At 51.6% G+C, this 57,504-nt stretch carries 55 protein-coding genes, 1 tRNA gene and 1 pseudogene; 31 read left to right on the forward strand and 26 right to left on the reverse strand.

Annotated elements, in window-relative coordinates; translation table 11 throughout:
• Positions 1–55 precede the first annotated feature (55 nt).
• Entirely contained in the window at positions 56–571 is a 516-nt protein-coding gene (locus tag AWR27_RS22500; RefSeq protein ID WP_077133269.1) for a hypothetical protein, read from the forward strand.
• A 190-nt stretch (positions 572–761) separates the two neighbouring features.
• On the opposite strand, the gene AWR27_RS22505 is transcribed toward AWR27_RS22500, so the two are convergent.
• From AWR27_RS22505 to AWR27_RS22520, 4 genes are read right to left on the reverse strand one after another with little or no spacing between them, the layout of a single operon-like run.
• Positions 762–1,325 (reverse strand): hypothetical protein, encoded by a 564-nt coding sequence (locus tag AWR27_RS22505; protein WP_077133270.1) that lies wholly within the window; start codon positions 1,323–1,325, stop codon positions 762–764.
• On the reverse strand, positions 1,277–1,852 hold the full coding sequence (locus AWR27_RS22510; RefSeq protein ID WP_077133271.1) for a hypothetical protein: 576 nt from the start codon (positions 1,850–1,852) through the stop codon (positions 1,277–1,279). The genes AWR27_RS22505 and AWR27_RS22510 overlap by 49 nt, the downstream gene beginning before the upstream one ends.
• A 4-nt stretch (positions 1,853–1,856) precedes the next feature.
• The gene (locus AWR27_RS22515) at positions 1,857–2,573 is read right to left on the reverse strand and encodes a hypothetical protein (protein ID WP_077133272.1); all 717 of its coding nucleotides are present in this window, start codon (positions 2,571–2,573) and stop codon (positions 1,857–1,859) included.
• A complete protein-coding gene (locus tag AWR27_RS22520) occupies positions 2,545–3,102 on the reverse strand; it encodes an RNA polymerase sigma factor (RefSeq protein ID WP_077133273.1) in 558 nt (185 codons plus the stop codon). Before AWR27_RS22520 ends, AWR27_RS22515 begins: the two co-directional genes overlap by 29 nt.
• Positions 3,103–3,187: 85 nt before the next feature.
• Here AWR27_RS22520 and AWR27_RS22525 point away from each other — a divergent pair, with 85 nt between their 5' ends.
• Positions 3,188–4,564: a cystathionine beta-synthase gene (locus tag AWR27_RS22525; RefSeq protein WP_077134153.1), complete on the forward strand. Its 1,377-nt coding sequence runs from the start codon at positions 3,188–3,190 to the stop codon at positions 4,562–4,564.
• A 38-nt stretch (positions 4,565–4,602) separates the two neighbouring features.
• Positions 4,603–5,211, forward strand: a complete 609-nt coding sequence (locus tag AWR27_RS22530; protein ID WP_077133274.1) for a PDDEXK family nuclease — start codon at positions 4,603–4,605, stop codon at positions 5,209–5,211.
• Here the strand turns inward: AWR27_RS22530 and rsgA are convergent.
• Together rsgA and AWR27_RS22540 are read right to left on the reverse strand one after the other, a co-directional pair.
• Positions 5,208–6,134, reverse strand: a complete 927-nt coding sequence (gene rsgA, locus AWR27_RS22535) for a ribosome small subunit-dependent GTPase A (protein ID WP_077133275.1) — start codon at positions 6,132–6,134, stop codon at positions 5,208–5,210. The two genes, AWR27_RS22530 and rsgA, sit on opposite strands and share 4 nt — an antisense overlap.
• 54 nt (positions 6,135–6,188) lie before the next feature.
• The gene (locus AWR27_RS22540) at positions 6,189–7,520 is read right to left on the reverse strand and encodes a 3-deoxy-D-manno-octulosonic acid transferase (RefSeq protein WP_077133276.1); all 1,332 of its coding nucleotides are present in this window, start codon (positions 7,518–7,520) and stop codon (positions 6,189–6,191) included.
• A gap of 89 nt (positions 7,521–7,609) precedes the next feature.
• On the opposite strand from AWR27_RS22540, the gene AWR27_RS22545 reads away from it, so the two are divergent.
• Positions 7,610–7,918, forward strand: a complete 309-nt coding sequence (locus AWR27_RS22545) for a phosphoribosylpyrophosphate synthetase (RefSeq protein ID WP_077133277.1) — start codon at positions 7,610–7,612, stop codon at positions 7,916–7,918.
• A 54-nt stretch (positions 7,919–7,972) separates the two neighbouring features.
• Positions 7,973–8,302 (forward strand): bacillithiol system redox-active protein YtxJ, encoded by a 330-nt coding sequence (gene ytxJ, locus AWR27_RS22550; RefSeq protein ID WP_077133278.1) that lies wholly within the window; start codon positions 7,973–7,975, stop codon positions 8,300–8,302.
• Between the two features lie 70 nt (positions 8,303–8,372).
• Here ytxJ and folB read toward each other — a convergent pair whose 3' ends face one another.
• The 3 genes from folB to AWR27_RS22565 all read right to left on the reverse strand — a co-directional run bounded on the left by folB (position 8,373) and on the right by AWR27_RS22565 (position 10,681).
• A complete protein-coding gene (gene folB / locus AWR27_RS22555) occupies positions 8,373–8,723 on the reverse strand; it encodes a dihydroneopterin aldolase (protein WP_077133279.1) in 351 nt (116 codons plus the stop codon).
• Positions 8,724–8,783: 60 nt separating this feature from the next.
• Positions 8,784–9,662 carry a DivIVA domain-containing protein gene (locus tag AWR27_RS22560; RefSeq protein WP_077133280.1) on the reverse strand — a complete coding sequence of 293 codons (879 nt, stop codon included), beginning with the start codon at positions 9,660–9,662 and terminating at the stop codon, positions 8,784–8,786.
• A gap of 113 nt (positions 9,663–9,775) precedes the next feature.
• A complete protein-coding gene (locus AWR27_RS22565; RefSeq protein ID WP_077133281.1) occupies positions 9,776–10,681 on the reverse strand; it encodes a WD40 repeat domain-containing protein in 906 nt (301 codons plus the stop codon).
• 58 nt (positions 10,682–10,739) lie between these two features.
• On the opposite strand from AWR27_RS22565, the gene AWR27_RS22570 reads away from it, so the two are divergent.
• Positions 10,740–11,366 (forward strand): 4'-phosphopantetheinyl transferase family protein, encoded by a 627-nt coding sequence (locus tag AWR27_RS22570; RefSeq protein WP_083732946.1) that lies wholly within the window; start codon positions 10,740–10,742, stop codon positions 11,364–11,366.
• Between the two features lie 186 nt (positions 11,367–11,552).
• On the opposite strand, the gene AWR27_RS22575 is transcribed toward AWR27_RS22570, so the two are convergent.
• On the reverse strand, positions 11,553–12,428 hold the full coding sequence (locus AWR27_RS22575) for a transglutaminase-like domain-containing protein (protein ID WP_077133282.1): 876 nt from the start codon (positions 12,426–12,428) through the stop codon (positions 11,553–11,555).
• A 132-nt stretch (positions 12,429–12,560) separates the two neighbouring features.
• Here AWR27_RS22575 and galE point away from each other — a divergent pair, with 132 nt between their 5' ends.
• The 13 genes from galE (at position 12,561) to AWR27_RS25875 (ending at position 24,815) form a co-directional block, all read left to right on the forward strand.
• Positions 12,561–13,610, forward strand: coding sequence for a UDP-glucose 4-epimerase GalE (gene galE, locus AWR27_RS22580; protein ID WP_077133283.1), 1,050 nt, complete (start codon positions 12,561–12,563; stop codon positions 13,608–13,610).
• A gap of 11 nt (positions 13,611–13,621) precedes the next feature.
• Positions 13,622–14,677: a dTDP-glucose 4,6-dehydratase gene (rfbB, locus tag AWR27_RS22585; RefSeq protein WP_077133284.1), complete on the forward strand. Its 1,056-nt coding sequence runs from the start codon at positions 13,622–13,624 to the stop codon at positions 14,675–14,677.
• A 94-nt stretch (positions 14,678–14,771) separates the two neighbouring features.
• Entirely contained in the window at positions 14,772–15,632 is an 861-nt protein-coding gene (gene rfbA / locus AWR27_RS22590; RefSeq protein ID WP_077133285.1) for a glucose-1-phosphate thymidylyltransferase RfbA, read from the forward strand.
• A 408-nt stretch (positions 15,633–16,040) separates the two neighbouring features.
• Positions 16,041–16,433, forward strand: a complete 393-nt coding sequence (locus tag AWR27_RS22595) for a hypothetical protein (RefSeq protein WP_077133286.1) — start codon at positions 16,041–16,043, stop codon at positions 16,431–16,433.
• 28 nt (positions 16,434–16,461) lie between these two features.
• A complete protein-coding gene (locus tag AWR27_RS22600; protein ID WP_077133287.1) occupies positions 16,462–17,139 on the forward strand; it encodes a hypothetical protein in 678 nt (225 codons plus the stop codon).
• Positions 17,140–17,263: 124 nt separating this feature from the next.
• Entirely contained in the window at positions 17,264–18,073 is an 810-nt protein-coding gene (locus AWR27_RS22605; RefSeq protein ID WP_077133288.1) for a sensor histidine kinase, read from the forward strand.
• 59 nt (positions 18,074–18,132) lie between these two features.
• On the forward strand, positions 18,133–18,792 hold the full coding sequence (locus tag AWR27_RS22610; RefSeq protein WP_077133289.1) for a response regulator transcription factor: 660 nt from the start codon (positions 18,133–18,135) through the stop codon (positions 18,790–18,792).
• A 95-nt stretch (positions 18,793–18,887) separates the two neighbouring features.
• Positions 18,888–20,348: a DASH family cryptochrome gene (locus AWR27_RS22615; RefSeq protein ID WP_077133290.1), complete on the forward strand. Its 1,461-nt coding sequence runs from the start codon at positions 18,888–18,890 to the stop codon at positions 20,346–20,348.
• 76 nt (positions 20,349–20,424) lie between these two features.
• Positions 20,425–21,006: a LemA family protein gene (locus tag AWR27_RS22620; protein ID WP_077133291.1), complete on the forward strand. Its 582-nt coding sequence runs from the start codon at positions 20,425–20,427 to the stop codon at positions 21,004–21,006.
• Positions 21,007–21,099: 93 nt separating this feature from the next.
• Positions 21,100–21,534, forward strand: a complete 435-nt coding sequence (locus AWR27_RS22625; RefSeq protein WP_077133292.1) for a TPM domain-containing protein — start codon at positions 21,100–21,102, stop codon at positions 21,532–21,534.
• A gap of 67 nt (positions 21,535–21,601) precedes the next feature.
• A complete protein-coding gene (locus AWR27_RS22630; RefSeq protein WP_083733031.1) occupies positions 21,602–22,363 on the forward strand; it encodes a TPM domain-containing protein in 762 nt (253 codons plus the stop codon).
• A 98-nt stretch (positions 22,364–22,461) separates the two neighbouring features.
• A complete protein-coding gene (locus AWR27_RS25870) occupies positions 22,462–23,391 on the forward strand; it encodes a carbohydrate binding family 9 domain-containing protein (RefSeq protein ID WP_232325905.1) in 930 nt (309 codons plus the stop codon).
• Positions 23,392–23,399: 8 nt separating this feature from the next.
• Positions 23,400–24,815 carry a DUF5916 domain-containing protein gene (locus AWR27_RS25875; RefSeq protein WP_232326071.1) on the forward strand — a complete coding sequence of 472 codons (1,416 nt, stop codon included), beginning with the start codon at positions 23,400–23,402 and terminating at the stop codon, positions 24,813–24,815.
• Positions 24,816–25,086: 271 nt separating this feature from the next.
• Here the strand turns inward: AWR27_RS25875 and lpcA are convergent, their stop codons facing one another.
• Together lpcA and AWR27_RS22645 are read right to left on the reverse strand one after the other, a co-directional pair.
• Entirely contained in the window at positions 25,087–25,665 is a 579-nt protein-coding gene (lpcA, locus tag AWR27_RS22640) for a D-sedoheptulose 7-phosphate isomerase (RefSeq protein WP_077133294.1), read from the reverse strand.
• A 42-nt stretch (positions 25,666–25,707) separates the two neighbouring features.
• Positions 25,708–27,492, reverse strand: a complete 1,785-nt coding sequence (locus AWR27_RS22645; protein ID WP_077133295.1) for a hypothetical protein — start codon at positions 27,490–27,492, stop codon at positions 25,708–25,710.
• A gap of 137 nt (positions 27,493–27,629) precedes the next feature.
• Between AWR27_RS22645 and upp the strand changes: the two genes are divergently transcribed.
• A complete protein-coding gene (gene upp / locus AWR27_RS22650) occupies positions 27,630–28,277 on the forward strand; it encodes a uracil phosphoribosyltransferase (RefSeq protein WP_077133296.1) in 648 nt (215 codons plus the stop codon).
• An 87-nt stretch (positions 28,278–28,364) separates the two neighbouring features.
• On the opposite strand, the gene lolA1 is transcribed toward upp, so the two are convergent.
• The 4 genes from lolA1 to cysM form a co-directional block, all read right to left on the reverse strand.
• Positions 28,365–29,006 carry an outer membrane lipoprotein periplasmic chaperone LolA1 gene (gene lolA1 / locus AWR27_RS22655; protein ID WP_077133297.1) on the reverse strand — a complete coding sequence of 214 codons (642 nt, stop codon included), beginning with the start codon at positions 29,004–29,006 and terminating at the stop codon, positions 28,365–28,367.
• A 103-nt stretch (positions 29,007–29,109) separates the two neighbouring features.
• Positions 29,110–31,683 (reverse strand): FtsK/SpoIIIE family DNA translocase, encoded by a 2,574-nt coding sequence (locus AWR27_RS22660; RefSeq protein ID WP_077133298.1) that lies wholly within the window; start codon positions 31,681–31,683, stop codon positions 29,110–29,112.
• An 86-nt stretch (positions 31,684–31,769) separates the two neighbouring features.
• Positions 31,770–32,825, reverse strand: coding sequence for a quinone-dependent dihydroorotate dehydrogenase (locus AWR27_RS22665; protein ID WP_077133299.1), 1,056 nt, complete (start codon positions 32,823–32,825; stop codon positions 31,770–31,772).
• Positions 32,826–32,882: 57 nt separating this feature from the next.
• Entirely contained in the window at positions 32,883–33,764 is an 882-nt protein-coding gene (gene cysM / locus AWR27_RS22670) for a cysteine synthase CysM (RefSeq protein WP_077133300.1), read from the reverse strand.
• 301 nt (positions 33,765–34,065) lie between these two features.
• Here cysM and AWR27_RS22675 point away from each other — a divergent pair, with 301 nt between their 5' ends.
• Positions 34,066–34,422, forward strand: coding sequence for a LytR/AlgR family response regulator transcription factor (locus AWR27_RS22675; RefSeq protein WP_232325906.1), 357 nt, complete (start codon positions 34,066–34,068; stop codon positions 34,420–34,422).
• A 65-nt stretch (positions 34,423–34,487) separates the two neighbouring features.
• Here the strand turns inward: AWR27_RS22675 and AWR27_RS22680 are convergent, their stop codons facing one another.
• The gene (locus AWR27_RS22680) at positions 34,488–36,188 is read right to left on the reverse strand and encodes an AMP-binding protein (protein ID WP_077133302.1); all 1,701 of its coding nucleotides are present in this window, start codon (positions 36,186–36,188) and stop codon (positions 34,488–34,490) included.
• 273 nt (positions 36,189–36,461) lie between these two features.
• A tRNA-Thr gene (locus AWR27_RS22685) sits at positions 36,462–36,534 on the reverse strand.
• 127 nt (positions 36,535–36,661) lie between these two features.
• On the opposite strand from AWR27_RS22685, the pseudogene AWR27_RS22690 reads away from it, so the two are divergent.
• From AWR27_RS22690 to AWR27_RS22705, 4 genes and pseudogenes are all read left to right on the forward strand, one after another.
• Positions 36,662–38,643: pseudogene (locus tag AWR27_RS22690) on the forward strand (ABC-F family ATP-binding cassette domain-containing protein).
• 123 nt (positions 38,644–38,766) lie between these two features.
• The gene (locus AWR27_RS22695; RefSeq protein ID WP_077133303.1) at positions 38,767–40,077 is read left to right on the forward strand and encodes a type IX secretion system plug protein; all 1,311 of its coding nucleotides are present in this window, start codon (positions 38,767–38,769) and stop codon (positions 40,075–40,077) included.
• 111 nt (positions 40,078–40,188) lie between these two features.
• A complete protein-coding gene (gene accD / locus AWR27_RS22700) occupies positions 40,189–41,031 on the forward strand; it encodes an acetyl-CoA carboxylase, carboxyltransferase subunit beta (RefSeq protein WP_077133304.1) in 843 nt (280 codons plus the stop codon).
• A 106-nt stretch (positions 41,032–41,137) separates the two neighbouring features.
• Positions 41,138–42,115 (forward strand): radical SAM protein, encoded by a 978-nt coding sequence (locus tag AWR27_RS22705; RefSeq protein WP_077133305.1) that lies wholly within the window; start codon positions 41,138–41,140, stop codon positions 42,113–42,115.
• Positions 42,116–42,124: 9 nt separating this feature from the next.
• Here AWR27_RS22705 and AWR27_RS22710 read toward each other — a convergent pair whose 3' ends face one another.
• Entirely contained in the window at positions 42,125–43,222 is a 1,098-nt protein-coding gene (locus AWR27_RS22710; protein WP_077133306.1) for a T9SS type A sorting domain-containing protein, read from the reverse strand.
• Between the two features lie 108 nt (positions 43,223–43,330).
• Between AWR27_RS22710 and AWR27_RS22715 the strand changes: the two genes are divergently transcribed.
• On the forward strand, positions 43,331–44,149 hold the full coding sequence (locus AWR27_RS22715; protein WP_077133307.1) for an enoyl-CoA hydratase/isomerase family protein: 819 nt from the start codon (positions 43,331–43,333) through the stop codon (positions 44,147–44,149).
• A gap of 62 nt (positions 44,150–44,211) precedes the next feature.
• Here the strand turns inward: AWR27_RS22715 and AWR27_RS22720 are convergent, their stop codons facing one another.
• The 6 genes from AWR27_RS22720 to AWR27_RS22745 form a co-directional block, all read right to left on the reverse strand.
• Positions 44,212–44,646 (reverse strand): nuclear transport factor 2 family protein, encoded by a 435-nt coding sequence (locus tag AWR27_RS22720; RefSeq protein WP_077133308.1) that lies wholly within the window; start codon positions 44,644–44,646, stop codon positions 44,212–44,214.
• 202 nt (positions 44,647–44,848) lie between these two features.
• Positions 44,849–46,195 (reverse strand): xylose isomerase, encoded by a 1,347-nt coding sequence (gene xylA, locus AWR27_RS22725; RefSeq protein ID WP_077134155.1) that lies wholly within the window; start codon positions 46,193–46,195, stop codon positions 44,849–44,851.
• Positions 46,196–46,314: 119 nt separating this feature from the next.
• Positions 46,315–46,773, reverse strand: coding sequence for a hypothetical protein (locus AWR27_RS22730; protein ID WP_077133309.1), 459 nt, complete (start codon positions 46,771–46,773; stop codon positions 46,315–46,317).
• A 116-nt stretch (positions 46,774–46,889) separates the two neighbouring features.
• Positions 46,890–48,710, reverse strand: coding sequence for a glycosyltransferase (locus AWR27_RS22735; RefSeq protein ID WP_077133310.1), 1,821 nt, complete (start codon positions 48,708–48,710; stop codon positions 46,890–46,892).
• Positions 48,711–48,838: 128 nt separating this feature from the next.
• A complete protein-coding gene (locus AWR27_RS22740; RefSeq protein WP_077133311.1) occupies positions 48,839–49,825 on the reverse strand; it encodes an isoaspartyl peptidase/L-asparaginase family protein in 987 nt (328 codons plus the stop codon).
• Positions 49,826–49,839: 14 nt separating this feature from the next.
• Positions 49,840–50,406 (reverse strand): pentapeptide repeat-containing protein, encoded by a 567-nt coding sequence (locus AWR27_RS22745; protein ID WP_077133312.1) that lies wholly within the window; start codon positions 50,404–50,406, stop codon positions 49,840–49,842.
• A 104-nt stretch (positions 50,407–50,510) separates the two neighbouring features.
• Between AWR27_RS22745 and AWR27_RS22750 the strand changes: the two genes are divergently transcribed.
• Genes AWR27_RS22750 through purU form a run of 5 tightly spaced genes read left to right on the forward strand, consistent with a single transcriptional unit; the run spans position 50,511 to position 56,710 of the window.
• Positions 50,511–53,339: an N-6 DNA methylase gene (locus AWR27_RS22750; protein WP_077133313.1), complete on the forward strand. Its 2,829-nt coding sequence runs from the start codon at positions 50,511–50,513 to the stop codon at positions 53,337–53,339.
• 25 nt (positions 53,340–53,364) lie between these two features.
• Positions 53,365–54,420, forward strand: coding sequence for a restriction endonuclease subunit S (locus tag AWR27_RS25615; protein ID WP_077133314.1), 1,056 nt, complete (start codon positions 53,365–53,367; stop codon positions 54,418–54,420).
• 12 nt (positions 54,421–54,432) lie between these two features.
• Positions 54,433–54,894 carry a DUF6932 family protein gene (locus AWR27_RS22760; protein ID WP_077133315.1) on the forward strand — a complete coding sequence of 154 codons (462 nt, stop codon included), beginning with the start codon at positions 54,433–54,435 and terminating at the stop codon, positions 54,892–54,894.
• Positions 54,887–55,849 carry a hypothetical protein gene (locus AWR27_RS22765; protein ID WP_157579291.1) on the forward strand — a complete coding sequence of 321 codons (963 nt, stop codon included), beginning with the start codon at positions 54,887–54,889 and terminating at the stop codon, positions 55,847–55,849. The genes AWR27_RS22760 and AWR27_RS22765 overlap by 8 nt, the downstream gene beginning before the upstream one ends.
• 3 nt (positions 55,850–55,852) lie before the next feature.
• A complete protein-coding gene (gene purU / locus AWR27_RS22770) occupies positions 55,853–56,710 on the forward strand; it encodes a formyltetrahydrofolate deformylase (protein ID WP_077133317.1) in 858 nt (285 codons plus the stop codon).
• Position 56,711: 1 nt separating this feature from the next.
• On the opposite strand, the gene AWR27_RS22775 is transcribed toward purU, so the two are convergent.
• Positions 56,712–57,434, reverse strand: coding sequence for a copper homeostasis protein CutC (locus AWR27_RS22775; protein ID WP_077133318.1), 723 nt, complete (start codon positions 57,432–57,434; stop codon positions 56,712–56,714).
• Positions 57,435–57,504: the final 70 nt, after the last annotated feature.

Here is a 57,504-nt window from a genome sequence, read left to right on the forward strand (position 1 = left end):
CAGTGCCCATAAAATCTTTCTGCATAATTACCTTCAGCACTTCGGCAGTAACTCAATGGTCTTTGAACGAGACGACGATTTCTGTGAAAAATTTCAGGCGCGTGGCAAGAAGTTAGTGGACACCAAATTTGCTTATGTTGCCCGCGAAGGTCTTTTCAAACACCAGCATGACGTCTTCTTCATTGGTCGGGACATCGACAGCCATCAGGATGCACAGTTCACTCTTCGGCGCGACCACTTCGCCAAAGAGTGCATTGATAATCTGTTGCTCATGCTGCCCGTGCAATGTGTTGAGCATTGGTTGTGGCTGTTGAAATATCGTCAGGGCAATCCGAAGTCAACAAAAAATGTGTCGTTTCATATGCACCCAAACAAGAAAGCAAAGTTGGAGGTATATGGACAAGAAGATCCACCGAACGAAATATCGAATCCGATTGTCGATGACTTATCAAAGCAGTTCGATATTACGTGGTTAGAATCGCGCTCCGAAAGCTTCCGACACTTCCACAAACAGGTACTCGCTTTTCTGGCCGCCTACTCATCCGTCGAATCGGAGTTGCTGGGTGAATAATATCAATTTGACGTTGCATTGGCGTATGGCTGACGCACGTGGAGACGCAAAGGGTTGCGTCTCTACAGGTGACCATCCGGCGTAGAGACGCAACCCTTTGCGTCTCACTCGCGTCAGCCAGCAACCCGTTGTCTCCCTCGCGTCAGCCATACGCCACGCGTGATTTAATTTCGCGTAAAGACAGGCGTTCTCAGAACCCAACGACCAACCGCAGACTTGGATTTACCTGCTTGAAAAAGCCGTTCATATACACGTCGGTCTGCACCTTCATTAGCCAGTTCTGATAAACGGTGGCACCGAGCTTAATGGTGTTGGGCGCGAAAAACGAACCGGAGCGGTAAACCGGTAGCCCCACGTAGAACGAGGCTATGTGTTTCGTGAAATTCGCCGTTCGGCTGTCTTTGTCTTTCCGATAAAACGACACGCCTGCATGAACAAAATCGTTTCGGAATGTCTGCAAAGCGTTGTCGGGGGCCGACTGGAAAAAGAAGTTGGACGTATAGCCGACAAAATACCCTACCTGCTGAAACCGGTTTGGGACAAGTTCGAGATCAAAATTAAACGACGGCACCAACTGATTACGAATCACGCCCACGCCAATGCCGGGGTGAAAACTGAGGAATGGCTCACGAGCCAGGCCCGGCGTTCGGAAGGTTGGTTTATTGTCGAGGCTTTGGAGCAGGTCGAATGCGTAGCGGGGATTAGTCAGGTTGTGGTGTTTAAACGTCCGTACCGATTCGAGTGCTTGTTCCACTTTGGCATTGACGCCCCCGCCTGGAGCAGCCGGTCGAGATCGCGGAGGTTATTCACGAGAAAATAAACGGCAAAATCGGTAGGCATCGCGCTGGCGGTAGCCGACAGCCAAACCACCTGTAGCGTATCCTGCTTCGTTTTTACCTCAACGGGACTTTCGCCCTTCCGAAATCTAAAATCAGTAGTCGCTTGTGGAGTAGCACGTACCGACAGATCGCGGTTGTCGGGTCGAAGTTTAAACAGGGCGTGAATCGAGCGCGTCGTGGGTTGTGTTGTGTCTTCTACGTTTCGGTAATCGGCCACGAACAGCCGTAGCACCGAATCAATGTTTTTTCGGGCCAGCACCTGCGTGTATTGGTCGAACCAAATCAGCAACGTATTGCGCTGGCCTAAGTCGATTTCAATATGACTCAAGCCTGTAAACTTACGTTTTGCCCCCGGCTCAGTCAGGTGATTTCCAGTCGATTGGCACAACGATTTTCCGACCGTGCTCAGCAGGAACACGGCAACAAAGCAAATTGAACGCATGATTTTATTGGTTGGAGTGATTTGTTAAAGGCATAATTAAAGCCGACTGCCGGTTGGCTGTTGCGGGTTCGCTGCGTTGCCCGGTCCCTAACCGAACGAAACTATCGGCGCGGTATAATTTCGGCGCGGCTTCATCTTCGGCCCGCAGTTCATTTTCGTGCATCACCCGAAAACGCCGTTTCGGGGTAGCAGCCGCTACGTTCGCCTGACGAGCTTCCGACATGGTTTCGACGACGGGCGTAGTCGCGGGCGGGACAGATTGTTCAGTTGCCTGAGCAACAGGCTCAGGTTCGGCAAGTTTGTAGGCAGGAACGGCTACGTCGGCGGGGCTATATACAGGCTGGTTTTTTGCTCTGTCGCGTTGCGTTCTCGGCTGACGTACTTCGGCCACCACAGGCACTGCTTCACTACTGTCTACCATCGGTTTGGATTTGGCAGATAGACCAGATAGTGCATCGGGTTGGCGTTGGTCAATAGCTGCCGTTTTCTGCTCACTGTGCTGTAAGGGCCATACCAGCCAACCGATTATGAGTCCGGTCAGGCAGGCCGCAGCCACCCACCACCGTACCCATCGGCGGGCGGGTTTGGCCTGAAGCTCAGGGCGTAGCTGACTCCACAAACGTGCCGAATCGAACGACGAACCGGGCGGGGGCGCGTCGGGCAGTTGGTTCAGCAGTTGCCGTACCCATTCGTCAGGCATTTCGTCGGTTTTCTGTTTCATAGCCGTTCTGAACTAACCAGGTTTGCAACAAGGCCCGTGCCTTGCTCAACTGCGATTTCGATGTGTTTTCGGAGATGTGTAGCTGTTCGGCAATTTCGCGGTGCGTATATCCTTCAATGGCGTATAAATTAAAGACCGTTCGATAACCGGGCGGCAACTCCCGAATGAGGGCGTATATCCGTTCGGCATCCAATCCGGCGTCGGGCAACGGAGCCGCATCGGGCAGAATGTCGGCCTCGTCGTCGGTCTGGAAAAGCGGCAGGTGCCGATTGGCCCGCAAATACTGCAACGCTTCGTTAACCACAATGCGCCGTAGCCACGCTTCCAACCCGTTATCGTCGCGGTAGGTAAAGGCGTCGATGCTCCGAAACGCTTTTAGAAATGCATTCATCAGCACTTCTTCGGCTTCCGGCTCCTGCCGAACGTAGCGCAGACTAACCCGAAACAAGCGGTTGGCATACTGATCGAACAGCCGTTTCTGGGCAAAGGCATTCCCGCGCTGGCATTGTTCAACCAATTGCTTCGACATATCTTTGGACGAATTTCAACGACAGAAATGCCAGATTACCGTAAAGGGTTGCCTGGGCAATGAAATACAGCAAAACTTCAGCAACATGAACTACTACAATTCCATCGTTGACACTATTGGCAATACACCATTGGTGAAGCTCAACAGCGTTACAAAGGGCATTCGTGGCACCGTTTTAGCCAAAGTCGAATATTTTAACCCTGGCAACTCGGTGAAAGACCGCATCGCCATTCGCATGATCGAAGACGCCGAACGCCGGGGCGAACTCAAACCCGGTGGCACCATCATCGAAGGCACGAGCGGTAACACAGGTTTTGGGCTGGCACTCACGGCCATTGCCAAAGGCTATAAGTGCATTTTCACGATGGCTGACAAGCAGTCGAAAGAAAAGATCGACATTTTGCGGGCGGTAGGGGCCGAAGTGGTCGTTTGCCCGACCAACGTTGCGCCCGACGATCCGCGTTCGTATTACTCCGTCGCCAAACGCCTGAACCGCGAAATTCCGAACTCGATTTATCCAAATCAGTACGACAATCTCTCGAATACAGCCGCGCACTACGAGCATACCGGCCCCGAAATATGGCGCGACACCGAAGGTAAGATCACGCACTTTGCCGCGAGCGTCGGTACGGGCGGCACCATCAGCGGTACGTCGCGTTATCTGAAAGAGCAAAATCCTGACCTGTTTACGCTGGGGTTGGATACGTATGGCTCGGTATTCAAGAAATATAAGGAAACCGGCATTTTCGACCCCGGCGAAATCTACCCCTACCTGACCGAAGGCATCGGCGAAGACATTCTGCCGCAGAACGTCGATTTCAGCGTCATCGACCAGTTTATAAAAGTCACGGATAAAGATGCGGCTATCATGGCCCGGCGACTCTCGCGGGAGGAGGGGCTATTTGTCGGTTGGTCGTGCGGCACGGCGGTACATGGTGCGTTGGAATGGGCCAAAGATAATCTGACCGACGATGATGTGCTGGTGATTCTGCTGCCCGACCACGGTACGCGCTACCTCGCCAAAATATACAACGACACCTGGATGAAAGATCACGGTTTTCTGGAAGACCGCGCTTTCAAAACCGCCCGCGACATTGTACGCTCGAAAAACGGCGCGTCGCAGTTGACCACCATCGCTGCGGGCGTAACGGTGAGTCAGGCCATTCAGGTGCTCAACCGATACGCCATTTCGCAGATTCCGGTGACGGACGAGAACGGCCATATTGTGGGTAGCCTGACCGACAGCACCATCCTGAACCGGCTCATCGACGACCCCGCCGTGAAAGACCATCCCGTTAGCGAGGTGATGGACAAGCCATTCAAATTCGTGGGCTTAGACAACACCATCGACGCGCTGTCGTCGCTGATCGACCGCGACAACAAGGCTCTGCTCGTGCGCGACGAGCGCGAACAGGTTCATATCATCACGCAGGCCGATTTGCTGGCGGCTATGACTAATTAAGGGTCAAATGTTGTATATTGTCTAAAAATAGTCTGGTTATGGTCACTGAAACGGCATCTCCTACGGCTGAGGTATCGCTACAACGCGTACCCTCTTACCTGATTTATGAAACGCTCAACGGGAGACCCCTTTACCGGAAGGGTTATAAAGATGTATTATCCAACCAGAAAACGCCCGGTGAAGTTATCGGTTGCAGCGACCTTCAGGCAATTATCGTTTCCGCTTTACATTTATATCTGGCTACACACGCCAACCGCAAAACGTACTGGGTCGTGACCAACGAGCCGGGGCTGCACATCAAACTGGGCGATAACATTGTCAATGATATTGCCTTCTACGAGAAAGAAAAGGTAACGGTCAAGGGTAAGTTTTTCGATGTGGCTCCCAAAGTAGTCGTTGAGGTCGATATAAAAATTGATCTGGAAGAGTTTCCGGCCAAAGAGCAGGATTACATCTACGAAAAAACCGAGTCGATGCTGGCCTTCGGCACCGAGCGTGTGATCTGGATTACAACCAAATCGCAGAAGGTTTTTGTCGCCACCAAAGACGAACCCTGGCTTACGCTGAATTGGGATACGACCATTCCGGTAATAGATAACTTAACGCTCAATATCACGGACTTGCTCACCGAAGAGGGGGTTATCTAACGTCGGTTGTCGCCCCCGTCCATCATGCTCAGGTAGCTCATATAGCGGCTTTCGGCAATGTCGCCTTCGCCGACAGCGTCTTTAATGGCGCAACCGGGTTCGTTGATATGCAGGCAGTTATGAAACCGGCACTGGTTGAGCCGGTCGCGCATTTCGGGAAAGTAGTGGCCGATTTCCGATTTGTTGGTGTCAATCAAACCCAGCTCTTTGATGCCCGGCGTGTCGATGATATAGGTATCGGGCGCAATCTCGAACATCTCGGCAAACGTAGTTGTGTGAACGCCTTTGTTGGCGAACGTTGAAACTTCGTTGGTACGCAGGTTCAGGTCGGGCGCGATGGCGTTCACCAGCGATGATTTGCCTACGCCCGAATGCCCCGACAGCAGCGTTACCTTATGGTCGAGCAACTGTCGGAATGCGTCGATGCCCTCACCTTCAATGGCCGAAGTTGACAGGCTGGTATAGCCAATCTGCCCATACAAATCCATAATTTCCCGCTGATAAGCCAATCCTTCGTCGTTCAGAATATCGGTTTTATTGAAGACAATGGCTGTCGGAATCCGAAACGATTCGGCAGACACCAGAAAGCGGTCGATAAAACCGAGCGAAGTGCGGGGCAGCGTCAGGGTAGCGAGCAACACCGCCTGATCGAGGTTGGCAGCCAGAATGTGGCCCTGCGCTGTTTTGTGAACCGACTGCCGGATGATGTAGTTTTCGCGCGGCACAATGTCAGTAATGACCACCGTGTTTTCGGCTTCATCTTCGACCTCGAACGTTACGCGGTCGCCCACCGCGATGGGGTTAGTGACTTTAAGACCTTTTAGTTTAAATTTCCCCTTCAGTCGCCCCTGAAAGATATGTCCGTCGGCGTCACGAACGTCGTACCAGGAACCTGTTGAGCGAAGAATTAAGCCGTTTTGCATGAATGAGTTTTAAACGCAGAGATACTGAGATAAACGCAGAGATCACAGAGCAACTCAGCGGTCTCTGCGTAAACCTCTATTTGCTCTGCGTTTAAAAATATCTCTGACAACTTCCATAACCCGCTCGGTTGCGCCAATGTTCCGTTGCACATAAGCGTGGCTGGCCTGGGCCGCTACCGACGAGTCGGCGTATTGCTGCCGGAAGGCTTTTTCAAATTCTGCGGTGCTGCCAATGGAAAAAGCACCACCCGCCTGTATCAACTCCGTTGCTTCGGGAAAGTCGCTAATTTCGGGGCCAAAGAAAACAGGTACGCCAAAGGTAGCCGGTTCCAGAATGTTGTGTAGTCCCTCGCCAAATGCCCCGCCGATGTAAGCAAAATCGCCATATTGATAGAGCGAAGCCAGCAAGCCGATGTTGTCGATCAAGAGATATTGAGTGATAGAATGATTGAATGATTGAATGTGTGATGCTGTGGTCTCATTCAATAATTCAATCATTCTATCATTCAACACAGAGTACCGCACCGACCCGCCGGTCAACTGCCCGCGCCAGCGTTCGATTTGGGCGTCGTTGATTTCATGTGGGGCAATTATAACTTTGAGCGGTTGCTCGAAATGGTTCAGAAATGGAATCAGCACGTCGATGTCGCGGGGCCACGCGCTGCCAACTACCAGCAATGGCTGACCGGCTTTGAAGGCTTCCGCAGCGGGAATCGGGCGTTTGTTGCGGGCAGTTTCGGCAACCCGGTCAAAACGCGTGTCGCCCGCCAATGTCACGTTGGTAATACCAATGCTCCGCAGCAAATCGGCAGACTGTTGGTTCTGCACCAGGATGTGATCGAAGCAATGAAGCATGTTTCGGTAGAATCGGTGCGCCGGTCCGACTCCGTATGATTTGAAAAACAGTTGATTAGGGCGAAAACTGGCCGAAAAGCAAACTACGGGAATGTGGGCGGCTTTCAACTCCCGCAGGTAATTGTGCCAGAACTCGTACTTAATGAAAAAGGCAATCTGCGGCTTCACCAACTGCACGAATTGCCGGGCATTGGCGGGCGTATCGGCGGGTAAATAACAAACACAGTCGGCCCCGTCGTAGGTCTTGCGGACTTCATAGCCTGATGGCGAAAAAAAAGTCAGCAGAATTTTGTAAGTAGGATACTGTACCCGAAATGCTTCAATGACAGGTCGGCCCTGCTCGAACTCGCCCAGCGAAGCGGCATGAAACCAGGCAATGGGCTGCACATTGCCGTCCAGTTGCTGCGCCAGTCGATTGGCCCAGTCGTGCCGACCATCGACCCACAACCGGGCTTTGGGCTTGAACGGGGCCGCCAGCCGAAGCAGAAACTGATACCCGTAAATACCAGTATTATACAGTGCCGAAAACAAGCGTCTATGTGGTTGGTTAATGAAGCAGCAAAGGTAGCCAACAGAATGTATTTGGGCCGATAGCCCCGTGTCCTCAGAAACCAAAACGCATGAAAACCTACGAGACCGTCACAGAAGCACTCGAAGACCTGCGCCAACAGGGCTTTACACTCGATTACAACCTGAAAAATGATTGCCTGAAGTGCCAGCAGAGCTCCATCGAGCTACACCCCGACGACTTCGATATTGTAGATACCTATCGCTTCGAAGGCATGACCGACCCCGGCGATTCGACGGTAATCTACGTTATTGAAGCGCATAACGGGGACCGGGGCACGCTGATCGATGCTTATGGTCCATACGCCGACGCTATCACGCCTGAAATGGCCGAAAAATTAACGATGCGCCCAGACAAATGACGAACTTTTCGTGGATGAAATTAATTTTACGTCAACAAGATTGGTGTTGTTACAATGAATTGGAATAAACTAACGAGCGAAGCACAACTCGACGCTATAAAGGAAGAATCGGCACGTCATCCCGTACTTATTTTCAAACACAGTACAACCTGCTCGATCAGTGCGATGGCTCTCAGCCGCATGGAGCGCAACTGGAGTGAGCAATTGGGTGTGAAGCCGTACTATCTCGACTTGCTTGCTAATCGACCTATTTCTAATAAAATCGAGCAGGAGTTTGGCGTAGAACACGAGTCTCCGCAGGTATTGCTCATTAAAAATGGGTCGTGCATTTACGACGCTTCGCACATGGCGATTTCGTTTACCGGGTTGCAGCAGGCGGTGTAATAAGTGAAAAATGAATAGTGAAAAGTGGTTGATAGGCATACACTTTTCACTATTCATTTTTCACTTATAACTACTCTTTCAGCGTGATCTTTGCCCGGTGGCAAACGCCCCCGATGGGTGGGTTGAACTTAGAGACGCTTACTTCAACAGCCTCTAAGTCAGGGTATTTTGCTCTGATTTCTTCGATGATGCGGTGGGCAATGTGTTCCAGCAGGCGGGCGGGTTGCTGCATCACGCCCGCCGTGATTCGGTAGATGTCTTCATAGTTGACGGTTGCACTCAGACGGTCGCGCCGGGCCGCTTCCGAAAAATCAGCGGTCACAACAATATCAACGGCATACTTATTGCCAATTTTCTGTTCTTCGTCGTAAAAGCCGTGGTAAGAAAAAAATTCGAGACCTTCTAAGGCAATCGTTCCCATGCGTAAGGCGGCTGGAAAGCCGCATTCAATAAGTGCAAGGCGGCTCTCCAGCCACCTTACTTAAATTTGATCGAAAAAAGACCCGCCTTTTTTCGGTTCTTCGGTCGTCGGCTCAGTAGTTGCAGCCTGTTCCTGAACAGCGGCAGATTCAACCACCGTATCATCTACAACACGCTCTGCGCCGTGTGGCATGGCAGCATCAGCGTTATGAATGGCGTCGTCTAATTTAGCGACCAGTTCTTCATCAACCGGAATTGCTTCGGGTATGGCGGTTTCCCGCTCTACCAACGGCGGCAGGTCAGCAACCGGCTGTTCGGATGTTTCGGCCTGTGGCTCTGGCTGAACAGCGTTTTCAGCCTGTTTACTTTCCTCTTTAATCTGCGAGGTAACTTCGTCGATTTTACCTTTCAAATTTTGTTTGGCAAACTTTTTCTCAAACCGATCTACGCTGTCAACGGCATTGCTGGCTAACGCGCGAATTTGTTGAGCAAGGTTTTCCTTGTAATTCTCCAGAGCCTTGAAGTCGTGCTCCAGCGCCTTCATGTCGTTCAGGATGTTGTCTTTCAGGTATCGGGCCTGATTTTCAGCGTCCTGCACCATCAGCGTCGAGCGTTTGCGGGCATCGGCCAGCATCTCGTCGGCTTTTTGGCGGGCATCGGCAAGGTATTGTTCGGCGGCTTTGTTAGCCTGCTCCGTTATTTGAGTGCTGGTGTCTTCGGCAGTTTTGAGCGTGCGAAATAGGGTCATTTCCACCTCTCTCAGCTTGTTAAGCTCTTTTTCTGCCAGTTCGAGCTGCATTTTCAGCATTTTATAGTCGCTGGTTACGCGCTCCCATTCTTGTGAGAGCGAAACCAAAAAGGCGTCAACGTCTTCGGCTCTATAACCGCGCAATCCTTTCTCAAACGTGTGTTGCCGGATTTCAATAGGCGTGATTTTCATCGGTGCGCTTAGCTGATTAATCTGATAAATAGGTATGATTCGGGTCAAGTAACACCCAATCTACGTATTTTACAAAAATAAGACACAAAAACCACCATTTTCTGTCCAAGCGGTTACGGTAAACTCACCTGCCAAACCGAAACGGTGCGGTCGTCGCTGGCCGAAAGTAGCTGTTGCTGATAAGTAGTCCATAATAATTTATTAATCGATGTGCCATGCCCGGCATGCCGGGCGCGGTCAACTACTTTCAGGAGCCGGAAGGTTTCGGCATCCCAGATTTTCACGGACTTATCCATGCTGGCCGTCGCAAACAACGTGCCATCAGGGTTAAACGCAAGGTGATTTATTGCGAATAAATGCGCCACTACGTCCTGATGCAGCGCGTACTGTTGTTCAACGTCCCAGATTTTCAGATGGGCATCACGCCCCGCCGACAGCAGAAATCGGAAGTGGGGCGAGTACGCCAGCGTAAATACAGAGTTGGCATGGGCCGGTATGACGTGCTTTAGTTCATAACTTGCCAAATCAAAAATACGAATGCTATTATCGCTATAGCCAACTGCCAAATCGCGCTCAACGGGATTAATGGCAATGCAACGCGCCGATTGGCCCGATGCTTTCAGATGCTTCCGAACGGCCATTTGTTCGGTATCTATTACCACCACAACGCCATCGCCTAAAGCAACAAAGGCGTCGTTCTTATAAAATTTAATGTCGAAGATAGCCGCCGATGTTAGCTTAAGTGATCGAACCTCCTGCTTCTGGGCTGTGTCGATCAGGTGTAGTCCTTCGTAATTCTGACCTACCCACAACAGCCCACTGCCGGCATGACGGGCCAATGCATAGACCGACGCGGGCATATTAGCTACCAACTCGCCCTGATCGGGTCGGTCGAGCCGCCACCGCACCACAAGCCCGTCGCCCCCTGCCGAGAAGAATTCATTGGGGTTGGTTCCGCCCTCAAGTGTGTACACGCAATCGCGGTGCCCGCCAAAGGTGTCAATTTTTTGTATATGCATCGAAAAGAATAACGAATATTGACTACCAAATGGCGAATAACGAAATTTCTTAAAAACATTGCCACCTTTCCTACAAATCGCGCCCAACTGCACGGCTTTGCTTAGCCCGATTGTCGATGATGAATTAACGCTTCGCGCCGGGCTGCGGCTCACTGTACCCGAACTGGCCGAATTGGCCCGCATCAGCCACCCGGCGCAACGCGTAGAGTGGCTGGCCTGTCGGGTAGCCGTTCGACAATTAGCTGAAGAATACGGTATTACATACGCTGGACTGCACAAAGATGAGTATGGAAAGCCGTACCTTATTGGGGTCAATGCGCATATTTCGCTGTCACATACGGGGGGGTGGGCTGCTGCGGTGCTGCACCAGTCGCGCCCGGTTGGTATCGACGTAGAGCCGGTGCGCGATCAGTTTACGCGGGTAGTGCCGCGCGTGTTGTCGGCATCAGAAATTGCCCACGCCAACGGCGACCCAAACCGATTGGCCGTATACTGGTGCGCCAAAGAATGTTTGTATAAACTTTATGGGAAACGCCAGCTTACCTTTCGCGAACACCTCTACATCGACCCTTTTGCCGACGGTGCCAACCGGCTCACAGGCCACGTGCGCCTACCCGACCACGAAGAAACGTTAGACATTCACTGTTTCAGAATCGGACCGGGGCTACTAACAGTAGCGTTCTAATCGTAGAGACGCAAGATGTTGCGTCTCATCACGCGTCAGCTCATCACGCGTCAGCTAAACCATCCGGTCAGGAGACGCAAAATCATCATGCGTCAGCCTAAACCATCCGGTTAGGAGACGCAAAATCATCATGCGTCAGCCTAAACCATCCGGTCAGGAGACGCAATATCTTGCGTCTCTACGTTGTTACCGCTGCGTGTAGTCGGACAGCGGCAGGCCATCGCCTTCGTCTTTAACGGCGTTCAGGATGGCTTCAACTTCGCGGACGCGTTCGGTATCGCCGTTTTTCTCGAACGCCAGCGTTAGATTGCGCAACACCCGCCGTACAATATCGGCGTTGGTGCAGGGTTGGTAGAACGTGTCTAACCGTTTGAGATTCAACTGATCGATGTATTGATCGATGTCTTTTTTGGTAAAGACCAGCCCCCGGTTGAACACGTTGATGTAAAACTGAACGCCGTTGCTGTTTTTGTAAGTCAGTACAAACAGGTTGGGCAGGTTAACGCCGTAGATGGGCAGATTCAGCCGTTGGGCAATCAGCATGTACAGCACACACAACGTAATCGGATTGCCCCGGCGCGTGTCGAGTACCTGATTGATCATCGAGTTGGCGGGCGAGTGGAAATGCTTGGTATTGGGCGCGAATTTGAGCTTCGAGAAAAAAGCCGTGTTCATAGCCCGAACCTGCTCGTCGGGGTGCATATCGGGCCGAAAATCGACCCAAACGTCGTAGAACAGTTGTTCCACTTCCTGCCGCAGTTTGTCGAGCGAGAGGTCGGGGTATTGGTAGGTAGCTATGATCCACAAACCCTCGAGCAGGTCCATCGCTCCCCCGTTTTTCCAGTCGCGGATGCGTTCGAGAACCGACTCGTATTGTAAATCGTGGATTAATTCTTCGATGCGTTTTTGTAATGCCGGGTTAAAGCTGCCCTCCCATTCGGTTTCCAGAAGAGGAATCATCGGCCCGCCAATTTGCCGGATTCGCTGCTCTACATGCTCTACTACTTCACGGTCCTCGTCGTCTAAGAGCGAAATCAGGGCTTTGAGTTCGTTATCGTTCATTTGATTAGCTGGGCTTAGCAATCTGTGGCCTTCAAATAAAATCTGTTTTCGGAAACCTATCAAATATGCTACTTTTGTCCGGCTTTTCGGGCCACATGCCTAAAGTAACAACAATATTTTCATAAAAACGATTTGGCTTCTTCTGGCAATTCTCCCAAAATTCTGGTAACTGGCGGAGCTGGTTTCATTGGCTCCCACACGGTGGTTGCGCTGGTCGAGGCTGGTTTCGAGCCGGTCATTGTCGATAACTTCGATAACTCCCAAAAATCGGCTCTCGACGGTTTGCGGGCCATACTGGGCCGCGACGTGATCTGCTACGATGCCGACTGCAACGACGCCCCGACAATGGAAGCCATTTTTCGGGATGAATCGTTTCGGGGCGTTATTCATTTTGCCGCTCATAAAGCCGTTGGCGAATCAGTGGCAAAACCGCTCAAGTACTACCGCAATAACCTCGATTCGCTGATGTTGTTGCTCGACCTGATGCCGAAATACAACGTGCCGAATTTAGTGTTCTCGTCGTCCTGCACCGTATATGGACAGCCGGAACGCCTTCCGGTCACAGAAGAAACGCCCCGGCGTCCGGCACAGTCGCCCTATGGTAATACCAAAGCCATCAGCGAAGACATTATCCGGGACGTGGTTCAGGCCAATACGCCTATCAAGGCACTGGCGTTGCGGTACTTCAATCCTGTTGGCGCACACCCGTCGGCCCTGATTGGCGAGCTGCCGCTGGGGGTTCCGGCCAATCTGGTGCCGTATCTGATGCAAACAGCCGCCGGTATTCGGCAAAACCTGACGGTTCACGGGAACGATTACAACACGCCCGACGGCACCTGCATCCGCGACTACATTCATGTAATGGACCTGGCCGAAGCACACGTGCAGGCAGTGAATGTTCTAAGCAAATCCTCCGATGAGCGCAGCTACGACGTGCTGAACATTGGTACGGGGCATGGCGAAACGGTGCTCCACATCATTAAAACGTTTGAGGAAGCAACGGGCGTTTCGCTCAGGTACACCATTGGCCCGCGCCGACCGGGCGACGTTGAGCAGGTATATGCCGATGTGACAAAAGCACAGACCGTGCTGGGCTGGACCGCCCGCCGGAGCCTGGCCGAGTCATTGCGGGATGCCTGGCGTTGGCAGAAAAAATTAAGTTCTAACGTTGTAGAATCATAAGGTTGTAGACCATGAAAATCTTAATCACCGGAGGAGCCGGTTTCATTGGGTCGCACGTGGTGCGGCTGTTTGTGACGAAATATCCTGACTACCAGATTTATAACCTCGATAAACTGACCTACGCAGGGAATCTGGCAAATCTGACCGATATTGAACATGCGCCGAATTATACGTTCGTCAAGGGCGACATTACCGACGCACAGTTTCTAAACGAACTATTTGCTGAAACAACGTTCGACGGGGTGATTCACCTGGCCGCCGAGTCGCACGTTGACCGGTCGATTACCGACCCGATGTCGTTCGTGATGACCAACGTTGTGGGTACGGTGAACCTGCTGAACACGGCCAAGGATGCCTGGAAAACCACGGGCTACGAAGGGAAGCGATTCTATCACGTTTCGACCGATGAGGTGTACGGTTCGCTGCACAATGCCGACGAGTTTTTTCTGGAAACCACGCCCTACGACCCGCAGTCGCCGTATTCGGCCTCGAAAGCTGCTTCCGATCATTTCGTGCGGGCTTACGGCAATACCTACAAACTGCCGGTAGTGCTGAGCAACTGCTCGAACAACTACGGCCCGAACCACTTCCCCGAAAAGCTGATTCCGCTGATGATTCACAACATCCAGCAGAACAAGCCGCTACCCGTATATGGCAAGGGCGAAAACGTACGCGACTGGCTCTACGTAGTCGATCATGCCCGCGCTATCGACACGATTTTTCATAACGGCAGATTAGGCGAAACCTACAACATCGGTGGTTTCAACGAGTGGAAAAACATCGACCTCGTACACCTGCTGTGTAGCATCATGGACCGCAAGCTTGGTCGGCCCGAAGGCACCTCGGCGCAACTGATCACCTACGTCACCGACCGCGCCGGTCACGACCTGCGTTACGCCATCGACGCCAGCAAGATCATGAACGAATTAGGCTGGCAACCGTCGCTTCAGTTTGAAGAAGGTCTCGAAAAAACCGTCGATTGGTTCTTAACCAACCAAGCCTGGTTAGACGACGTGACGTCGGGCCATTATCAGAAGTATTACGAAGAAATGTACGAAAACCGGTAAGTCTGTTGAATGATTGAGTGGTTAAATGATTGAGTGTAGCTAAAGACCGCATTCAATCATTTAACCACTCAATCATTCAACCACTCAATACACTATGAAAGGTATCATTCTTGCCGGCGGCTCCGGCACGCGGCTCCACCCGCTCACACTGGCCGTTAGTAAACAGCTTATGCCCGTTTACGACAAACCCATGATTTATTACCCGCTCTCGATTTTGATGCTGGCGGGCATTCGCGAAATTCTTATCATTTCGACCCCGCATGATCTGCCGCATTTTGAAAAGTTGCTCGGCGATGGCAAGCGGCTGGGATGTGAGTTCACCTACGCCGTTCAGCCCAGCCCCGACGGTCTGGCGCAGGCGTTTATCATTGGTGAAGAATTTATCGGCGACGATAAAGTGGCATTAGTGCTGGGCGATAATATTTTCTATGGCTCCGGTTTGTCGAAGTTGTTGCAGGCCAACAACGACCCTGATGGGGGCGTGGTGTATGCTTATCAGGTTCACGATCCCGAACGCTACGGCGTTGTAGAATTCGACAAAGATTTCAACGTATTGTCGATTGAAGAAAAGCCCGAAAAGCCCAAATCGCATTATGCTGTGCCGGGGCTGTATTTCTATGACAATGACGTGGTCGACATTGCCAAAAACATCAAGCCCTCGCCCCGTGGCGAACTGGAAATTACAGACGTAAATCGGGTGTATCTGGAGCGTGGAAAGCTAAAAGTAGGCGTTCTCGACCGGGGTACTGCCTGGCTCGATACCGGCACATTTGAGTCGCTGATGCAGGCGGGGCAGTTCGTACACGTCATTGAAGAGCGGCAGGGGCTGAAAATTGGTTGCCCCGAAGAAATTGCCTACCGAATGAAATTCATCGATGCCGAACAATTGGCCAACATTGCCAAACCTTTGGTGAAAAGCGGCTACGGGCAGTATCTATTAAATCTGCTTAAATAATTTCCTACCAACAGGTTTAACACACAACAAAAAACGCCGGAGCATTTGTCCCGGCGTTTTTATTAACCTAACCTATGAGATGAGAAAGTAAATTGCCTGAGCAGGAAAGTCGTTGCTGGCGTTAGCAGCCACAGCACAAAGGTAGCAGACTGGTAACGGGTGTAAGAGCGCATAATTCCCGGTTTTTGGTTGCTATTGAAAACAGGCAAAAGTCCCCACTTTACTACGTAGTTCTACGTATTAGAAGGCTTAATCGTTACCCTAATTAATTGATAATCAACATTTCCCTGCGCGTATAGAAAAGTGGTCTTTTGACCTCACACAATAATCGCTATAGCTTTGTCGTGCTTTCCGGTGATATCCATTTCCACAGCCTTAGTTAGAGTTTATTCCTAAACCTTTTTTCTTATGAGTGTATTTAGTAAAGACGCTGGTCGTTTCTTGAATCCACACGAAACCGAGTCATTGACGGGTTGCTATCGCGACCGCAAAGTGGAAGTTGGCCTCAAAGCCGACGAGTATATTCGTTCCGAATTTTTCGGTCTCAATCAGGTTATGGAACTGCTTGGTCAGGAAGGCTGCGTGGGGCTGCGTGTTCACCACGCCAAACGCTGGGAAGACGCCGACGGAAACCCTACCGAAACCGGTAAAGGCCAGCTCAAACCCCGCGTTTTGCTGACCGGCGTCTATGCCGACGGCAAAGACATGCCGATTAAAACCAGCAAAGCCGGTATGAAAGACGACGATGGTAATGGTTCATTAGGTGATGGACACACCTGCCCACCGCATTGCAAAAGCTGAGCGATAACTAACCGTTGTTTTTGATATAATGTTGTATAAACTACTACTCCAGATTGAAAAATATCCCATTGATTTTCTTTCTCATCTGAGTAGTAGTTTACCTATCATTATTGGATTAATAAGCTATAAGTATTTATTGAAGTCACATAAATTGATTATATTATTTTTTCTTTTCTACTTTCTGAAAGACTCTTTCGCCCTGTGGTTGTCTTTATTGAAACAAAATAATCTATTTATACAAAATATAGAAGTTATCATTGAAACCTGGATTTTAGCACTCATTTTATATTATGCATTTCAATCAATAACCATCCGAATAATAGGTATTCTGGTTGCCCTTGGCTGTGGTATAATTATGATAGGAACATACCAGCAAAATGAAGTATCGTCAGTTGGGTTAACACTTTTTAGAATATATTCTATCTTTTTCTGCCTGAGTTATTTTAACAAAATCCTAAAAGAGACTCGGGTAAAAAACATTTTACATCACACCTTATTTTGGTTTACGGCAGGTCTGTTGATGTATTCTGCTGGCACCTTTTTTATGGCTTTATTTAGTGATTACTGGTACGGAGATGCTAAACAAGTGCCTGATGAAGTATTTGATAAGTATTGGAATGCCACTCAATTACTATTTACCCTATTTGCTGTTTCATCGGCTTACGGGCTTTGGGTTAGCAAACACGACCGGACAAATTTGATATAGCTTCGTAGTGAGAATACTACTACATCGGTCTAATGCCCACTTAATCAATCCTTTGCAAAGTCAAAATTAATTTGACTTAAATTCGGCAACTTTAGCGTCATTAAGGCTATATAGCCACTCAAAAATGGATTCGGGCTTTGTCATTGCTGTTGGTACGGCTGTTTTGTTGATGATGGCAGTGTTCATCATCATCTTCGTAGCCTATTATCAGCAAAAACAGGCGAAGCAGCAGTTAGCCCTCAAAGAATTGCAGGAACAACACCGGCGTGCCCTTATGGACGCTACCTTCCGGGGGCAGGAAGAAGAACGCCGACGATTAGCCGAAGAACTGCACGACGGTATCGGCACAATGCTGTCGGTGACGAAGATGAGTCTTAACCAAATGGAGCGGCAACTCAACGGCGACAACCTGCGCCTGAACCTGCAAGTGCAAAAAACCCGCTCCATGATCGATGAAACCATGACCAACGTCCGGCGCATCAGCCGCGACCTGTTTCCAACCACGCTCGAACGTTTCGGCCTGCTGCCCGCCCTCGAAGAACTGGCCGACCGTGCTACCGATCAGGAATTGAGCGTACAGCTCAACTGTCCGGAGGCCATTGCCGAACTGCCGCCCTCAATCGAGCTGATGCTTTACCGGATCGCCCAGGAGTTGGTCAACAATGCCATTCGGCACGCCCGTGCCCAACACGTTGTGATTCAGTTACTTTGTATCGATGGAGAAATCCGGCTGTCGGTGCTTGACGATGGCGTAGGGTTTGATTTTGACCGAATCATGGAAGACCGTAACCGGGGATTGGGGCTGCGGAATATTGAAAGCCGCCTGAGTGTAGTAGATGGGCACGTTACCTTCGACGTATCGCCGGGCCGGGGAGCCGAAATTCATGTGCAGGTACGTCTGCCGACTGCGCAAGCTGTTGATTTATTGCGTTAATTTGTTGTCGCAGTGGCTGTTACTCACGACTAACAACTGCTTATCAACCTCCCTCGGCTATGAGAAAAATTAAACTCGCACTCTGTGACGATCATAACCTGTTTCGAGTTGGATTGGCGACCATTCTGGGACAGGTTCACGATTTTGAACTGATTCTGGAGGCTGCAAACGGGCAGGAGTTGATTGATAAAATGCCGCGCAAAATGCCTGACGTGGTATTGCTCGACCTGCAAATGCCCGTTATGGATGGCACCGCCACTGCCGACCATATTCGCCAACAGTGGCCTCTCGTAAAGATTGTTGTGCTGACCATGCACGACGAAGACCGCATGGTACTGCACCTGCTCGAAAAGGGCGTTAGCGGTTATTTGCTAAAAGATGCTGATGCGGGCGAGGTTGAAAAAGCTATTCGCAAAGTAATAGACGAAGGCGTTTACCTCAACGAGTTTGTATCGAAAGCTATGTTGCGTAAGATGACCAACAAAACTACCGTAGCCAAGCCCGTCAATGCCTTCTACAATAGTAAAATTCTCCTCTCAGAACGCGAAAAAGAAGTACTAACGCTGATTTGCGACGGCCTTTCGACCAACGAAATCAGCGAGAAAATATTCCTTAGCCCCCGTACTGTTGAAGGACATAGGCTCCGTATCCTCGAAAAAACCGGCACCAAAAACACGGCGGGCATGGTGGCCTACGCGTTCAAAAATAGCTTGGTTTGAATCAGAGAGAACCACAGGCCGGGAACCGAAATCGTAAACAGTTACGGGCGCGTAGTAGTTAGCAGAGTAGCAACACGGCTCACTGTTAACTGAAAATGAAGCGTATTCTCTACTGGTTTCGCAACGATTTGCGGCTGCACGACAACGAAGGTTTTGCCCGCGCCGTGGCTGATGCCGATGCCGTGCTGCCCGTGTTTGTATTCGATCTGCGCTGGTTCAAAGACCATAACGAACTGGGTTTCACTAAAACGGGCGTTTACCGAACTAACTTTCTGATTGAAGCCGTAACCGACCTCCGCCGGTCGTTACAGGCTAATGGAGCCGACCTGATTATACGGGTTGGGAACCCGGCAACTGTGCTGGCCGATTTGGCCGAAACTATCGGCGCTGAGGCCATTTATGCCAGTAAAGAAGTAACGCAGGAAGAAACCGACGTGGAGTCGGACCTGAGCAAGCAGCTCAAACCACTCAATATAGACATCGAATTATTCTGGCAGTCAACGCTTTACCATGTTCGCGACTTGCCGTTCTCGGTCGCTAAACTTCCCGATGTTTTCTCGCAGTTCCGTAACAAAATCGAGAAATACGCTAACGTGCGCGATTTAGTGCCAACGCCGGGTAAGGTTCGGTTATCGCCAGATTCGGCAGGTATGCCGGTTTCGCCCGGTCCTGTGCCTACGCTGGCAACGCTTGGCTTTTCGGGCGACATTGTTGCCGACGTGCGGGCGGCTGTACCATTCAAAGGGGGCGAAACCGTTGCGCTGACTCGGCTAATGCAGTACGTTTGGGAAAAAGACCTTATCAGAACCTACAAAGAAACCCGCAACGGAATGCTCGGCGAAGACTATTCGAGCAAGTTCTCGGCGTGGCTGTCGATGGGGTGTTTGTCGCCCCGGCAAGTGTATTGGGAGGTTCAGCGGTATGAGCAGGAACGCGTCAAAAACGACTCGACCTACTGGCTGATTTTTGAACTCATCTGGCGCGATTTTTTCCGGTTTGTAGCGTTGCGCTACGGCACCCGGCTCTTCAAACCAAGCGGCATCCGGCACGATATGACCAAAAAATGGCGTCGCGACCGCGATTTGTTTCTGCGCTGGGCCGAAGGCGAAACCGGTATTCCCTTCATCGACGCCAACATGCGCGAACTGAACGCTACCGGGTTTATGAGCAACCGGGGACGGCAGAATGTCGGTAGCTTTTTAGTAAAAGACCTCGGCATTGACTGGACCTGGGGCGCGGCTTATTTTGAAAGCCTGCTCGTCGATTACGACCCATGTAGCAACTGGGGTAACTGGAACTACGTAGCGGGTGTAGGCAACGACCCGCGCGAAGATCGGTATTTTAACATTTACAGTCAGGCTACGCGCTACGACGAGCAGGGCCAATATGTGAAACACTGGCTACCCGAACTGGCGCGGGTGCCGTCCGCTCAGGTACACCTGGTGTCGAATCTATCGGCGACTGAATTGGCGCAGTACAACGTTCGGCTGGGCGACTCATATCCCTTACCAGTCATCAGCCCGGCCAAGTGGCTGAAGGGCGAAAGAAACCGCTAACGTAATTTTACGTCTAATATCTCGTAGTTTTGGTCAAATTTGATCCGGTTAACAACCTTTTCCATCCAAACAAACCATGTCAAGAGTCACTATCATTGTCGTTGTCGTTCTGGTTCTGCTGGGCTTTTACGGTTGCAGTTCTTACAACGGCTTAGTACAGAAAGATACGCAGGTCGAAAACGCCTGGGCCAATGTGCAAACACAATACCAACGCCGGGCCGACCTCATCCCGAACCTCGTCAGAACCGTTCAGGGAGCCGCCAAATTTGAGCAAAGTACGCTGACCGCCGTTATTCAGGCCCGCGCCAACGCTACGGGCATCAAGCTGAGTGCCGATCAACTGACGCCCGAGAACATTCAGAAGTTTCAGGCTGCACAAGATCAACTGGGTGGTTCGCTCTCACGGTTGCTGGCAGTGGCCGAAAGCTACCCGCAGTTGAAAGCAACGCAGAATTTCTCTGAATTGCAGGCGCAGCTCGAAGGTACTGAAAACCGTATTACCGTAGCTCGCAACGACTTCAACGGCGTAGCAACGGGCTATAACCAATCGGTGCGGTCGTTCCCGAACAATATCTTCGCCGGTATTTTCGGCTTCCAGCGTAAAGGTCTGTTCGAGGCATCGCAAGCTGCTCAAAGTGCCCCAACGGTACAATTTTAAGCTATTGAGTTATCGGGTTGTAGGGTTATAACGTTGTCGTTCAGGCATCAGCTAACTTTACAACCCGATAACCGTACAACCTTATAACTTTTTATGTCTTCTCCCTTCACCCCCGAAGAGCAGCAGCGAATTGTTGAGGCTATTCGGCAGGCCGAGAAAGCCACGTCGGGCGAAATTCGGGTGCATGTTGAACCGCATTGTGCAGGTAATGACCCTGTTGCGCGGGCCATCGACGTATTTGCGCAGTTGGGTATGCATCAGACGAAACAGCAGAATGGCGTACTATTTTACTTAGCTTACGCCGACCGAAAGTTTGCCGTTATTGGCGATAAGGGTATCAATGCTGTCGTGCCTGTCGGGTTTTGGGAAGAGACTAAAGACCTGCTGCGCAATCATTTTGCCGTGGGCGATTTCGTCGGCGGGTTGCGGCAGGGCGTTGTGCAGGCCGGACGGCAACTGACGCAGTATTTTCCGTACGACGGCAGTACCGATACCAACGAACTCCCCGACGATATTTCGTTTCAATAATACTTCTGTGAACCAACCCACCATTTTTCGAAAGAGTACCCGGACGCTGCTATTGGGCGTTTGGCTGATGCTGGCGATGATACCAACGGCGGTACTGGCACAGATGCCCAGCAGTGCCGATTCGGTGATTCCGGCGCGGCCCAATCCGCCCCGCTTAGTCAATGATTTCGTGGGTATTCTGAGCCGCTCCGACCGCGATCAGTTAGAACGGAAACTGCGTGCCTACAACGATTCTACGTCTACGCAGATTACCATCGTGATTGTGCCAACTACGGAGCCGTATCCTATTGGCGACTTTGCTTTTCGGGTAGGCCGTAAATGGGGTGTTGGGCAGCAGGGTAAAAACAACGGTTTGGTGCTGGCCTGGGCCACCCAAACCCGCAAAATTTATATTGCTACGGGCTACGGCCTGGAGGGAGCTATTCCAGATGCCATTGCCAAACGCATCATTAGCAACACCATTGTGCCGGCCTTTAAGCAGGAACGCTATTACGAAGGCTTAGACGCGGCCACCACTGAGATCATTCAGCGGGCGCGGGGTGAATATGACGCCGAACCCGATGCGGGTGGCTCGGCAGATGGTCTCGAAATTGTGTTCTTCATCTTCCTGATTCTGTTCATCGTATTTGTAATCTCGCGCCGGAATCGGGGTGGGGGCAACAACCGGAATCGGGGCGGGGGCTTTTTTCCACCGGTGTTTTTCCCAACGTCTACCTATTCAGGTTGGGGTGGCTCCGGCGGAGGTAGTTTCGGCGGTGGAAGTAGTGGCGGCTTCGGCGGCTTTGGCGGAGGTAGCTTCGGCGGGGGCGGTGCCGGGGGCGATTACTGACGCTTCTCATCCCGCGAAAAAACCGCTCAGCAAAAAAGGCAGATGGTGGCAAAAGAAGGCTCGTAACTTGAGACGTTCTGTCACCATCTGCTTTTTTTATGCCCTCAACGTTACCTGCCTGTCTTCTTTTATCACTGCTTATAACCAGCGTTTTTGCCCAAACTGTTCCTGTTGTTCCCAATACGGCACAGTCGGACGTAGTAGTGCCCGACTCGCTCAAAACGACTGGTTTAGTCGCCGACGATAACGGCGGGCAGGCGGTTATTTTTCAGCCCGCCAGGAAACCCGTTACCATTCAGGCGACTGAAATTCAGGAAAAACTACGTATCGATGGGCGGTTAGACGAAGCCGACTGGCAGCGGGCCAAACCCATTCGGGGATTTACGCAGGTTGACCCCCGGCAAGGCCGACCGGCTACGTTCGACACCGACGTGCGGGTGTTGTTCAACCGGCAGTTTCTGTACATTGCTGCTTTCAACCGCGACACACTGGGGCCACGCGGTTTGCGAACGCCCAATTTTCAGCGTGATTTTCAATTTCGGGCGCACGATTTTTTCGGGGTTTCGTTCGATGGTTTCAACGACCGGCGTAATGCGATGGCTTTGATGACCAACGCTTATGCCACTCAGCGCGATCTGTTAAGTTTCGACGACCTGTTATTCGATACCGATTGGGATGGCTTCTGGAAAGTACGCACTACCCGCACCGATTCGGGCTGGGTGGCCGAAATGCAGATTCCGTGGCAAACGCTCCGCTACCCACACACCGCCGATTCAACTCAAACGTGGGGCATTAATTTTTTTCGGAATCGGCGAACCACCAACGAGTTATCGGCATGGTCGGCCTTTCCACGGGCGTTCCCGTCGGGGCTGCGCATGGACTATGCCGGGCGTATGACGGGCCTGAAACCACCGCCACCGCGCCCCAACGTCCGGGTTCAGCCGTATGTATTGCTGTCGGACGACATCTATGATGGCACCGAAGTGGGCAACAGTCGCGACACGCGCTGGAAATTGGGGGCGATATAAAATGGGCCATTAACCCTAATTCGGTGCTTGATCTGACGTTCAACACCGATTTTGCTCAGGCCGATGTTGACCGGCAGGTGAATAACCTGACGCGTTTCTCGGTGTTGTTTCCCGAACGGCGGGCGTTTTTCTTGGAAAATGCAAGCTTGTTCGGGGCAGGGTTGGGGCCAGTAAACGACTTTGGCGAGGGCGGTAATATGGTGATTCGACCATTTTTCAGCCGCCGAATCGGGCTTGATTTTCTGCCCGACGGCACCAGCACGCCCGTTCCAATTGATGCCGGAGCGCGGTATGTGTATCGATCTATACAGCGCAACTACGGCGGTATGCTGATTCGGCAGCGTGGCATTCCCGGCATTCCAACGACCGATTTTGCCGTGGCCCGTTACGTTGAGAACGTTGGCCGACAAAACCGTCTGGGTGCATTAGTTACATACAAAAACGTCCATAGCACCGATTCTGCTACGGGGCGGCAAGATGCGACGGTAGCTGTTGACGGCTTTTTTCGGCTGGGGCCTGCGCTCAACTACAGTACTATGTTGATGGGTACGCTCTCGTCGGTGCGGTCATCGCTGAATGGTACGGGGCCGGGCGTGGCGGGCTACAGCCAGTTTTTCTACCGCTCGAATCAGTTGGTAGGCTGGCTCACGCAATCGGTTGTAACAAAAAATTTCGACCCGGCAGTAGGCTTTGTATCGCGTTCCGATGTGATTTCCAATGCGATAGGCACGTTTTTAGTGAGCCGTGCCAAATGGGTGCCCAAGTGGGTGCGTAACTATGAGCCGGGTGTATTTATTGAAATTTATCACAAAGCTTCGACTGGCTATTTGCAGGAAGCGCAGTGGAATTTAAACCCACTTTGGTTTACGTTCCAGAATGCGGGCTTTCTGGGCTTGTTTGCCAATCCCACGTTTCAGCGGTTAGACGATGGCGATTTCCGCCCGCTGGGACTGGCAATTGAGTCGGGTAAATACCGGTATATCCGGTACTCGCTGCTGTTCGGCAGCGATCCGTCGAAACGGGTATCATACAGTTTTCAGGGCGAAACGGGCCGCTATTACGACGGGCAACTGAGCTATGGGCGCGGGTCGCTGGTGCTGGCTCCGGTGCCGCACGTTGCTTTCACGTTTAGCACAGAACTGAACCGTTTCAGCAACGTAGGCGGCTACACAGGCAACGTTGCTCTTTATAGCGTACAGAGCCGATTAGCTGTAAACCCGCGCCTGCAACTCATCAGCTTTATCCAGCGCAACACCTTCACCGACCGCAATGTCTGGAATATGCGACTGGCGTGGGAGTTTCAGCCACTCTCGTTCTTGTACATCGTCTACAATCGCGGAGCTTTCGCCGGATCTGTCCGTGCCACCGACCGTCAGCAGGAGCAGCACATCGTCGGAAAACTGACATACCTGAAGCAATTCTGAACCAGGATTAGCCAGGATTATCAGGAGTAAACAGGATTTATGCGCTGCGCTTGTTCGATTATCAGGTTAAACGCATTATCGAAGTTCTCGCTATTGAAAAGCCTAAACAGCCCATTTTTCGTCTGAGTAATTTTCACAACTGCCCGATAATCTCTCAAAAATTGACCACTTTTTGAGAGATTGCCAAAGAAAATTTTATTGTGCGTTCAACCTGTTCAATTATGTAAAACAAGCGCAGCGCATAAATCCTGTTTAATCCTGATAATCTCGGCTAATCCTGGTTCAGACTTCGTTCGATCAGCAGAATAAACAGGTGAATCACTTTAATATGAATCTCCTGAATGCGGTCGGCATAACCGAAGTGAGGTACGCGAACTTCAACGTCGGCCTGCCCGGCGAGTTTACCGCCGTCTTTACCAGTGAGCAACACCACGTTCATGCCTTTTTGCCGGGCAGCTTCCACGGCCCGGATTACATTGGCCGAGTTGCCGCTTGTGCTGATACCCAGCAGCACGTCGCCTGCGTTGCCCAGACCTTCGATGAAACGGGAAAATACAAACTCGTAGCCAAAATCATTGCTCACGCAGGAGAGATGGCTGACGTCGGAAATGGCGATGGCGGGGAGTGCCCGGCGATTTTCGCGATAGCGGCCCGACAATTCTTCGGCAAAGTGCATAGCATCGCAATGGGAGCCGCCGTTGCCACACGAAATAATTTTATGGCCGTTCTGAATGGCCTCACTCATCAGCCGGGCGGCTGCTTCGATGGATGCCAGATGGTCGGGGTTTTCTAAGAAAGTAGTAAGAACCGACTGAGCCTCAGTAAGTTCCTGGCGAATAATGTCGAGCATGTAATTCAGGTGTGATGTTATGGTGGTAAACAGCTATCTGTCTCAAAAGACCCAACTCCGGTATGGGAAATTCCAGCGGAGCGCAAAGCTGGCGGTCTGGTTGGTATATGTGTTCGAGCGGGCCTGACTGTCCTGAAAACGGTACATGTAACGGCCTTCCAGAAAGACATTGTGCCGAATCATATAGGAAGCCCGCACGTCGCCGTAATTGATAATTGTTTTGCGACCCTGCCCAATGAAATTCCCATCATCGCTCCGGCGGGTGTTGTAATCTTTTAGAATATTGCCCCCGTAGTTGAAATCGGGCGCAGGGTCAGTACCGGTCATCATTACGCCGAACGTGCCGTTGAGACTGAGCCGTTTACGCTGGTAACGGACAATGCCTATCCCTTCTGCAAAATTACTACCCAGCGGGTGCGCCAATGGCTGGCTGTAGTGCGCGTAGTTGGTTTGCCCCGCGTTGACTGTTGGAGAAGCCTCGTGGGCGTAGGTATAAGGCCGTGCGAGGTTCATTTCGACCTGTAGGTCAAGATTGGGTACGTTGAATGCATCGATGTATTTACCGCCAACCTGAAAAGCAAACTTATTGGTCCAGCTTCCTTTGCCCGCCATCAGGTCGCCAAGTCGAAATTCATCAAGCATAAGCTGGCTATACACTAAAAAATGCGACAGGAAATTGGCTTTGACATCGATACCAATGAAGGCGTTATCAGCACTGCCCAGATGCGACTCAACATAGCGGTACAGGATAACCGGGTTGAGGTAGCTCAAATCTACGCGGTCGCGGCTGAAAACTTCGGCTTCAAATACGCCAAAATTAATATGGTCCGACACATTAACGCTGAGGTGATGCACAGCCATAAATTTTGGCGGAATCAGGTCTTCGCCCGCCCGAAGTTCTACCTGCGTATTTTGCAGATGCGTGAACAGATTGGTGTACTGAAAACGCTTGCCCAACCGGGTCGAAAACTTCATGAAGAGATATTGTGGGCTATTGTCCGACAAAAACAGCGACCGATAACCATTGCCGAAAAAGTTTTTATCATGCCCAAACTGTACATTGATGACTTTCAGCGCATTAAACGTGATATACCCCCGCGCCGACAGGTAATCAACGCCGTAGGTGCCAAATCGCTTGGTGAATCCCTCGCCCGGTGCTGAGCCGCCGAGACCACTGCTTCCGCTATACGTTAAGCCATAGTCCTGAATATACGCGGGCAGAATTGCCTGATTATCCGAAAAGAAAGAGTAAAACCCCAGCTTTTTGCCAATGGTGCCACGTACTTCCAGCCCCCGTGTATTAACGAACAACTCCTGCCGATTTGAACTAACTGGCTCGGTTTGGCGGGACACGCTTTCCATACCCAGCCCTAAGTGCAACACTGGATTGACATGCAAATCGATGTCGGGCGTTTGCAGGCTATAGAAATCAGCTTTTTTACGATAAAAGTGCTTCAGAAATGGCTGACGGCTATCGCCCACCGACGGGGCAGGCAGCAGGTGTCGGGTAAACGGGTCTGACCGGGCCGTATCGCGTTTTACGCTGACCCACTCCCAACTGTCGTCGCGCAGGTAGTCATAATTGAAATAGTCTGTATCCGATAAATCGCGATTCGCGTTGTTCAGCAGGCTATCGGTTAACTGAATAACACTGTGTCGATTATACGGCTTTACCGAACTGTGAAACCCTTCAGCCCAGCGGTTTTGGCGAATCTCGAGCCGATCAATCAGATGATAGTAATCCGTGTTGAGCGGAACAAACGGACTTTGCGCCTGAAGGGTAAGCGAACTTAAAAAAAAGCAATAAAGGAAAACGACGTGACGCATGTACAATACCAGCTATTCGACCCTGCTAACCTTTGCAAAAATGATGCGGTAAACCATATGAGCCGGTTAAATTAGGCAATCGGTTTGGATATACGCCAACCAAGCGACTAATTTACGCCAAAAGACGCCTTCTCCACATGTTTGTTTTTACACAACAGCCCTCGCTCATCAATCAATACATAGCCGAACTTCGCGATGTATCTATTCAGCGCGACCGGCTACGCTTTCGCCGAAACCTGGAACGCATCGGCGAACTGATGGCCTACGAAATTTCGAAAACGCTGTCGTATCACAATGTGTCTATTCCAACGCAATTGGGCATAGCGCATACGCAAGTCATTCGGCAACAGCCTGTTCTGGCTACCATTCTGCGGGCAGGAATACCGTTTCACCAGGGTTTCGCCAACTACTTCGACCAGGCCGAGAACGCCTTTGTGGGTGCGTATCGGGGCTACTCGCCCAACCAGCAGGATGAGTTTGAGATAGAAATGGACTACATTGTTGGGCCAGACTTAAGCGGCAAAACACTGATTTTGTGCGACCCAATGCTGGCAACGGGCCGTTCGCTCGAAAAAGTCTACCATGCTATGCTACGCTACGGCATTCCGGCCCAAACGCACATTGCCGCCGTCATTGCAAGCCCCGAAGGTGTTCGGCATGTACAACAGCTACTACCTCAGTGCCACCTTTGGCTCGGCGCCATTGACGACCATCTGAACGAGCATTCATACATCGTACCCGGCTTAGGCGACGCCGGTGATCTGGCCTACGGGGGGAAGGTTTGATACAAGGTGTGAAGGGATAGGGTATAAGGCCGAAAAGCGTTTGTTTATCAACGCACCTTTACAACCTATCCATTTTTATTTTACCATTCATCGTAGGTCAACGACTTCAACACCGGGATATTTCGCTTTGTCGAAGACGAAGAAGGCGTCGGGTATGTTAACGTTGGGCGTGAATTTGGTAATCGTATATGAGGTGCGTTTGCCGTCTTTGTTCAGAATGTCCCAGCTACGTACCGAACGGTCGGCTTTGTCAACGGCAATCTGGATGGTCGAGATTGGGCTTTTCGGGCGGTTTGGCTTCAGTTCAATAACTTCGAGCGTTCGCCCACCCTGTTTTTGCTCGCGCAGGAATTTGTAGTCGAACCCTCGTTTGTAGATCGAGTAAATCTGCGTCGGGTTCAGGTCGCCTGCCGCGTTGTTATCATAATCCTGCACGTTTACTTCGTTCGACTCTTTGATGTACGTAGACATCGTTTTGCCATCGGTAAACACTTCCTGTCCGCCCAGCAGCAGCCGGAATTTCTCGTTCTTCACTGTCAAATCGCCTTTATACGATTCTTTGACACCGCCCCCCGCGCTGGCGTAAGCGAATGTAGCCTGATATGATTTCAGGGCTTTGTATTTGGCACTCATCGCGTCCAGAATACTCTGTGCGCGTTTATCTTTCTGCGCCATTGCGGGCATCGACAGCACAACGGCCAGCCCAAGCATCCATGCAAATTTTCTCATTGTTATTAGAGTCGAAGTCACAAAATTGAGCAAACACAACGAGCTTACCCAATGATTAGTTGGTTGTTAGACGATACTATTGATGAAAAGTTTATTAGTCTGATCACTCTCTCTTAAGCCGTTTCAGCATCTCCTCCAGTGTCTGCAAGTCAGTTACGAGTACGTCGCGGGCTTTACTGCCTTCAAAAGGGCCAACAATTTTAGCCGCTTCCAACTGATCGACCAGCCGACCAGCCCGGTTGTAGCCGAGTTTAAGTTTACGCTGAATGAGCGAGGTACTGCCCTGCTGATGAATGACAATGAGCCGGGCGGCTTCGTCGAACATGGGGTCGCGGTTGTCGAGGTCCACGTCTTTATCATCGCCTTGTCCACCCTCATCGCCCACAAATTCGGGTAGTGCATAAGCGGCCTCATAGCCACGCTGATTACCTACGAAATCACAGAGTTCTTCAATTTCATTGGTATCGACAAAGGGGCACTGTAGCCGGATGATGTCAGAATTAGACGATAGCAGCATGTCGCCCATGCCCACTAACTGTTCGGCTCCGCCCGTGTCAAGGATGGTGCGCGAGTCAATTTTTGAGGTCACTTTAAAGGATAGTCGTGCGGGGAAGTTGGCTTTAATCAAGCCCGTAATGACGTTGACCGAAGGCCGCTGCGTTGCCACTACGAGGTGAATGCCGATAGCTCGTGCCAACTGCGCCAATCGGGCAACAGGCTGCTCTACTTCTTTCCCAGCGGTCATCATCAGATCGGCCAACTCATCGATAATCAGCACGATATACGGCAGAAACCGGTGCCCTTTTTCGGGGTTTAGCCGCCGTTTCACAAACTTCGCGTTGTATTCTTTCAAATTGCGACAACCGGCATCTTTCAGCAGATTGTAGCGATTGTCCATCTCGATACACAACGAGTTGAGCGTATTAACTACTTTCTTGGTATCGGTGATGATTGGCTCTTCAGAATCGGGCAGCTTGGCTAAGAAATGCCGTTCGAGTTTATTGAACAGCGTTAGTTCAACCTTCTTGGGGTCAACGAGCACTAACTTCAACTGCGACGGGTGTTTTTTATAAATCAGCGACGTCAGCAATACATTCAGACCTACCGACTTACCCTGCCCTGTGGCACCGGCCATGAGCAGGTGCGGCATTTTGGCGAGGTCGGCAATATAGATTTCGTTCGAGATGGTTTTGCCCAGCACCACCGGCAAATCGAACTTGCTGTTGCTAAACACCTCGCTGGTAATCATCGACCGCATCGATACCATCTCGCGGTTTTTATTGGGCACTTCAATGCCGATAGTACCCTGACCGGGCATCGGCGCGATAATCCGAATGCCCAAAGCCGACAAACTCAGCGCGATATCGTCTTCGAGGCTTTTGATTTTGGATATCCTGACACCTTTAGCCGGTACAATTTCGTACAGCGTAACTGTTGGGCCGATGGATGCCTGAATGGAATCGATTTCAATACCGAAGTTCCTCAACGTATTTTCAATGCGTTCTTTGTTTGCCGTCAGTTCATCGTCAGAGACCGAGCCTTTGCGGCTGTTCGGGTAGTCTGTCAGCAGATTGTTCGTTGGATATTGATACTGCGGCAGGTCGAGGGTAGGGTCATAAAGGCCGTGAATCGCAACCAGGTCGTCGTCTTCAAACGGGTCGGGTTCAAAGGCCGGCGTGGGCATTACATCCACTTCGCTATCAGGTTCGTCACTGATAGCATCGCGGTTTTTAACCGAGAACGCTACCCCTGATGATTGCGTTACCACGTCGGGTAGTGGTGTTTCTATGGGTTGATTACTTACCTGATTAGGTTGAATTTCGGTTGGTGTCTCTGCAATTGGCGTTGCGTATTTCTGAGGAGTCTGGTCAGCCGTTTCAGGAGCTTCATCGTTTTCGGGTTCATCAGTCTGTTCGCTCTCATCGAACGTCTGAAACGTCGAATCGTCGGTATATCGGCGTTTGGTTGGTCGTTGTGCCGAAAAATCGGGCATTTTCAGGTTCCGAACGTCGAAGAAGTAAACAACGAAGCTGAATAGCAGGAAGCCGATGAGTGCCAGATTGCCCCAGCCGAAGAGGCCGTAGAGAGCCACGTTGGTTTCGTAACCAATACCCCCGCACCAGACACTGGCCGTTTCGGCAGAATCAGTTGTCAGTACAACGTAGCCCAGAACCAGACTGCACCAGACAGCCGCAAACAATAGCCCTGCCGTTGTGCGCTGCAACGGCAGCAACTCGCGCCTGAAGGTGAGCTTTGCCCCCGCCAGAAATACGATTACCGGTAAAGCCAGCGCACCCACGCCAAACCACCGGAACACAAACACGTGCGCCACCGCTGCACCAGCCAGGCCCAGCCAGTTTCGCGTTTCTGTCGCCGACTCTGCCAGCGACTGTCCCATGCCCGCGTCGACCGTGCTTTGGTCGGCGTTGCCGTTAATCAAATAAGAAACAAATGCCACCAGCAACCCAACGGCCAACACCATCAGCAACACGCCCAATGTGAGCGTGAAACGCTGATCGGTAAACCAGCGGTCGAGAGCCGCTCCCCAGTTGAACGACGGCAGCCGCGACCCATTAACCGAAGCTTTGTCGCGCATCATGCGGGGTTGGCGGGGTTCAGTACGTTCGGTGTTTCGTCGGATAGTGTTTGGGCGAGGTGGTGTAGTTGGTTGAGCCATGCGATTGAGTAGGGCGGTAGCAGAAGTAAATTTCGCCCTTTTAACGAAAAACCATGCAGAATAGCGCAGAAAATATAGGCATCGGGCTAAAGTATTCCCTGGCAGATTTTCTTCGCCAGCCCCGGCCCTTCATAAATGAAGCTGGTATAGACCTGTACCAGCGAAGCTCCGGCCTGTAGTTTCTCCTGTGCATCTGCCGCCGACGCAATACCCCCGACGCCGATGATCGGAAACGCTCCTCCTGATTTAGTATGCAGATAGCGGATCACTTCCGTAGCCCGTTCGCGCAGCGGCTGCCCACTAACGCCACCCGCACCCATCTGCTCAACTATGGCAGCATCGGTCAGCAGGTTAGCGCGGCTGACAGTGGTGTTGGTGGCAATGACACCCGCGATGCCCGTTTCGGAAACGATGGCAATGATGTCGTCTAACTGCCCGTTGGTAAGATCGGGGGCAATTTTAAGCAGGATCGGCTTCGGTGCAGCATAGAGCCGATTCTCGGCCTGGAGAGCCGTAAGCAGGTTCGTGAGTGGTTCGCGTTCCTGTAAATCGCGCAGACCGGGCGTATTGGGCGAACTGACGTTGACCACGAAGTAATCGACTACATCAAACAATTCCCGAAAACTTGCCAGATAATCGCTCAGGGCCTGCTCATTAGGCGTATCCTTATTTTTGCCGATGTTGCCGCCTACAATTACACGTCGACCGCCATCAGGTTGACCTACCCGGTTACGGCCAACGTTGCGTAGCCGCTCCACTGCCGGACCAACGCCTTTGTTGTTGAACCCCATCCGATTAATCAGTCCTGCGTCGGCTTTCAGGCGAAACAGACGTGGGCGCGGGTTGCCCGGCTGCGGGCGGGGCGTTACGGTGCCTATTTCTACAAAGCCAAAACCCAGGTCGCTTAACTCGCTGACCAGCTCCGCATTTTTATCGAACCCAGCCGCCATCCCCACCGGATTTGGAAACGTTAGCCCAAACACCGTGCGTTCCAGTCGTTTATCTTCCAGCACGTATAGCTTACGGCAGATGGCCGACACGCCCGGTATCGCCAGCGCGAATTTCAGCAGCGATGTTACGGTATGGTGAATCGTTTCGGCGTCGAACCGAAACAGAATCGGAAGAAGAATGCGTTTGTACATACTTTGTAAAACCAAACCGGCAAAGATACAACACGAACTCAGCGGGGCGACTGCATATTACCCAAACAACCCCGACGACAGGTAGCGGTCGCCCCGGTCGCAGATGATGCAAACGATAACGCCCGACTCAAGCTCTTCAGCCAATTTCAGAGCCGACCATACGCTGCCCCCACTGCTCATGCCTGCAAAAATACCTTCGACATTGGCTAATTGCCGCGTTGTTTCAACAGCATCGGCTTCCGATACCTCAATGATTCGATCAACGCGCTGGGCATCATAGATTTTGGGCAGGTACTCAGTCGGCCATTTGCGAATGCCGGGAATAGACGACCCGTCGGTAGGCTGGCACCCCACAATCTGGACGGTGGAATTTTGTTCTTTCAGGAAACGCGATGTACCCATAATAGTGCCCGTTGTGCCCATCGACGACACGAAATGCGTAATCTGCCCGGCGGTATCGCGCCAGATTTCGGGGCCGGTGGTCCGGTAGTGGGCCAGATAATTGTCGGGGTTAGCAAACTGATTCAGCATCAGGTAGCCACCTTGCTGCACCTGAGCCTCGGCATAATCGCGGGCCGCTTCGATGGTTTCGCTCAGGATAACTTTTGCGCCAAACGCTTCCATGGTCAGTACGCGTTCGCGGGTCGAGTTAGCAGGCATAACCAGTTCAATGTCGATACTATAAAGCCGGGCAATCATAGCAAGGGCAATGCCTGTATTACCGCTCGTAGCTTCAATGAGCTTCATACCCGGTTTCAGATCGCCCCGCAACAAAGCTCCCTCAATCATACTGGAAGCCGCCCGGTCTTTCACGCTGCCGCCGGGGTTGTTGCCTTCTAATTTGCCGTAAATTTTAACGTTCGGATTGATTCGATTGGCACCCATCCGGTTAATTTCAACCAAGGGCGTATTACCAACTAAATCGAGCAAAGTAGCCATGAAATAATAAGTAAGGTATGCGTATTTGTGTCAAGCCGAATCACGTCTGATTAGTTCGACCGAACCCCCGAACCAGTTCTCAACAATAGTTTCATTAAACTTTTACTCTCTTTAATTGCTTGATACTGAATTTTTTGTAAACTTGCTTTACAAATGCGTAGTGTGCGGCAATTCCTTTAATGGGTCAGTTACACATCGGCATTTTGTTATTCACACCATAAAATCACATACAATGAAAGCAGCTGTTTTAACCAAACCGTTGACGAACGCGCATGTCAAGCAAATTGCGGGTCAATTCGACATGTCTGATCTCACACTTCCTTTCTGGGGATACCGCAAAAAAATGCCCATGCACCGCATTGTACGGCTCGAAGGCGAGGGCAACTACACCGTGTTTCATTTTGATGACGGCACCCAATTGATGGTTTCGCTGACGCTGAAGAAGATGCAAAGCCGGTTGCCTTCGAATGTGTTCGTGCGTCCGCACAAGAAAAACATCATCAATCTGCTGTATCTGGAAGGCATTCATCCCGACCGGCAGCAGTTGAGCGTGAGCCTTGTCAACGGCGACCGCGTTGAAGTCTCGCGCCGAAAAGCCAGCAACTTTATCAGGCAGGTGAAAGGGTTTCAGCAGGAATTACAAGCGATAGAAGCCTAAAAATCAGCAAGGCATAATCGGTTGATAGCTTAACTACCAACCGATTATGCCTTGCTGGCAACGATTTACTTTATTTTTGCTAATTCTTCGTCCCGCAGCGGCTTCCGCAGGATTTTACCAACATTCGATTTGGGTAGTTCAGTCCGAAACTCAATGTATCTGGGTACTTTGTAGGCTGTGAGGTTTTCGCGGCAGAACGCCTTGATTGTGTCAACGGTCAATTCCGGGTCTTTTTTCACGACGAAGACTTTCACGGCTTCGTTCGATTTTGCGTCGGGTACGCCAATACAGGCCGCTTCCAGAACGCCGGGACACTGGGCTACAACGTCTTCGATCTCGTTCGGGTATACGTTGAAGCCCGATACTAAAATCATGTCTTTCTTGCGATCAACGATTTTGAAAAAACCGTCTTCATTCATCACGCCCACATCACCGGTTTTAAACCACCCATCGATCATGCACTTTTCCGTTTCGTCGGGACGGTTATAGTAGCCGCCAAATACCTGCGGGCCACGCGCCACAATCTCACCCGGCTCGCCAATGGCTGCGTCAGTGCCGTCTTCACGGATAATTTTCATGTCGGTGCTGGGCCAGGGAATACCGATAGTTCCCACTCGCACCGATCCGTCGACGGGATTGGAACACAGCACGGGCGACGTTTCGGTCAGGCCGTAGCCTTCGCAGGGGGTGTTGCCGGTCAGTTTTGCCCAACGCTCGGCCACGGTAGTTTGCAAAGCCATACCGCCCGCCGACGTTACACTCAGATAGCTCCAGTCGACCTCGGTGATGCGCGGGTGGTTCAACAGGCCATTGTAGAGCGTATTGACGCCCGTAAAAGCCGTTACCTTATATTTTTTCAGATCATCAATAAACGCATTCAGGTCGCGCGGGTTTGTAATGAGCAGGTTCATAGCTCCACTCTTCAAAGCGGCTAATGCGTTGGTTGTCAGTGCGTATACGTGATATAGCGGCAACGCAGCCACAATAACGCCTTCGCCATCTGATACATTACCCGGACTCATCCAGACATGCTGGCATTCAACGTTTGAAATGATATTGCGGTGGCTTAGTACGGCCCCTTTCGATACGCCCGTTGTGCCGCCGGTGTATTGCACAAACGCCATATCCGTATTCTTGATGTCGACGGGGCGGAACGGTTGTCGGATGCCCCGGTTCAGCGCATCGCCAAACGAAATAGCGTTCGGCAGTTTATAAGCAGGAACCAGTTTCTTAACGTACTTGACAACAGCGTTTACAAGCAGTTTTTTCGGGAATCCCAGTAAATCGCCTAACTCTGTGATGACCACATGCTTAATATCGGTTCTGTCCAGAATTTTTTCCAGATTCCCGGCAAAGTTTGCCAGAATAACTATGGCCTTCGCCCCCGAATCTTTGAACTGATGCTGCATTTCGCGAGGGGTATAAAGCGGGTTGGTATTTACCACCGCCAGCCCGGCCCGCAACGCACCGAACATCGCCACTGGGTATTGCAGCGTATTTGGCATTTGAATGGCAATACGATCCCCTTTTTGCAGTTTCAAGTCGTTCTGCAAAAACGATGCGAATTGCTGCGACAGTTTATCTAACTCGCTGAACGTGATATGCTTACCCATGCAGGCATAGGCAGGGCGGTCGGCGAAACGCTGAAAGCCTTCTTCCATCAGAGCTGCCAGCGAGGGATACGCATCGGGGTTTATTTCGTGAGGTACGCCTTTGGGGTAAAAGCGTCGCCAGGGATAAGTCAAGTTAGTTTGCTGGGTCTCCATGTGGTGGCTATTGTAGGTTTTTTAGCAAAAATAAAACAAAAGCCGGAAAGGTTTGTTCGGCCAGTGCGAATAAAGACCTGACGAGAGGTAGAAATTCACCTTTTAATTAGTACCTGTGTATAAATTACTAACGTAGTCAGGATAGTTTATCAGTAGCAGGCAAATAAGTAGAAACCATACTATATATTGTCAAAGTGTGACAAATAAAAAAGGCTAATCCATTCATTACGAGCGTTTTTGCTCTGAAACGGATTAGCCTGAATTCAAACGTTGAGCCTCCTACGGGATTCGAACCTGCGACCTACGCATTACGAATGCGTCGCTCTACCAGCTGAGCTAAGGAGGCTTTTAGCTGATTGCGGGTGCAAATATAGGCGTGTATCTGTAGAGACGCAACCCTTTGCGTCTCTTTTTTTGTCTGGTTTGCGTCTCATTTTTTGCGACACGCCCGGCATTTTCGGTAAATTTGTAGCATGATTTCCATTACCAACCTGTCGTACTACCTCGGTAGCCGGGCACTTTACGAAAACGCGTCGCTGCATATCAAGCCGAATCAGAAAATCGGCCTTATCGGTCTCAACGGTACAGGGAAGTCGACCCTGCTGCGCATTATCAACGGCGAATACCAGCCCGATGGCGGCACCATATCCAAAGCAGGCGATGTTACACTCGGCTTCCTCAATCAGGATTTGCTCTCCTATCAGACCGACGACTCGATTCTGAGCGTGGCCATGCAGGCATTTGAGCGGCAAAATCAGTTGCAGAAGCAAATTGATGAGTTGCTCCACGAAATGGAAACTAACTACCGCGACGAGTTAGTCGATAAGTTAGGTAAGGTGCAGGAAGAATTTGACGCGCTCGATGGCTACACGGTACAGGCACGGGCCGAAGAAATTATGGAAGGGCTGGGTTTCAGCACCGAAGATCTGCAAAAGCCACTTCGGCAGTTTTCGGGCGGCTGGCGAATGCGTGTGATGCTCGCCAAACTGCTGCTGCAAAAACCAGCCCTGTTGATGCTCGATGAGCCGACCAACCACCTCGATTTACCCTCGATTCAGTGGGTCGAAAAATACATTCAAACCTACGAAGGAGCCGTAATCGTGGTCTCGCACGACCGTGAGTTCTTAGATAATGTGATAGATGTAACGGTTGAAGTGGCCAATGCCAAACTGAACTATTACGCCGGTAATTATTCATTTTATCTCGAAGAGAAAGCACTGCGAAATGAGATTCAGAAAGGAGCATACGAAAACCAGCAAGCCAAAATCAGGCAGACAGAGCGGTTTATCGAACGCTTCAAAGCTAAAGCTACTAAAGCTAAGCAAGCCCAAAGCCGGGTAAAACAACTGGCTCGCATGGAGCTGGTCGACGCTGTAATTGACGAATCGGCGCGGGTAAACTTTAAATTTCAGTTCTCGACTCAGCCGGGGCGGCATATCCTGCACCTCGACGATATCACAAAACACTACGGCCCCAAGCGTATTCTGACCCACGCCGACGTTCGGCTCGAACGGGGCGATAAGGTTGCGCTGATCGGAGCTAACGGACGGGGCAAATCCACGCTGCTACGGATTATTTCGGGTTCAGAGCCAGTCAACGACGGTAAGCGTGTATTGGGCCACAACGTATCGTTCAGTTTTTACGCCCAGCACCAGTTAGAATCATTGAGCGTGGATGATACGCTCTTAGATGAGCTAAAACACGCTAACCCAACCAAAACCGAAGGCGAATTGCGGGGCGTATTGGGCTGCTTTCTGTTCTCCAACGACGAAGTGTTCAAGAAAATTAAGGTGCTGTCGGGGGCGAAAAGTCGCGGGTGGCGTTGGCAAAGGTGCTGTTATCGCAGGCCAATTTTCTACTGTTGGACGAACCGACCAACCACCTCGATATGCAGTCGGTAAATATATTGATTCAGGCTCTCGAACAGTATGAAGGCACGTATGTAGTGGTCTCGCACGACCGCTATTTCGTGTCGCAGATTGCCAACAAAATCTGGTACATCGAAGACGAGCAAATCAAAGAGTACCCCGGCACGTATGACGAATACGAATGGTGGCTGGAAGAAAAGAAATCGTCCCCTGTAGAGACCGGTACGCCGGAGCGGCAAGATGTTGCGTCTCCTTCGCGCCAGCAAAAAGCGCACACCCAGACCAATGGTCAGTCAGAACACCGGTCGCCTAAAACCGCTACTGACGATGAGCGCAAAGAATGGCAACGGACACTAAAACGCTTAACGCAGCAAGTCGAAGAATCAGAAGGAAAGATTAGTCAACTGGAGGAGCGCAAAAAACGACTCGAAGCAGAACTGGCTGACCCTGCTACTTACGGCGACAGTAAACTGATGCAGGCTAAAAACGATGAATATCATCGCGTAAAAGCCGAAATTAATCAGCTTCAGGACGTTTGGGAAGCGGCTATGCTCGAGGCAGAAGAACTGGAAAAGAAAATCGCCTGACGTTTTTTGAAGAGGAACACGGATTAAACGGATGACACAGATCACCACGGATTTCAACTTTTTTTCCAAAAGCAATCTGTGTTTATCCGCTTCATCCGTTTAATCCGTGTTCCCTTTTCTATTATGACAAAGCCACTGGCCTTCGCATTTTTCATTCTTCATCTTTCACTGCCACATGCCTTTGCTCAGTCGGTGCCGAACATCGACCGGATCTATGACCCGCAGGTGCAGACGGTACTGTTGTATCCGCTTATCAGCCAAAAGCCTGCCGACCGGGATGCCGGATCGCCTACGCTCCTGTTGAATCCGCCTGTTGTGTCGCTCGATGAGCCGGTACCGCTCCAACTGGAATTCGATGATTTAACGGCTGACTACCGGTCATTTCGGGCAAAATTAGTGCATTGTGATGCCAACTGGCAGAAATCGGTACTGAACGATATTGAGTATACGTTTGAATATAACGACAACCCGATTACCGACTATGCCGTGTCGGTCAATGCCAAGGTTCCGTACTACCATTACCGCTTCACACTGCCGCGTGTCAAACTACCCGGCAACTATCTGTTAGTGGTGTATGATGAGCGAAATCCGCGCAATACAATTCTTACGCGCCGGTTTAGTACCTACCAGAACCGGCTGACGGTGGCTGCCGCCGTTCGTTTCTCGACCGACCCGGCCCGGCAGTTCACCGACCAGCAAATCGACCTCAACATCGACTACAAAGGCTATCAGGTACTTTCGCCACAAGACGACTTTCGGGTAGTCATTCGTCAGAACTACCGCGACGACCGGATTCTTACCAACCTGCGTCCGACCAACGTGCGGGCTTTCGATCAGGTGCTGGAATATCGGGTGGTCGACCTGAGCAATACCATACCGGGGGGTAATGAGTTCCGGTTTTTCGACATTCGTACAGTGGTTTCGCGTGGCAATTTTATTGAGCGCATCAACCGCCCTGCCGACCGTAACATAGCGTATGTGCAGGCCGACGTGCCGCGCAGTCAGGGCGCATACATTCAGAGCGATGACTTTAACGGCCAATACATCATCGACAATCGCGAAACGGGCAACGGAGCCACCGGGGCCGATTACATCGAGACCGTGTTTACGCTGCGTACCCCCGAAATTCCGGGGGTGAGCCTGTTCGTAAATGGTGCGTTCAATCTGTGGCAGCTAAACGACCGTAACCGTATGACGTTCGACGCCGGAGAAGGCACGTATCGGGCGGCTATTTTGCTGAAACAGGGCGTGTATAACTACAATTACGTAGTGCAGACTAGCGGTTCGCAGCCCCGTATCGATGAAATGTACATTGAAGGCAGCTATTCGGCTACGGAGAATGAGTACGAAGTGTTTGTTTATCATCGCCCGCCAGCCGCCCGCGCCGATCAGTTGGTGGGCTACCGGCGTATTGGCGTAAACCGACGAAAATGAATAACCCGGCGTAACAGGTAATCAGCTCACCTGTTTTCTTTCGTACCTTTACGCCCCAATTAACCCACAGTTACTTACTGATAGTTGGTAGCTGTTAACTGTTGCCCGAAAATGTCCTGGTTTGTCCGAAAAGATAAGGGAATTCAGACCCCGACCGAAATGAAACGGGAAGCCCCCGACGGTCTGTGGTATCAGTGTCCGAACTGCAAAAAAGCCATGCACACGCGCGAACACAAGCTGAATGCCTACACGTGCGTACATTGCAATTATCACGAAAAAATAGGTTCCGAAGCCTACTTTTCCATCCTCTTTGATAACAACACATTTACCGAACTCGACGCAAACATGATGTCGGCAGACCCACTCAATTTTACCGATACAAAATCGTATCCGGGGCGGGTAAAAGCGACCATGATGAAAACCGGCCTGAAAGATGCCGTTCGGACAGCCTACGGGCCAATGAATGATCAGATTGTGACGGTTGCCTGTATGGACTTTAGCTTCATCGGTGGCTCTATGGGGTCGGTAGTCGGCGAGAAAATTGCACGGGCCATCGATCATGCAATTGCCAGCCGAACGCCGTTTCTGATGATTTCGCGGTCGGGCGGGGCGCGTATGATGGAAGCCGGTTATTCGCTGATGCAAATGGCGAAAACGTCGGCCAAACTCGCGTTGCTGTCTCAAGCCAGACTACCTTACGTTTCGCTGCTGACCGACCCGACCACGGGGGGCGTTACGGCCTCGTATGCGATGCTGGGCGATTTCAATATTGCCGAACCGGGCGCGCTCATTGGCTTTGCCGGGCCGCGCGTGATCCGCGAAACCATTGGCAAAGATTTGCCAAAAGGCTTTCAGGAAGCCGAATTTGTACTCGAACATGGCTTTCTGGACTTCATCGTCGACCGGAAAGATTTAAAAGATAAACTGTCGAGTTTATTTGGGATGTTGGAATAGTGATAAACGATGAGTGATGAGTGATAAGTGATGAGTGGCTGATGTATGCGTATTTTACTGGCGTCAGCCACTCATCACTTATCACTCATCACTCATCACTAAAAAAATGCGCCTTGTTCGTAGCCCGGTTTTGTGTAATTACTACGTCACGTATCGCTGCAACGCAACCTGCGGCTTTTGCGATATCTGGGAGCGTCCGTCGCCCTACGTTACGCTCGACAATGCCCGTGCTAACCTGCGCGACCTTCGGCGGCTGGGAGTGCGGGTTATTGATTTTACCGGGGGCGAACCATTGCTACACCGACAGTTGCCCGAACTGCTTGAGGAGGCCAAACGGCTTGGTTTCATTACCACCGTTACGACCAACGCGCTGCTGTATCCCAAACAGGCCGAACGCCTGCGCGGACTGGTCGACATGCTCCATTTTTCGCTCGATTCGCCCGTGGCCGAAGAACACGACCGCAGCCGGGGCGTTCGCTGTTTCGATAAGGTGATGGAGTCTATTCAAATAGCCCGGCAACTCGGCGAACGCCCTGACATTCTGTTCACGGTTTTCGAGCATAACGTGCAGCAGATCAGGGATATGTATGATACTATCTGCCGCCCAAACAAGCTGGTATTGATTCTGAACCCGGTTTTTGAGTATAACGGCGTTGATACAGGCGGTGCGCTCTCAACCGACGCGCTGCAACAATTAACCAACTGGGGCAGGCAACCCGGTGTGTACCTGAACGACGCGTTTGTGCAACTCCGGCGCGACGGCGGCAACCACGTCGACAAACCCGTGTGCCGGGCGGGTAGTACCACGATTGTGATCTCGCCCGAAAACAAGCTCGTGTTGCCCTGTTACCACCTTGGTTTGAAAGATTTCTCGATTAATGACGATCTGTATACGCTCTATCGCTCGGAAGAGGTGCAGAAGATGGTGGCTTTAGAAGGTCGCTTACCCGCCTGCGAAGGCTGCGCCATCAACTGCTACATGCAGCCATCTTTTGCCGTTGACGTAAACCGGTATTTCTGGAAAGCGTTGCCGAGTACCCTGAAATACAATTGGATGAAAGGCACCTGGAAGCAGTTGTTTTAGGGCTTGGTTTCAATGCTCAACCAAAACTTTCCGCGTCAGAATTTGCCCGTCTACATCGGCGCGAAGTATATACATGCCTGATTGTAAATAGCTTGTATTCAGGGCTTTTTCATAAGCGCGTGTAGCTCGTGTCGGCTCTGCCGTTTGTAGTACCCGCCCGTTTGCATCGGTCAAAGTCAGGTGGACCAGCGCAGGTACAGGGGATAGCAGTTCTACCTGTAACGTGCCATCGGCTGGCGATGGGTATGCCTGTAGTAATGGGCCGTTATCGCGCCACGCTTCGGTTGTCGTTATCAATCCGATGGTTTGCGCAGGTTCGTAAGGCGGAATCGTTCCGGGCGTGCCAGGCTGATCGACCACAACAACGCTGATTTCCTGTATGGTCTGGCTGATTAGTGCCCCACGCCGATATTCCAACACCATAATAGCGACATTATAACGCCCTTCCTGTGTAGGAGCGTCCCAAACCAGATCACCTGTGCGGCTGTTGATTGTGAACGCACCCCGGCGAGCTACAGCGTTGGGATACTGATAGCCGTCGGCATCGCCCGGCTGACACGGAACATTGGCCAGACTCACGAGCGGCCATGCCAGCCGATACGCCAAACTATCGCCCTCAGCGTCAGTAGCTTTCAGGGGTACAATCGCTAATTGGTTTGTTTTCAACACAAGGCTGACCCACGGAAAAGATAGGGCTGGCGTTTGTCCCATACCGGCCAGAAACGTTGTCGACAGACCGAAGGGTTGATTGGGGCCACCGTTATTCCGCGCTGGGGTGCGATTAGGCACAAACGTCGTGACCCGGTATGTAGCCGGGCCGGGGTAGGTGTGTACAACTCGATAGACGTTACTACTATACTGCCGGTCATCGGTAATGACTCGGGCCACCCGAGCAACGGATTGAGTTACACCATCGCCGAAGCAAATCGATACGTTATCGTCGGCACCCGATGCCACCTGCCCGCCTATTTCGTACATATATAGGGTGACAGTGATCTCGTACTGCAAGCCACTGATGGGTTTCGTCTGAATATAGCCGCCAATCAGGTGCGTTGCCTCGGCAATGCGAACAAGCAGAAGCAGGCTGAGAAGTGTAAGCGTTTTCATAAACACGAGCAGGAAAGAGTTGGATTTATCAGAATAACTTCGCCTATATAGACTATCATGTATTGGCCTGTCAACATTTCGTAAGCGGTAATTTTATACCTTTCCACTATGTTATACACTGCTCAACAAACCGCCCAACTGCCACCCAATGGGTTCCGGTATCTGCGAACATCGCTCAATAACAATGTGTTGACAATCACGCTGAACCGGCCTGAAAAAAAGAATGCGTTACACCCGCCTATGCTGGCCGAACTGGCCTTTGCTCTGGCGTATGCTCACCATACGGCCACGGTTTGGCTGGTAGTGCTGGCGGCTGCGGGCGATACGTTCTGTGCTGGCATGGACCTGCGGGCTTTGGCGGAAGGGGAGACCGAAGCATCGACCGTACCCGAACCGGCTGGCCCGGTTCGGCTGGGTGAGTTGATGGCGGGTCTGCACAAACCCTGTCTGGCGCGGGTGCAGGGACCTGTGTATGCGGGCGGTTTTCTGCTGGTCGGTGGGAGTACCTATGTTTTGGCGGCTGAAAACGCTACGTTTAGTTTGCCTGAAGTGAAGCGTGGGCTATTTCCGTTTCAGGTGCTGGCTGTGTTGATCGACATCATGCCCGTTCGTCAGGCTCTCGATCTATGCTTGCGTGCCCGAACGCTCAGTGCCGCTCAAGCGCAGGACATTGGCTTGGCTACGCATTTGGTTCCTGCCGACGAATTAGATGATGCCGTCTACAACTTAGCTAACGAGTTGAAACAGTTTTCACCAACGGCCCTGCACTATGGACTTCGAGCCGCACATACACTAAAAAGCCTGCCATCCAACGAACAGCAGGCGTATTTGTACGAACAATTTCAGCAACTTCAGCAAACCCCCGACGCCAAAGAAGGGATGGCCGCATTTCTGGAGAAACGCAGGCCGGAATGGGGGAAGAGTTAAAAGTGAAAAATGAAAAGTTGACGCTATCCAAGCACATTCTTCACGGTTTAGTTTTTACCTTATCACTGGCACTTTCGCCGGGTGTCGATAATGGTCTGAATTTTCCAGACTTCGCCCACGCGTACCAGCGTGAAGGCATTGGCTCCGCAGTGGTGTTGTTCCCCGTTGTAGTAGAACTGATACGGAGTAAACGCCGTGGCTAAGTCGCCGTCAATATGCACCATGTAGTCGCCCAGCCGCTCGTCCAGCGCACCAGCTTTCGCCTTACCAACCGACGCGACGAAGCCCGCAATAGGATCATCCTTTACCGACACGTCGCCCGCTTTGTTTAGCACTGTTTGCAGCCGGGCGTTGGGCAGAAACAGCGGCTTCAATGTCGTTGAATCGGCGCGTTTCATTCCCTCAAACAGCGACGAAATCGTTTTACGGACCGCTGCTTCGTCAGGATTCTGAGCAAAGGCGGGGGCAGTCAGGAGAAGCAGGCAAAGAAATTTCATCGCAAGTTTTTTTTAAGGGGAACACGGAGAACCAGGCTGCCTGGCTGTTCGGGATGTAAATCCCGAACCTGATAACTGCGGGTATTCACCCGCGCAAGCGGACAAACGTCCGCTGTTAATAGGTTCGGGATGTAAATCCCGAACAGCACACAAGCGCAACGCAGGAATCTTGTTTAATCTTGTCAATCCTGGTTCAGATGTTTCAGATATACTGGTTCACAATCATCTCATACAACTCCTGCTTACCGCTGATTTGCTTCGGCTCGCCATTATCTAAAGCATACTGGCGCAGGTCTTCGAGCGTAAGTTTACCGGCTTCAAAATCGGCACCGGCACCGCTGTCGTAGCTGGCGTAGCGGTCGGCCCGTAGCTGCTTGTATTTCGACTGGCTCAAAATGGCTTCGGTAGCAATGGCAGCCCGCGCAAATGTATCCATCCCACCAATGTGGGCGATGAAAATATCCTCTAAATCGGTTGAATTTCGGCGCGTTTTAGCATCGAAATTAACCCCACCCGACCGGAAACCGCCCGCTTCCAGAATTACCAGCATGGCTTCGGTCAGTTCGTATACGTCGACTGGAAACTGGTCGGTATCCCAGCCGTTCTGGTAATCGCCCCGGTTAGCATCGATGCTGCCGAGCATGTTATTGTCGGCGGCAACCTGCAACTCATGAGCGAAGGTGTGATTTGCCAGCGTGGCGTGATTGGTTTCTACATTGAGTTCAAAATCATCCTGTAAGCCGTTGCGGTGCAGAAAACCGACTACCGTAGCCGCGTCGAAATCATACTGATGTTTGGTAGGTTCCATCGGCTTAGGCTCGATGTAGAATGCGCCCGTGAAGCCCTGTCTGCGGGCATAATCGCGGCTGATTTGCAGGAACTTAGCCAGGTGTTCCTGTTCGCGTTTCATGTTGGTGTTCAGCAGCGACATGTAGCCTTCACGCCCACCCCAGAACGTGTAGCCGCGCCCACCGAGTTCGATAGTGGCGTCGATGGCGTTTTTCACCTGCCAGCCGCCGTGCGCCAGCACATGAAAATCGGGATTGGTGCTGGCTCCGTTCATGTACCGTTCGTGTGAGAACAGGTTAGCCGTACCCCACAATAGTTTTACGCCACTCGCGGTCTGTTTTTGTTTCAGGTAATCGACCACTTTTCGGAAGTTGCTTTCAAACTCGCTGTTCGATTTTCCTTCGGGAGACACGTCAACGTCGTGGAAGCAATAATATTCCATGCCCATTTTGGTAATGAACTCAAACGCAGCATCAGCCTTGCTGAAAGCCGCGCCGAGCGGGTCGGTTTGGGCGTTCACGTCCCACGGGAAATGCTTTACGCCTGGTCCGAAGGGATCGTTGCCAGTGCCGCAGAACGTGTGCCAGTAGGCTACGGCAAACCGGAACAGATCGCGCATGGGTGTGCCAAGAATCGGGCGGCTGGCATCGTAAAACTTGAATGCCAATGGATTATCCGATTCGCGACCTTCGTATTGAATGGGTTTTTCAACAAATGGGAAATACGCTTTATCGCCAAGCGTTAGGGAAGTCTGAGACATAACGGGTTGGTTTTCTACATAAAAAAGTTCCGAAGGCGAGGCACCGTCGGAACCCTGTGGCATAAAGTAAAGTTCAGCCCGTTTCTCATGATTAACGGGTGTGCATAAGCCATTAAAATCTAAGGGGCCACTCTTTTTTTACCGTGTTCCGACATGGCCCGGCTGGCCTGCCGCGTCATTTTCTTAATGTATTCGGCACGCCGGAACCGCAATGCGCTCCAGTCTTCGTCAATCGCCACCTGCCGCACACCTTCAAACCCCTGCTTGCCCAACTCGGCCCAGCCCGTGTCGCGGTTAAACTCACACTGGTGCCGTTTTGAGGTGCCTTTTGGGTAGGCAAACCACAGCAGCCCATCGCCTTCCACTTTCGCGGCCAAAGCTTCCGTAAGCGTATCAACTTCCTGTTGCGTTTTCACAAACGCCAGTATAAATCCGCCCGTCTGAATCAGAGCCGGGTCGGTTACGATGGTTGCCAGAGGGCGCATGGTTTCAAGCGCTGGCAGAAACGCGTCGGGGGCGTTAACAACGGCCACTTCCGACTGGTCCTTGTAGTTAAGTTTTGTGAAGATCGGGTTCATGGTTGTATGGGAAAAAATTGTAACACAGAGATGCACAGAGCGAATAGAGATACGCAGAGTTTTCTATGTTACTCCGTGTATCTCTATTCGCTCTGTGCATCTCTGTGTCATAACGTCTACGGTTTTTTCCGTTTCAACGCCAGATCGTGGGCTGTGTCGTAGTAAGACCGCAGGTTGGTCCAGTCGAAAACTTCGGCGATGCTTTCAACGCGGTTGCGCTGCTGAATTCGGTCGCGCTGAGCCATCTTCACAAATCGAAACAAGACGTTGGTTAACTGGTCGGCAGCTTCGTTGAAGTTTTGCGTCCGGCGATTGATAACGTAGATACCCCGGTTTTCGTAGTCACGCATGATCTGCATGATGAAGTCGCCAAAACCTGATTGGTCGCTCGTAACGGTCGGAATGCCGCGCACGACGCATTCCAGCGGAGTATAGCCCCACGGCTCGTAGTAACTCGGAAACACACCAAGGTGGCAACCGCGCACAAACTGACTATAATCCAGGCCAAACAGTGGGTTGGTCGAGGCAATAAAATCGGGGTGGTACACGACTTTCACGCGGTCGTATTCGTTGTTGACGAGGTTGGCCTGCCGAATGAACCGCGTCATATCGTCCTCCTGCACGAGGTTATGCGTCACAAAGGGCGGCAGCCGTTTGGTTTTCCAGCTCTGCACCGTCCGGCGGAGCCGCAATCGCCAGTATTCATCAACGAAACTGTTGAGGTCAGGGAGCGTAGTACCGTTGGGGTCGGAGGCTGTTGCCTGAAAAAGCCGCTCACCCACCTGTTTTTCAATAGCCTGCGTAGTTTCCTGAATCTCATCGAGCAAGGCCCGCGAGTGTAGCACGTCGGGATTGATAGACGTGTACGGCTGTTTCGTGACCATGAACATAACAACCGTCATATCCATGTTAGCTTCGCGCATCCGGTAATTGAGCCGGGCTAAGGCTTCGAGCGTAAGGTCGTAGCCTTTATTGGAGAACTCGAACCGGCCCGACGTAAAGAAGTACAGCGTTTTTTCCAGATCGAACGAATAGCTCTGGAAAAAGTGGCCCATCACAAACTCATGAATCTTCTGCTTAAACCGAACGTGCAGGTTCTGAAACTCGTGAACAGCCGCAAACCGGGTAATATTCAGTCCGTTGGGTAATACCAGATCGGGGTTTCGACCTAAGAAGACCTCGCACTCACGCGCCGTAACATCGCTCACCGTCGTGAACACGTGCGACTGAAGTGCAGCCAGCCGCTCGACCGTGGCCTGCGTTTCGATGCCATAATGACGGGCTTCTTTCAGCCAGTCGAAAAACGGTAATTTCCCGTAAAAGCCGGGTTCGTTCTGCGCCAGATACCGCCCCAGCATAGTGGCGTGGGTTGTGAAAACGGTAGCAACCTTGATGTTATCGCGCCGGAGGTCGGGCAGGCCGGTGCTTGCCATCCATTCGTGAAAATGCGCAACCAGATCGACTCGTCTGGCATGGTCGGCAGCCAGCAGCGTAATAAACTGCCGCACCATCTCACCAAATACAATGGTCTGATTAACAAGGTCTTCAACGTTGAGCGTAGTAAGCTGATGATTGAGCCAAAGCTGCGTTTTGATGTAGTTGAGCTGATCGACGCTTACACTATTGATATCGAACAGCACTACGCGCGGACGACCCGTTACGAGCCAGTACCCGTACTCGACGCCGAAACCCATTTGCCGCATCTTCCGAACGGTTTGCCCAATTTCGGTTTCGTCGGAGTCGGTGATCGGTTCAAATTCAGCGGTTGCCCGCTGCGGAAAATACGGGCCGACTGCTACGTAGTTATCGTCCCACTTTTCAACCATTGCCGGTACTTTCGACCGGATTACGGTGTAGATACCGCCGACCTGATTACAAACTTCCCAGGCTATTTCGAGCAGTAATTTTCGCTTCGATGTTGAGAATACGGATTCCAAAGCTATTCTGTGGTTTGGGTGGTTGCGGTTGCCGCTTTGCGCTAAAAACGCCCTAAACTACTGGATGATTTCGGATTTTTGGTCGACGCGTAACAGATACGTTCGAAATCCAGAAGCATAAAGCCAAATTACTTCCAGGATTTTGCTTCGACGACGCGCGTTTGCCCGCCCTGCGAAACGGTGTAGTTGAAACCCGGCTGCAAACTGTAAGCACCGATTTCGCCCTGTTTACTCACCGCCAGCACACCCACCTGCACGTCGTCGATGGTGCCCGCGCCGTTCAGGTATTTGCCGTCTTTAGCAAATGAGCCTTTCGCAATTCGCCGGATAACTTCTTCACATGCCTGCTGGGGCGTTTTGCCTTGCCGCATCAGCTCAACGGCCAGAAATGAGCCACAAGTACGTAATACCAACTCGCCCAGACCGGTAGCGCAGGCTCCGCCAATTTCGTTATCGACAAACAGCCCCGCGCCAATAATGGGCGAATCGCCCACACGCCCGTGCATTTTGTAGGCCAGCCCGCTTGTGGTGCAGGCTCCCGACGCGTCGCCTTTGGCGTCGATAGCGAGCATCCCGATGGTATCGTGCCGCTCAATATTGACCTTTGGTTTATATTCTGCCGTTTTGAGCCATTCGCGCCATTTTGCTTCCGACTCTTTCGTGAGCAGATTCTCTTTTTTGAACCCCTGCGATAGGGCAAACGCCTGTGCGCCTTCGCCCGACAGCATCACATGGGGCGTTTTTTCCATCACGGCCCGCGCCACCGAAATGGGGTGCATGATGTTTTCCAGAAACGTAACCGACCCGGCATTGCCGCGCTCGTCCATAATGCAGGCGTCGAGCGTTACGCGGCCATCGCGGTCAGGCAGGCCACCGTAGCCTACGCTGGTGTCGTTAGGATCGGCTTCAGGTACGCGCACACCCGCTTCCACGGCGTCTAAGGCACGTCCGCTGCGGTTCAGCACCGCTTCGGCGGCAGCATTGGCCTTAGGCTGATTCCAGGTCGAAACAACGATAGGACGGTCTGGTGGTCCGGTCGGGGGCGTAAGGGCGAAGAGTTTTGGCGAAAGAGCCGATAAAGAACTGAGCGTGAGAAAACGGCGACGGTTTAGCATAAGAAAGCGGTTAGTTAATGAACAATCACAAGCTCGTGCTTCATGAGCAAACCAGGCAGATTGTGCAGCGAAAATCGGGCTTTTTTGAGTTTGTTGCTGTCGGGGTTGAGCGTCAGGTTATATGAACTCGAAAAATCGGCTTGTGTCAGGTCGTTATTGTCAAACGTAGCGAATTCTAAGTTGCAGTGATGGAATGTCGTGCCGGATAAATCAGATTTTATGAAGTGTGCTTCGCGCAGGGAGCAATCGGCAAACCGGGCTTTTTTCAATTTTCGGTCGATGAACACCGCATAATTGAGCGGGCATTCCTGAAAGTTAACGTGAAAGCCAAACGGATTGCAAACCGAAAAATCGACGTGCTGGAGGTTGCAATGCAGAAACTGAATGTCGTACAACTTCGTGTTTTTCAGCCCGGCCCGCGTCAGGTCGCAGTGGTCAAACCGGCAATCAATAAAATTGGCACCCGCCAGCGATTGGCCCGACAGATTGAGTTTGCGGAACGTACACTGCTCAAACGTATGGTCGGCCCAACGGGTGGGTAGCTGGTCGGGCCGGTCGAAAAGTAGGTCGAGGTAATCCATTGAATCGGGACGAGTTTGCCGGGCCGAAGATAGGCAACAAGCGGTTGTGCAGCGAAAGGATTGTATCCTGCCTGTTCAATTCGTTACCGCTTGCCGCCGTATAAATGATTCAATCAGCGATTCAGCAGTTAATCAGCCGTTTAGGTTTTACATCCGATGTGTCGGGTAATCTGTTCGTTAAGACGTTTGCCCAACATAAAAATTATAAGCTCGAAGTCGATTTGGTCAATCGACGCATTGTATACGCCGAACCCGTTAAGGTTCACGACAAAACAACCTCCCACTTCGACGCACCCGAAAATTTCGTGGTACTGGAGTGCGTGAATCGTTTGCTCGAAAAAGGCTACGAACCGCAGCATATCGAACTCGAACGGCGGTGGTCATTGGGCCGAACGGGTAAAAGCGGTAAAGCTGACGTTACAGTGATGGGCCGCGACGGGCAGTCACTGATTGTGATTGAGTGCAAAACTGCCGGGAGCGAGTATGAAAAAGAGAAACGCAACACGACTGCCAGCGGGGGACAACTATTCTCGTATCTGCAACAGGACCGCAACACGCGCTTTCTGTGCCTGTACGCATCGGAACTACGAAATGCAGCCGTTCACTACGAAAACGCGATTGTTCAGATTAAAGACCGGCCCGAAGTAACGGAACTGGTTCGCACAGACCCCGACACGGTTGCCTACGAAACGGCCAAAACCAAAGAGGAACTGCACCGGGCCTGGAAAGAAAATTTTAACTGCTACTTCGCGCCTAATGGTATTTTCGACGAGGAGGCTCAAGCGTACAATCCTGAATTTAAGCCCATTAAACGCAAAGACCTGCGGCCCTTCACGCCCGAAGAAGGTCGGCAACTGTTCAACGCGTTTGAAGAAATCCTGCGCCACAACAACATCTCCGACCGCTCCAACGCCTTTAATCGGATTCTGTCGCTGATTCTGTGCAAGATCGTTGACGAACGTAAGCAGCCCAACGAAGAAACCGGCTTTCAGGTTAAAGAAGCCACCGACACGCCCGAATCCATTCAGGAACGGCTGCAACGGCTGTATCAGCAGGGAATGCAGGATTACCTGAAAGAAGAGTTTACGTACATTTCGGAAGAGCAGGTTGACGAAATCGTCAGCCGGTTTCCGCGCCAGACGGCCCAGCGCGAAATCAGAGAGATAGTGCGAAAGCTGAAATTTTACAGCAACAACGAGTTTGCGTTCAAGGAAGTCCACAACGAATCGCTGTTCAACGAAAACGCAAAGGTGCTGAACGAGATTCTGGCCCTGCTGCAATACAAACAGTTTCGCTATCAGCGCACCGACGCCCACCAGTACAAACACCAGAAACGCTACCTCGGCGACTTTTTCGAGTTGCTTTTAGATGCGGGCTACAAACAAACCGCCGGGCAATTCTTTACGCCCCTGCCCGTGGCCCGGTTTATTGTGAAGTCGCTGCCGCTACGCGAGATGATGCAGGAAAAATTAGCAGCCCAGCGGCCCAATTTTCTGCCCTACGTGATCGACTACGCCTGCGGGTCGGGGCATTTTCTGACCGAGGTGATGGAAGAAATTCAGCACCACATCGACCAACTGCCGCCCACCTACAGCGACGACGTAAACCAGAACCTGACCCACTGGCAAAAAGCCGACTGGACCGGCGAGTTTATCTACGGCATCGAGAAAGATTACCGGCTGGCCCGCACCGCCAAAGTAGCCTGTTTTATGAACGGCGACGGCGAAGCCAACATCATTTTCGGCGATGGACTGGAAGATTACACCCGCCCCGTGAAAGGCCGCAACTACAAGTTTGCGCCCCAGTTCGACGCCGTGGTGGCAAACCCGCCCTACTCCATTCAGAGTTTTAAAACGCACCTCGGCCTGAAAAACAGCCAGTTTTCGCTCTATGATTCCCTGACCGAATCGGCGTCGGAGATTGAGGTACTGTTTGTGGAACGCACGGCCCAACTGCTGCGCGAGGGGGGTGTGGCGGGGGTGGTGCTGCCCTCCAGCATCCTGAGCAATACGGGCATTTACACCCGCGCCCGCGAACTGATGCTGCAACGGTTTGAACTTCGGGCCATTGTGGAGTTCGGCTCCAATACGTTTATGGCAACCGGCACCAACACCGTGACGCTGTTTCTGACCCGTCGCAACGACCGCCTGGCCGACGACTTCCGGGCCGTAGCCGATGATTTTATCCTGAAAAATCAGTTCCGCCCCGACGATTTCACCGACACCGAAGCCCTGCTGGCGGCTTATGCCAGCCGCCACAACCTCAGCGTGGCCGATTACCGCTCGCTGCTCAGTAAAACCCCCACCGAAGTCTTGCTACAGAGCGACTTATGGCGCGACTACGACCGCTGGTTTGCTGACCTGACCGAGACCAAAAACCGGCGCGACACTAAAAAAGCCGAAGGCAAAGCGTTTGCCAAACTCAGCCCCGACGAGCAGCAGCAGGAACTGACGCGGCTGTTCTACGAGCGCGTGCTGCCCCGCGAACACGACCGCTTTCTGTATTTCTGCCTGACCTACCAGCAGCCCACGCTGATTGTGCGCCTGCCCGCCGACGGTGCCGAAGAAAAACGCTTCTTAGGCTACGAGTTTAGCCGACGCCGGGGCGACGAGGGCATCAAACTCTATCAGGACGCGCAGGGCCGCCACCAAACCACGCTCTACGACGAAGAGGAACTGCACCACCCCGATAAGCTGAACACATTAGTGTGGCAGGCTCTGAGCGGCAGGCAGCCCACCATCCCCGACGCGCTCCGGCCCCATGCCAACGTCGTGGATTTGGCCGACTGCTTAGACGTTACGCGGGTCGAGTTTGAGAAGCAAATTGGGTTGGCAACACAAACCACTAACTCGGCTTTATACTGGACATTCGTTAAGCAGGGCATCCCACTCACTACGTTGAACGATATAAAAAACGCTGCTAAAACGTGGTAAGTCAGCCACTTATAGCACCAGTGAAGTGCAGATTATCAAGTCGGGGCAGGCACGTGGGTACAAAGACTTCGATTTTACGCATAAATACTACTTAGCCAGTGCCGATGGTTTAGACGAGCGACAGTTACAGAAAGGCGATATTTTAATCAACTCAACGGGTGTAGGCACAGCGGGCCGGGTTACGCTTTTCGACCTCGATGGTTTGTTCGTGGCCGATAGCCACATTACTATTCTGCGCTTAGACCAGAAACGCACGTTGCCAGGCTATGTTCTTTATGCCCTCGCTCACATTGGATTCAAGAATATTGAAGCAATGGCTAATGGTGCAAGTGGTCAGATAGAACTTCCATTATCAACCATCGAACGCATCAAAATTCCCCTTCCTCCGCTTGCTGTACAGCAGCAGATTGTGGCCGAAATAGAAGCCATTGAAGCGCAGGAAGCGGTTGATAAACAGCAGATTCAGGAATGCCGCGAGGAGATGGAGCAGGTGATGGAAAACATGCCCGGAACCCCAACGCCCGTCCGCAGTCTGGCCCAGATTAATCCGCCTAAAGATGAAGTAGCCAAACTACCCGCCGATTCGTTGGTGTCGTTTATTGACATGGCTTCGTTGAGCAACGAGGGCGGCATTACGCACAACGAAGACCGGCCTTTGTCAGCCGTTCAAAAAGGCTACACCTATTTCCGGGAGGGCGACGTATTGTTTGCCAAAATCACGCCTTGCATGGAAAATGGCAAGGGCGCACTGGCAATCGGTCTCACGAATAAAATCGGGTTTGGCAGCACCGAATTTTTTGTGATACGGCCCAACGGATTGCTGAAAGCCGAGTTGCTATACCGCTTCCTGCAACGCCGGTCGTATCGGGCAGAAGCCGAAAAAGTGATGACGGGCGCATCGGGCCACCGGCGCGTACCAAAGACATTCCTGGAGAATACGCTGGTCAACGTTCCTTCGCCCGCTGAGCAGGAAACACTGGCAATCCAACTCCAGAATCTCGAAAATCGCATCCGGGAAGCTCAGGCTCGGCTGGCGGGCGTGGCCGGGCAGAAGGCCGAGGTGCTGAAGCGGTATCTGTAAGCACGCCATTTTATGAAGCAAATCTACCCACCATTGCTGGCAGCGGGTTTTCAGGAAATTGGTCCCTGGCAGTTAGATCAGCAGTTTTTGGAGCCTTTTGGCGAAAATGAACGGCGTCTCCATTTAATAAACCGACTGCGGGTTTATCTGAACGACCTGATTAACTTAGGCATTCCACTCGAAATCTGGCTCGATGGCTCGTTTGTTACACGCAAACCCGAACCCGACGATGTAGATATGGTGGTTTGGGTTCAGGCAAGCGATATAGATCAACTGCCAGCGGCCCATAAACTAAAATTTCGGCTCTTGCTGATGGACCGTGACCGGGTACGAAGTTTGTATGATGTTGATGTGTACTGGGCCATCCCAACCAGCGATCACGAGCGAGAGAAATGGCAATGTATGTTTGGCTTCGACCAATCGCCTGTGCCAAAACCAAAAGGAATTTTTAAACTAACGCTGAACCATGCCTAACATCGCCCACATAGACTCTATGCTTCGTATGGCCCGGCAAACCCTCGCCGAGCGCGAGCGCGAACGGGAAACACAGCCTGATAGCTTTGCGTGGCAGTGTGCGGTTGAGTCAGCGCAGATGCACGTAGACGAACTGACACGCCAGTTGGTTGACGCCAAGAAACAGCGGGAAATAGAACTTGTTGAAATACGTCTGACTGGTAAGTTAGCCCGGTTTGGGTCGTTGCCTATGAGCGTACTGGGCCGCATTTCCACAGCTTTTGAAGAAGTATTGGTTCAGGCAGGGCGCACACTTCGGCAACAGGAAACCGTTGAAGCGATCCGTTCGCTGTTCGACGTCCGGCTGAAGGCTGTTGCCCCTGGCTCAACTCGTCTGTTTATTACATTGCAAACAAATCCCGATTTATTTGGTGATAGTCTGGCCGAAACCTGTCTGACGCATACATTTAACCTGCTGAAAGTAGAAACGCCCGTTGAAGCCCAAACGCAGGTACGTAAGGTTGGCCGTAAAGGCACACAACAGCTATCGAAACTACTAAAAGTTTTAGATGAGAATTATCTGGAAGCGCATGTAAACTGGCAGTCGCCAACGGATAAATTTTTTACCTGGGAAGGCAAATTGGGTCGTATTCGAGAGTTAAGCCAAACCTTCGATAGAATCGTGGCAAACGAGCCGGAAGAAGTGGCCGTAGAAGGTACAGTTTACACTGAAAGTATTCGCAAACGCTTTGAGGTGCAGGATGCATCAGGCTTCATTTATGGCGGATCAGTCCCCGATTCGTTGATGAATTCGCTAACTGCGCTTCGTGTAGGCGAACCTTGCCGGGCCATATTGTTAGAGACGATACATGAAAACCCGACCACAGGTCAGCAGCAAAAATTATATCAGTTAAAGTACATTGCGCCATTGCCAGCACAGTCAACACTACAGCCCACACAGCTATCACTTTTTTAATTGATGACCCCTCCCGACAAACACATTCTTCTGATGGATGGCCCCGATAGTAAGGGGCTTATTTACCACGTAACGGGCGTTCTGTATCGGCACGGCCTGAACATCATTCACAATGATGAGTACGTTAGCCCCAATGGTCAGTTTTTTATGCGTACTGAGTTTGAATCTGCTCCAGACGTTACGTTCGACAGCGCGGCCTTACTGTCGGAATTAAACACCGCCCTGCCAAATGCCGAAGGTATTACGTTCCGGCTGAACCCGAAACGGAAGAAAAACATAGTGGTATTGGTCACGAAAGAACACCACTGTCTCGGCGATTTGCTGATCCGGTATGCCTTCGATGAGTTAGATGCTGATATTCTGGCCGTTGTGAGCAATTATAACCACCTGCAACCGTTAGTCAGCAAGTTTGGAATCCCGTTTCACTACGTCTCACACGAAGGTCGCAGCCGCGAAGAACATGAAGAGGCTATCCTACGAACGCTTTCTATTTATGAGCCGGAGTATTTGGTGCTGGCAAAATACATGCGCGTGCTGACATCCGATTTTGTGAACCGTTTTCCGAATCGGATTGTCAACATTCACCACTCGTTTTTACCTGCGTTCGTCGGAGCCAGCCCCTACCGGCAGGCGTATGAGCGGGGTGTAAAAATCATCGGTGCCACAGCCCATTTCGTGAATAACGACCTCGATGAAGGACCGATTATTGCCCAGAACGTAAAGGAAGTTGACCACCGGCACACCGCCAGCGATATGGCTACCGAAGGCCGCGACGTCGAGAAAATCGTGCTGTCGCAAGCGTTGAAGCTGGTTTTCAACGACCGCGTATTCATCGCTGGAAATCGGGCGATTGTGTTGTAGGTCAGCACAGGCTACACACCGCCCGAATCTTCTCCTCGTCGGCTTCTATCCGTTCATACTCCCCCGGCACTGCCGAGGCCATCGAAACCGCAGCCTGACGAAACAACATTCCGCTTTCATTTCGCTGACTGCCACTGAGGTGCAGCGCGTCGACGCCCGCTTCGCGCAGTCGGGTAGCGTTCTGTGCGTTTACGCCCGCCCCGCCCATGATTTCGATGCGCCCGGCTGCCTGCTTTACCAACTGCCGTAAAATGGGCAAACCCGCTTCGGCGGTGGGTTGCTGCCCCGATGTCAGGATGCGAGCGGCACCGGTACGGATAACGGCTTCGAGTGCTTCGAGCGGGTCGCGGGTCATATCGAAGGCGCGGTGGAACGTAACGGGCAGCGGGTGAGCTAATTCAACCAACTGGCGGGTTCGGATTTCGTCGACGGTGCCAGTAGCGTTCAGAATGCCCAGCACGACGCCATCGGCACCGAACGAACGAGCCAGTTCAATGTCGGCCTGCATTACCATAAATTCAGTGTCTGAATAAAGAAAATCGCCCCCGCGTGGCCGAATCATGACGTATAGCGGTATAGTGAGGTACTGCCGGGCGAGCTGAATCAGGCCCGCACTGGGCGTGGTTCCACCCTCGGCCATGCCGCCACAGAGTTCGATACGCCCGGCCCCGGCGCGTTGAGCCGTCAGACACGATTCGAGCGAATAAGCGCAGACTTCAACCATTTTTTACTTGAGTTCAAACAATCATAAAACTACGGCGTTATTCGCCTGAATCCCGGTTAATTATCGCAAC

Origin of the sequence: Spirosoma montaniterrae, assembly GCF_001988955.1 — a bacterium.
Classification (GTDB): Bacteria; Bacteroidota; Bacteroidia; order Cytophagales; family Spirosomataceae; genus Spirosoma; species Spirosoma montaniterrae.

What these genes read in the sequence shown, in the direction of transcription:
- AWR27_RS22645 (WP_077133295.1), bottom strand. Translation starts at nt 27,492, where the DNA reads ATGCGTCACGTCGTTTTCCTTTATTGCTTTTTTTTAAGTTCGCTTACC.
- AWR27_RS22705 (WP_077133305.1), top strand. Translation starts at nt 41,138, where the DNA reads ATGCGCCTTGTTCGTAGCCCGGTTTTGTGTAATTACTACGTCACGTAT.
- AWR27_RS22530 (WP_077133274.1), top strand. Translation starts at nt 4,603, where the DNA reads ATGGTCACTGAAACGGCATCTCCTACGGCTGAGGTATCGCTACAACGC.
- rsgA (WP_077133275.1), bottom strand. Translation starts at nt 6,134, where the DNA reads ATGCAAAACGGCTTAATTCTTCGCTCAACAGGTTCCTGGTACGACGTT.
- AWR27_RS22500 (WP_077133269.1), top strand. Translation starts at nt 56, where the DNA reads ATGGTCTTTGAACGAGACGACGATTTCTGTGAAAAATTTCAGGCGCGT.
- AWR27_RS22630 (WP_083733031.1), top strand. Translation starts at nt 21,602, where the DNA reads ATGCTGGCGATGATACCAACGGCGGTACTGGCACAGATGCCCAGCAGT.
- AWR27_RS22710 (WP_077133306.1), bottom strand. Translation starts at nt 43,222, where the DNA reads ATGAAAACGCTTACACTTCTCAGCCTGCTTCTGCTTGTTCGCATTGCC.
- AWR27_RS22565 (WP_077133281.1), bottom strand. Translation starts at nt 10,681, where the DNA reads ATGCATATACAAAAAATTGACACCTTTGGCGGGCACCGCGATTGCGTG.
- lolA1 (WP_077133297.1), bottom strand. Translation starts at nt 29,006, where the DNA reads ATGAGAAAATTTGCATGGATGCTTGGGCTGGCCGTTGTGCTGTCGATG.
- AWR27_RS22695 (WP_077133303.1), top strand. Translation starts at nt 38,767, where the DNA reads ATGACAAAGCCACTGGCCTTCGCATTTTTCATTCTTCATCTTTCACTG.
- AWR27_RS22525 (WP_077134153.1), top strand. Translation starts at nt 3,188, where the DNA reads ATGAACTACTACAATTCCATCGTTGACACTATTGGCAATACACCATTG.
- AWR27_RS22515 (WP_077133272.1), bottom strand. Translation starts at nt 2,573, where the DNA reads ATGAAACAGAAAACCGACGAAATGCCTGACGAATGGGTACGGCAACTG.
- AWR27_RS22675 (WP_232325906.1), top strand. Translation starts at nt 34,066, where the DNA reads ATGTCTGATCTCACACTTCCTTTCTGGGGATACCGCAAAAAAATGCCC.
- AWR27_RS22625 (WP_077133292.1), top strand. Translation starts at nt 21,100, where the DNA reads ATGTCTTCTCCCTTCACCCCCGAAGAGCAGCAGCGAATTGTTGAGGCT.
- AWR27_RS22680 (WP_077133302.1), bottom strand. Translation starts at nt 36,188, where the DNA reads ATGGAGACCCAGCAAACTAACTTGACTTATCCCTGGCGACGCTTTTAC.
- ytxJ (WP_077133278.1), top strand. Translation starts at nt 7,973, where the DNA reads ATGAATTGGAATAAACTAACGAGCGAAGCACAACTCGACGCTATAAAG.
- AWR27_RS22595 (WP_077133286.1), top strand. Translation starts at nt 16,041, where the DNA reads ATGAGTGTATTTAGTAAAGACGCTGGTCGTTTCTTGAATCCACACGAA.
- rfbB (WP_077133284.1), top strand. Translation starts at nt 13,622, where the DNA reads ATGAAAATCTTAATCACCGGAGGAGCCGGTTTCATTGGGTCGCACGTG.
- AWR27_RS22775 (WP_077133318.1), bottom strand. Translation starts at nt 57,434, where the DNA reads ATGGTTGAAGTCTGCGCTTATTCGCTCGAATCGTGTCTGACGGCTCAA.
- AWR27_RS22615 (WP_077133290.1), top strand. Translation starts at nt 18,888, where the DNA reads ATGAAGCGTATTCTCTACTGGTTTCGCAACGATTTGCGGCTGCACGAC.
- AWR27_RS22760 (WP_077133315.1), top strand. Translation starts at nt 54,433, where the DNA reads ATGAAGCAAATCTACCCACCATTGCTGGCAGCGGGTTTTCAGGAAATT.
- rfbA (WP_077133285.1), top strand. Translation starts at nt 14,772, where the DNA reads ATGAAAGGTATCATTCTTGCCGGCGGCTCCGGCACGCGGCTCCACCCG.
- folB (WP_077133279.1), bottom strand. Translation starts at nt 8,723, where the DNA reads ATGGGAACGATTGCCTTAGAAGGTCTCGAATTTTTTTCTTACCACGGC.
- AWR27_RS22545 (WP_077133277.1), top strand. Translation starts at nt 7,610, where the DNA reads ATGAAAACCTACGAGACCGTCACAGAAGCACTCGAAGACCTGCGCCAA.
- lpcA (WP_077133294.1), bottom strand. Translation starts at nt 25,665, where the DNA reads ATGCTCGACATTATTCGCCAGGAACTTACTGAGGCTCAGTCGGTTCTT.
- AWR27_RS25870 (WP_232325905.1), top strand. Translation starts at nt 22,462, where the DNA reads ATGCCCTCAACGTTACCTGCCTGTCTTCTTTTATCACTGCTTATAACC.
- upp (WP_077133296.1), top strand. Translation starts at nt 27,630, where the DNA reads ATGTTTGTTTTTACACAACAGCCCTCGCTCATCAATCAATACATAGCC.
- AWR27_RS22660 (WP_077133298.1), bottom strand. Translation starts at nt 31,683, where the DNA reads ATGGCTCAACCAACTACACCACCTCGCCCAAACACTATCCGACGAAAC.
- AWR27_RS22720 (WP_077133308.1), bottom strand. Translation starts at nt 44,646, where the DNA reads ATGAAATTTCTTTGCCTGCTTCTCCTGACTGCCCCCGCCTTTGCTCAG.
- cysM (WP_077133300.1), bottom strand. Translation starts at nt 33,764, where the DNA reads ATGGCTACTTTGCTCGATTTAGTTGGTAATACGCCCTTGGTTGAAATT.
- AWR27_RS22750 (WP_077133313.1), top strand. Translation starts at nt 50,511, where the DNA reads ATGATTCAATCAGCGATTCAGCAGTTAATCAGCCGTTTAGGTTTTACA.
- AWR27_RS22605 (WP_077133288.1), top strand. Translation starts at nt 17,264, where the DNA reads ATGGATTCGGGCTTTGTCATTGCTGTTGGTACGGCTGTTTTGTTGATG.
- AWR27_RS22730 (WP_077133309.1), bottom strand. Translation starts at nt 46,773, where the DNA reads ATGAACCCGATCTTCACAAAACTTAACTACAAGGACCAGTCGGAAGTG.
- purU (WP_077133317.1), top strand. Translation starts at nt 55,853, where the DNA reads ATGACCCCTCCCGACAAACACATTCTTCTGATGGATGGCCCCGATAGT.
- AWR27_RS22765 (WP_157579291.1), top strand. Translation starts at nt 54,887, where the DNA reads ATGCCTAACATCGCCCACATAGACTCTATGCTTCGTATGGCCCGGCAA.
- AWR27_RS22575 (WP_077133282.1), bottom strand. Translation starts at nt 12,428, where the DNA reads ATGAACGATAACGAACTCAAAGCCCTGATTTCGCTCTTAGACGACGAG.
- AWR27_RS22745 (WP_077133312.1), bottom strand. Translation starts at nt 50,406, where the DNA reads ATGGATTACCTCGACCTACTTTTCGACCGGCCCGACCAGCTACCCACC.
- AWR27_RS22520 (WP_077133273.1), bottom strand. Translation starts at nt 3,102, where the DNA reads ATGTCGAAGCAATTGGTTGAACAATGCCAGCGCGGGAATGCCTTTGCC.
- accD (WP_077133304.1), top strand. Translation starts at nt 40,189, where the DNA reads ATGTCCTGGTTTGTCCGAAAAGATAAGGGAATTCAGACCCCGACCGAA.
- AWR27_RS22620 (WP_077133291.1), top strand. Translation starts at nt 20,425, where the DNA reads ATGTCAAGAGTCACTATCATTGTCGTTGTCGTTCTGGTTCTGCTGGGC.
- AWR27_RS22610 (WP_077133289.1), top strand. Translation starts at nt 18,133, where the DNA reads ATGAGAAAAATTAAACTCGCACTCTGTGACGATCATAACCTGTTTCGA.
- AWR27_RS22740 (WP_077133311.1), bottom strand. Translation starts at nt 49,825, where the DNA reads ATGCTAAACCGTCGCCGTTTTCTCACGCTCAGTTCTTTATCGGCTCTT.
- xylA (WP_077134155.1), bottom strand. Translation starts at nt 46,195, where the DNA reads ATGTCTCAGACTTCCCTAACGCTTGGCGATAAAGCGTATTTCCCATTT.
- AWR27_RS22715 (WP_077133307.1), top strand. Translation starts at nt 43,331, where the DNA reads ATGTTATACACTGCTCAACAAACCGCCCAACTGCCACCCAATGGGTTC.
- AWR27_RS22510 (WP_077133271.1), bottom strand. Translation starts at nt 1,852, where the DNA reads ATGCGTTCAATTTGCTTTGTTGCCGTGTTCCTGCTGAGCACGGTCGGA.
- AWR27_RS22600 (WP_077133287.1), top strand. Translation starts at nt 16,462, where the DNA reads ATGTTGTATAAACTACTACTCCAGATTGAAAAATATCCCATTGATTTT.
- AWR27_RS22560 (WP_077133280.1), bottom strand. Translation starts at nt 9,662, where the DNA reads ATGAAAATCACGCCTATTGAAATCCGGCAACACACGTTTGAGAAAGGA.
- AWR27_RS22665 (WP_077133299.1), bottom strand. Translation starts at nt 32,825, where the DNA reads ATGTACAAACGCATTCTTCTTCCGATTCTGTTTCGGTTCGACGCCGAA.